60 protein-coding genes (1 of these 60 running past the window's edge) are annotated in these 56,534 nt (G+C 63.9%); 27 read left to right on the top strand and 33 right to left on the bottom strand.

From position 1 onward, the window contains the following. From VLT15_11155 to VLT15_11130, 6 genes are all read right to left on the bottom strand, one after another. Positions 1–151, bottom strand: partial view of a hypothetical protein gene (locus tag VLT15_11155; protein ID HSR45768.1) — the 5' portion only. It extends 50 nt beyond the left edge of the window; only the first 151 of its 201 coding nucleotides appear in the window; the start codon lies at positions 149–151; its stop codon lies off the left edge, out of view. Positions 152–185: 34 nt separating this feature from the next. Continuing rightward, positions 186–1,148, bottom strand: a complete 963-nt coding sequence (locus tag VLT15_11150; GenBank protein ID HSR45767.1) for a type II secretion system F family protein — start codon at positions 1,146–1,148, stop codon at positions 186–188. After that, positions 1,145–2,044 carry a hypothetical protein gene (locus VLT15_11145; GenBank protein ID HSR45766.1) on the bottom strand — a complete coding sequence of 300 codons (900 nt, stop codon included), beginning with the start codon at positions 2,042–2,044 and terminating at the stop codon, positions 1,145–1,147. Before VLT15_11145 ends, VLT15_11150 begins: the two co-directional genes overlap by 4 nt. Continuing rightward, positions 2,041–3,321, bottom strand: coding sequence for an ATPase, T2SS/T4P/T4SS family (locus VLT15_11140; protein ID HSR45765.1), 1,281 nt, complete (start codon positions 3,319–3,321; stop codon positions 2,041–2,043). Before VLT15_11140 ends, VLT15_11145 begins: the two co-directional genes overlap by 4 nt. After that, positions 3,318–4,397, bottom strand: coding sequence for a hypothetical protein (locus VLT15_11135; protein ID HSR45764.1), 1,080 nt, complete (start codon positions 4,395–4,397; stop codon positions 3,318–3,320). The genes VLT15_11140 and VLT15_11135 overlap by 4 nt, the downstream gene beginning before the upstream one ends. A gap of 91 nt (positions 4,398–4,488) precedes the next feature. Next, complete coding sequence (locus VLT15_11130; protein HSR45763.1) at positions 4,489–5,199, bottom strand: SAF domain-containing protein; 711 nt, start codon at positions 5,197–5,199, stop codon at positions 4,489–4,491. Positions 5,200–5,244: 45 nt separating this feature from the next. On the opposite strand from VLT15_11130, the gene VLT15_11125 reads away from it, so the two are divergent. Continuing rightward, the gene (locus VLT15_11125; GenBank protein ID HSR45762.1) at positions 5,245–5,781 is read left to right on the top strand and encodes a hypothetical protein; all 537 of its coding nucleotides are present in this window, start codon (positions 5,245–5,247) and stop codon (positions 5,779–5,781) included. Here VLT15_11125 and VLT15_11120 read toward each other — a convergent pair. The 4 genes from VLT15_11120 to VLT15_11105 form a co-directional block, all read right to left on the bottom strand. Further along, positions 5,765–5,989: a helix-turn-helix domain-containing protein gene (locus VLT15_11120; protein ID HSR45761.1), complete on the bottom strand. Its 225-nt coding sequence runs from the start codon at positions 5,987–5,989 to the stop codon at positions 5,765–5,767. The genes VLT15_11125 and VLT15_11120 overlap by 17 nt on opposite strands. Before the next feature lie 179 nt (positions 5,990–6,168). Then, positions 6,169–6,765 (bottom strand): molybdenum cofactor guanylyltransferase, encoded by a 597-nt coding sequence (locus VLT15_11115; GenBank protein ID HSR45760.1) that lies wholly within the window; start codon positions 6,763–6,765, stop codon positions 6,169–6,171. Positions 6,766–6,799: 34 nt separating this feature from the next. Further along, the gene (gene deoD / locus VLT15_11110; GenBank protein HSR45759.1) at positions 6,800–7,525 is read right to left on the bottom strand and encodes a purine-nucleoside phosphorylase; all 726 of its coding nucleotides are present in this window, start codon (positions 7,523–7,525) and stop codon (positions 6,800–6,802) included. A gap of 114 nt (positions 7,526–7,639) precedes the next feature. Beyond that, positions 7,640–8,440, bottom strand: coding sequence for an LLM class F420-dependent oxidoreductase (locus VLT15_11105; GenBank protein HSR45758.1), 801 nt, complete (start codon positions 8,438–8,440; stop codon positions 7,640–7,642). Positions 8,441–8,552: 112 nt separating this feature from the next. Between VLT15_11105 and VLT15_11100 the strand changes: the two genes are divergently transcribed. Genes VLT15_11100 through VLT15_11090 form a run of 3 tightly spaced genes read left to right on the top strand, consistent with a single transcriptional unit; the run spans position 8,553 to position 10,683 of the window. Next, positions 8,553–9,206, top strand: coding sequence for a YceH family protein (locus VLT15_11100; protein ID HSR45757.1), 654 nt, complete (start codon positions 8,553–8,555; stop codon positions 9,204–9,206). Continuing rightward, positions 9,199–9,582 (top strand): VOC family protein, encoded by a 384-nt coding sequence (locus tag VLT15_11095; protein ID HSR45756.1) that lies wholly within the window; start codon positions 9,199–9,201, stop codon positions 9,580–9,582. The genes VLT15_11100 and VLT15_11095 overlap by 8 nt, the downstream gene beginning before the upstream one ends. A 51-nt stretch (positions 9,583–9,633) precedes the next feature. Next, positions 9,634–10,683 (top strand): hypothetical protein, encoded by a 1,050-nt coding sequence (locus tag VLT15_11090; GenBank protein ID HSR45755.1) that lies wholly within the window; start codon positions 9,634–9,636, stop codon positions 10,681–10,683. 5 nt (positions 10,684–10,688) lie between these two features. Here VLT15_11090 and VLT15_11085 read toward each other — a convergent pair whose 3' ends face one another. The 3 genes from VLT15_11085 to VLT15_11075 form a co-directional block, all read right to left on the bottom strand. Further along, positions 10,689–11,492, bottom strand: a complete 804-nt coding sequence (locus tag VLT15_11085) for an RNA methyltransferase (protein HSR45754.1) — start codon at positions 11,490–11,492, stop codon at positions 10,689–10,691. Beyond that, positions 11,489–12,187, bottom strand: coding sequence for a nitroreductase family protein (locus VLT15_11080; protein ID HSR45753.1), 699 nt, complete (start codon positions 12,185–12,187; stop codon positions 11,489–11,491). The genes VLT15_11085 and VLT15_11080 overlap by 4 nt, the downstream gene beginning before the upstream one ends. A gap of 76 nt (positions 12,188–12,263) precedes the next feature. Next, entirely contained in the window at positions 12,264–13,787 is a 1,524-nt protein-coding gene (locus tag VLT15_11075; protein HSR45752.1) for an ATP-dependent DNA ligase, read from the bottom strand. Positions 13,788–13,857: 70 nt separating this feature from the next. On the opposite strand from VLT15_11075, the gene VLT15_11070 reads away from it, so the two are divergent. Further along, the gene (locus VLT15_11070; protein ID HSR45751.1) at positions 13,858–14,286 is read left to right on the top strand and encodes a pyridoxamine 5'-phosphate oxidase family protein; all 429 of its coding nucleotides are present in this window, start codon (positions 13,858–13,860) and stop codon (positions 14,284–14,286) included. Positions 14,287–14,307: 21 nt separating this feature from the next. Here the strand turns inward: VLT15_11070 and VLT15_11065 are convergent, their stop codons facing one another. Together VLT15_11065 and VLT15_11060 are read right to left on the bottom strand one after the other, a co-directional pair. Next, positions 14,308–14,658, bottom strand: coding sequence for a hypothetical protein (locus tag VLT15_11065; protein HSR45750.1), 351 nt, complete (start codon positions 14,656–14,658; stop codon positions 14,308–14,310). After that, a complete protein-coding gene (locus VLT15_11060; protein HSR45749.1) occupies positions 14,659–15,270 on the bottom strand; it encodes a hypothetical protein in 612 nt (203 codons plus the stop codon). A 256-nt stretch (positions 15,271–15,526) separates the two neighbouring features. Here VLT15_11060 and VLT15_11055 point away from each other — a divergent pair, with 256 nt between their 5' ends. From VLT15_11055 to VLT15_11045, 3 genes are all read left to right on the top strand, one after another. After that, on the top strand, positions 15,527–16,915 hold the full coding sequence (locus tag VLT15_11055; protein ID HSR45748.1) for an FAD-dependent oxidoreductase: 1,389 nt from the start codon (positions 15,527–15,529) through the stop codon (positions 16,913–16,915). Between the two features lie 61 nt (positions 16,916–16,976). Further along, the gene (locus tag VLT15_11050) at positions 16,977–18,158 is read left to right on the top strand and encodes an amidohydrolase family protein (protein ID HSR45747.1); all 1,182 of its coding nucleotides are present in this window, start codon (positions 16,977–16,979) and stop codon (positions 18,156–18,158) included. Positions 18,159–18,203: 45 nt separating this feature from the next. Then, the gene (locus VLT15_11045) at positions 18,204–18,773 is read left to right on the top strand and encodes a rhomboid family intramembrane serine protease (GenBank protein HSR45746.1); all 570 of its coding nucleotides are present in this window, start codon (positions 18,204–18,206) and stop codon (positions 18,771–18,773) included. A gap of 61 nt (positions 18,774–18,834) precedes the next feature. On the opposite strand, the gene VLT15_11040 is transcribed toward VLT15_11045, so the two are convergent. Continuing rightward, positions 18,835–20,103, bottom strand: coding sequence for a hypothetical protein (locus VLT15_11040; protein ID HSR45745.1), 1,269 nt, complete (start codon positions 20,101–20,103; stop codon positions 18,835–18,837). Between the two features lie 136 nt (positions 20,104–20,239). Here VLT15_11040 and VLT15_11035 point away from each other — a divergent pair, with 136 nt between their 5' ends. The 3 genes from VLT15_11035 to VLT15_11025 all read left to right on the top strand — a co-directional run bounded on the left by VLT15_11035 (position 20,240) and on the right by VLT15_11025 (position 22,836). After that, positions 20,240–21,310, top strand: coding sequence for a type IV pilus twitching motility protein PilT (locus tag VLT15_11035; GenBank protein ID HSR45744.1), 1,071 nt, complete (start codon positions 20,240–20,242; stop codon positions 21,308–21,310). Further along, complete coding sequence (locus VLT15_11030; GenBank protein ID HSR45743.1) at positions 21,307–21,762, top strand: hypothetical protein; 456 nt, start codon at positions 21,307–21,309, stop codon at positions 21,760–21,762. The genes VLT15_11035 and VLT15_11030 overlap by 4 nt, the downstream gene beginning before the upstream one ends. A gap of 84 nt (positions 21,763–21,846) precedes the next feature. Continuing rightward, on the top strand, positions 21,847–22,836 hold the full coding sequence (locus VLT15_11025) for a GNAT family N-acetyltransferase (GenBank protein ID HSR45742.1): 990 nt from the start codon (positions 21,847–21,849) through the stop codon (positions 22,834–22,836). A gap of 56 nt (positions 22,837–22,892) precedes the next feature. Here the strand turns inward: VLT15_11025 and VLT15_11020 are convergent, their stop codons facing one another. The 3 genes from VLT15_11020 to VLT15_11010 all read right to left on the bottom strand — a co-directional run bounded on the left by VLT15_11020 (position 22,893) and on the right by VLT15_11010 (position 26,115). After that, positions 22,893–23,594 (bottom strand): hypothetical protein, encoded by a 702-nt coding sequence (locus VLT15_11020; GenBank protein ID HSR45741.1) that lies wholly within the window; start codon positions 23,592–23,594, stop codon positions 22,893–22,895. 20 nt (positions 23,595–23,614) lie between these two features. Then, on the bottom strand, positions 23,615–24,019 hold the full coding sequence (locus VLT15_11015; protein ID HSR45740.1) for a PspC domain-containing protein: 405 nt from the start codon (positions 24,017–24,019) through the stop codon (positions 23,615–23,617). A gap of 167 nt (positions 24,020–24,186) precedes the next feature. Continuing rightward, entirely contained in the window at positions 24,187–26,115 is a 1,929-nt protein-coding gene (locus VLT15_11010) for a DUF885 domain-containing protein (GenBank protein HSR45739.1), read from the bottom strand. Positions 26,116–26,211: 96 nt separating this feature from the next. Here VLT15_11010 and VLT15_11005 point away from each other — a divergent pair, with 96 nt between their 5' ends. From VLT15_11005 to VLT15_10995, 3 genes are all read left to right on the top strand, one after another. Next, the gene (locus VLT15_11005; GenBank protein ID HSR45738.1) at positions 26,212–27,153 is read left to right on the top strand and encodes an aminoglycoside phosphotransferase family protein; all 942 of its coding nucleotides are present in this window, start codon (positions 26,212–26,214) and stop codon (positions 27,151–27,153) included. A gap of 67 nt (positions 27,154–27,220) precedes the next feature. Beyond that, positions 27,221–28,861 carry an MFS transporter gene (locus VLT15_11000; protein ID HSR45737.1) on the top strand — a complete coding sequence of 547 codons (1,641 nt, stop codon included), beginning with the start codon at positions 27,221–27,223 and terminating at the stop codon, positions 28,859–28,861. An 83-nt stretch (positions 28,862–28,944) separates the two neighbouring features. After that, on the top strand, positions 28,945–29,634 hold the full coding sequence (locus tag VLT15_10995) for a YceI family protein (protein HSR45736.1): 690 nt from the start codon (positions 28,945–28,947) through the stop codon (positions 29,632–29,634). Between the two features lie 144 nt (positions 29,635–29,778). On the opposite strand, the gene VLT15_10990 is transcribed toward VLT15_10995, so the two are convergent. From VLT15_10990 to VLT15_10980, 3 genes are all read right to left on the bottom strand, one after another. Then, complete coding sequence (locus VLT15_10990; GenBank protein HSR45735.1) at positions 29,779–30,441, bottom strand: enoyl-CoA hydratase/isomerase family protein; 663 nt, start codon at positions 30,439–30,441, stop codon at positions 29,779–29,781. Between the two features lie 68 nt (positions 30,442–30,509). After that, positions 30,510–30,878 (bottom strand): YrdB family protein, encoded by a 369-nt coding sequence (locus VLT15_10985; GenBank protein HSR45734.1) that lies wholly within the window; start codon positions 30,876–30,878, stop codon positions 30,510–30,512. A 2-nt stretch (positions 30,879–30,880) separates the two neighbouring features. Continuing rightward, positions 30,881–31,237 carry a VOC family protein gene (locus tag VLT15_10980; GenBank protein HSR45733.1) on the bottom strand — a complete coding sequence of 119 codons (357 nt, stop codon included), beginning with the start codon at positions 31,235–31,237 and terminating at the stop codon, positions 30,881–30,883. A 130-nt stretch (positions 31,238–31,367) separates the two neighbouring features. On the opposite strand from VLT15_10980, the gene VLT15_10975 reads away from it, so the two are divergent. From VLT15_10975 to VLT15_10965, 3 genes are read left to right on the top strand one after another with little or no spacing between them, the layout of a single operon-like run. Further along, positions 31,368–32,294 (top strand): ABC transporter ATP-binding protein, encoded by a 927-nt coding sequence (locus tag VLT15_10975; GenBank protein ID HSR45732.1) that lies wholly within the window; start codon positions 31,368–31,370, stop codon positions 32,292–32,294. Further along, on the top strand, positions 32,291–33,064 hold the full coding sequence (locus VLT15_10970; protein ID HSR45731.1) for an ABC transporter permease: 774 nt from the start codon (positions 32,291–32,293) through the stop codon (positions 33,062–33,064). Before VLT15_10975 ends, VLT15_10970 begins: the two co-directional genes overlap by 4 nt. Next, on the top strand, positions 33,061–33,867 hold the full coding sequence (locus tag VLT15_10965; GenBank protein ID HSR45730.1) for an ABC transporter permease: 807 nt from the start codon (positions 33,061–33,063) through the stop codon (positions 33,865–33,867). The genes VLT15_10970 and VLT15_10965 overlap by 4 nt, the downstream gene beginning before the upstream one ends. A gap of 3 nt (positions 33,868–33,870) precedes the next feature. Here the strand turns inward: VLT15_10965 and VLT15_10960 are convergent, their stop codons facing one another. Next, positions 33,871–34,275: a hypothetical protein gene (locus VLT15_10960; GenBank protein ID HSR45729.1), complete on the bottom strand. Its 405-nt coding sequence runs from the start codon at positions 34,273–34,275 to the stop codon at positions 33,871–33,873. A gap of 150 nt (positions 34,276–34,425) precedes the next feature. Between VLT15_10960 and VLT15_10955 the strand changes: the two genes are divergently transcribed. Next, a complete protein-coding gene (locus tag VLT15_10955) occupies positions 34,426–34,698 on the top strand; it encodes a UBP-type zinc finger domain-containing protein (protein HSR45728.1) in 273 nt (90 codons plus the stop codon). A 9-nt stretch (positions 34,699–34,707) separates the two neighbouring features. On the opposite strand, the gene VLT15_10950 is transcribed toward VLT15_10955, so the two are convergent. Next, a complete protein-coding gene (locus tag VLT15_10950) occupies positions 34,708–37,770 on the bottom strand; it encodes a PQQ-binding-like beta-propeller repeat protein (GenBank protein HSR45727.1) in 3,063 nt (1,020 codons plus the stop codon). Between the two features lie 239 nt (positions 37,771–38,009). Between VLT15_10950 and VLT15_10945 the strand changes: the two genes are divergently transcribed. After that, the gene (locus tag VLT15_10945) at positions 38,010–38,840 is read left to right on the top strand and encodes a DMT family transporter (protein HSR45726.1); all 831 of its coding nucleotides are present in this window, start codon (positions 38,010–38,012) and stop codon (positions 38,838–38,840) included. Between the two features lie 58 nt (positions 38,841–38,898). Next, positions 38,899–39,306: an OsmC family protein gene (locus tag VLT15_10940; GenBank protein HSR45725.1), complete on the top strand. Its 408-nt coding sequence runs from the start codon at positions 38,899–38,901 to the stop codon at positions 39,304–39,306. A gap of 3 nt (positions 39,307–39,309) precedes the next feature. Here VLT15_10940 and VLT15_10935 read toward each other — a convergent pair whose 3' ends face one another. Continuing rightward, positions 39,310–39,846, bottom strand: a complete 537-nt coding sequence (locus tag VLT15_10935) for an asparaginase domain-containing protein (protein HSR45724.1) — start codon at positions 39,844–39,846, stop codon at positions 39,310–39,312. A 48-nt stretch (positions 39,847–39,894) separates the two neighbouring features. Between VLT15_10935 and VLT15_10930 the strand changes: the two genes are divergently transcribed. From VLT15_10930 to VLT15_10915, 4 genes are all read left to right on the top strand, one after another. Continuing rightward, entirely contained in the window at positions 39,895–40,806 is a 912-nt protein-coding gene (locus VLT15_10930) for a hypothetical protein (protein HSR45723.1), read from the top strand. 33 nt (positions 40,807–40,839) lie between these two features. Further along, positions 40,840–42,315, top strand: coding sequence for an acyltransferase (locus tag VLT15_10925; protein HSR45722.1), 1,476 nt, complete (start codon positions 40,840–40,842; stop codon positions 42,313–42,315). Between the two features lie 301 nt (positions 42,316–42,616). Further along, positions 42,617–44,149, top strand: coding sequence for a peptide ligase PGM1-related protein (locus tag VLT15_10920; GenBank protein ID HSR45721.1), 1,533 nt, complete (start codon positions 42,617–42,619; stop codon positions 44,147–44,149). Next, positions 44,146–44,790, top strand: coding sequence for an SDR family NAD(P)-dependent oxidoreductase (locus VLT15_10915; GenBank protein ID HSR45720.1), 645 nt, complete (start codon positions 44,146–44,148; stop codon positions 44,788–44,790). Before VLT15_10920 ends, VLT15_10915 begins: the two co-directional genes overlap by 4 nt. Positions 44,791–44,795: 5 nt before the next feature. Here the strand turns inward: VLT15_10915 and VLT15_10910 are convergent, their stop codons facing one another. Then, complete coding sequence (locus tag VLT15_10910; GenBank protein ID HSR45719.1) at positions 44,796–45,416, bottom strand: hypothetical protein; 621 nt, start codon at positions 45,414–45,416, stop codon at positions 44,796–44,798. A 163-nt stretch (positions 45,417–45,579) separates the two neighbouring features. On the opposite strand from VLT15_10910, the gene VLT15_10905 reads away from it, so the two are divergent. The 3 genes from VLT15_10905 (at position 45,580) to VLT15_10895 (ending at position 47,404) form a co-directional block, all read left to right on the top strand. Then, the gene (locus tag VLT15_10905; GenBank protein HSR45718.1) at positions 45,580–46,218 is read left to right on the top strand and encodes a hypothetical protein; all 639 of its coding nucleotides are present in this window, start codon (positions 45,580–45,582) and stop codon (positions 46,216–46,218) included. Between the two features lie 89 nt (positions 46,219–46,307). Next, entirely contained in the window at positions 46,308–46,691 is a 384-nt protein-coding gene (locus VLT15_10900) for a hypothetical protein (protein HSR45717.1), read from the top strand. 8 nt (positions 46,692–46,699) lie between these two features. Further along, a complete protein-coding gene (locus VLT15_10895; protein ID HSR45716.1) occupies positions 46,700–47,404 on the top strand; it encodes a ceramidase domain-containing protein in 705 nt (234 codons plus the stop codon). Here VLT15_10895 and VLT15_10890 read toward each other — a convergent pair. The 7 genes from VLT15_10890 to VLT15_10860 form a co-directional block, all read right to left on the bottom strand. After that, positions 47,376–48,149 carry a glucose 1-dehydrogenase gene (locus VLT15_10890; protein ID HSR45715.1) on the bottom strand — a complete coding sequence of 258 codons (774 nt, stop codon included), beginning with the start codon at positions 48,147–48,149 and terminating at the stop codon, positions 47,376–47,378. The two genes, VLT15_10895 and VLT15_10890, sit on opposite strands and share 29 nt — an antisense overlap. Positions 48,150–48,165: 16 nt before the next feature. Further along, positions 48,166–49,536, bottom strand: coding sequence for a glutamine synthetase family protein (locus VLT15_10885; protein ID HSR45714.1), 1,371 nt, complete (start codon positions 49,534–49,536; stop codon positions 48,166–48,168). A gap of 36 nt (positions 49,537–49,572) precedes the next feature. After that, positions 49,573–50,421 (bottom strand): carbohydrate ABC transporter permease, encoded by an 849-nt coding sequence (locus VLT15_10880; protein ID HSR45713.1) that lies wholly within the window; start codon positions 50,419–50,421, stop codon positions 49,573–49,575. Beyond that, the gene (locus VLT15_10875; protein ID HSR45712.1) at positions 50,421–51,800 is read right to left on the bottom strand and encodes a sugar ABC transporter permease; all 1,380 of its coding nucleotides are present in this window, start codon (positions 51,798–51,800) and stop codon (positions 50,421–50,423) included. The genes VLT15_10880 and VLT15_10875 overlap by 1 nt, the downstream gene beginning before the upstream one ends. Before the next feature lie 72 nt (positions 51,801–51,872). Next, on the bottom strand, positions 51,873–53,276 hold the full coding sequence (locus tag VLT15_10870) for an extracellular solute-binding protein (protein HSR45711.1): 1,404 nt from the start codon (positions 53,274–53,276) through the stop codon (positions 51,873–51,875). 122 nt (positions 53,277–53,398) lie between these two features. Then, entirely contained in the window at positions 53,399–55,009 is a 1,611-nt protein-coding gene (locus VLT15_10865) for an AMP-binding protein (GenBank protein ID HSR45710.1), read from the bottom strand. Between the two features lie 55 nt (positions 55,010–55,064). Beyond that, on the bottom strand, positions 55,065–56,408 hold the full coding sequence (locus VLT15_10860; protein ID HSR45709.1) for an erythromycin esterase family protein: 1,344 nt from the start codon (positions 56,406–56,408) through the stop codon (positions 55,065–55,067). Positions 56,409–56,534: the final 126 nt, after the last annotated feature.

Raw genomic sequence — 56,534 nt, 5'->3', positions numbered from 1 at the left:
GCGCCTGGAGTAGGCCCCAGATAACGACCAGGGCGGCAATTGCCAGCGCAGCGTTCCCCAGCAACTCGGCAGTGCTGAGCCCTTCCTCGCGGCGGAGTACGCCCACTCGAGACGGCACGTCCTGCAATAGAACCAACAATCGTCGGATCACTCCCGCTCCTTTCCCTTCCTCGAAAGCATATTCATCACAGATTCCCAAAGATCATGGAAGGAAGGGGAGCGGCAACGAACAACAGCATCACGGGCGCCAGAATCACGATTGTCGGAATCAACATCGCAGCGCGACGCTTTGTCGCCTGCCGCTTCATTGCCTCTCGCCTCCCTTCCCGGACGTCTTCACTGAGGGCAAGCAACGCTTCCCCGAGATCGGCCCCCCGCTCATCGGCGGCGGCCAGGAGAGCGTAAGTTCTGGCCGAGTGCGCCTCCGGCGTCGTTGTTGCGATCCGATTGAACGCCTCAGCAGCCGGCATTCCGCTGCGATGAAGCCTCAGCGCCTCCCCCAGCTCATCGACCACGGCGCCGGTGCCACGAAGCGCCAGTTGGTGAACAGCCTGCACTACTCCGCCCCCGACCCGGATTCGCATGGCAAGAAGCTGATTGATCGTGTAGATCTCGATTCTCATCCGATCGCGTCGTTCCTCAATTGCACGGTCGACCGCGGCGCGCGAGCGGGTCGCACCGACGACAAAACCGAGAACCCCAAGAAGAACCGCCAGCGAAGCGCCCTCTCCAACGACCGATCCGACGATCCCTCCCAGTGCTGAGGCCGCGACAGTGGTGCCCAGCTGCCGGATGCGATATTCCTGAAGGCGGACATCCTCCGGCAGGTCGTTGAACAGTCCGGCCTGTCGCAATTTGAGCGCCATCCCCTCGTCGCCCGTGGCCTCGACGAGCTTGCCGAACCGGCCGGCGAGCGCCACGACCATGGGGCCGAATAGCCGAGCCACGACACCCGCCCCCATGATCGGCCCTGGAACCGCCACGCTCAGAACGTCCGGGCTTCGACCGAGGTTCGTCCTACTGATCACCGTATACGGCCGCACTCGCGGTGCCAGGCGCCGGGCCGGAGGGACCAGCAGCGCAGCAAGAGCCGCAGCGGAAACCCCCGAAAAGATGGAGACCAACAGGTCGATTCCGCCCGATCTCATGATGGGGCCTCACGACCGAGGCTCAGAGAGGAACCTCCCATGACGCGCGGCTCCTCCTGGTCCCGGCTCAGTCTTCTCACGATCAAGATTCCGACCAGGCTCATGGATGCCCCTATCAAGATCACGACTGCCCCACCGGGAGACCGGTAGAAGTCCCGGAACATTCCGGCTCGAGCAGTCAGCGCGACCAGCACAAACCAGGGAAGGGCAAATACGGCCCTGGCGTTGATCTTCTGCTCGAGCGCCTCGGTTCTCATCTCCTCAAGGGCCCAGAGATCGCGGGTGGTCGCTTCGGCCAGATCCTGCAAGATGCGTGAAACGATCGCTCCCCCACGTTCGTATGCAAGGACCAGCACCTCGATCACACGATCAGATGTCGGATCGGCCAACTCCTCCTTGATCACTTCCAGGGCCGGGACCACCCCCAGGTTTCTGGCCAGTAACGGGTATGAGGCAAAAGCTTCTCGGAGTGGCACAGGCCCACGCTGCGATAGGGTCTCCACGGCCTTGGGAAGCGACATGCCCGAGGCAATGGACGCAATCAGATCTCGGATCCCGTCCGGCCATGCTTGTTGTACCTCTGCCAGTCTCTGAGCTCTTCGCCGCGAGAAGTATGCGCGTGGAAGAATCGCAACGACGATTGCCGGCATCAACGCAACGAGTGGCACGCCGGTTATCGGCAGAAACACGAAGAAGGCGATGACGCCCGCGCCCAGCGACGTCACCCAGAACTGCCTTGGGGTCAAGTCGATTCCGGCCTGAATCAGCCACGTCTGTTGATCCGAAACTGCCGGACGACGGTTCCTGTGTATGTCGAATCGAGGTCCCTTCCCGGTGATCACCCCTGCCACCAGAAAGACGAAAAGCCCGGAAAGTAGGGAAGCAAGCAGGGTCACGACGGGTTCGCTCGACCTTCGAGAATCGCCTTGAGGTCGATGCCGTGCGGAAGCGACCTATTGATGATTGCCGTCGTCTGCTCGGACGGAAACACCCCAGTCCACTCGAGAGGTCGACCTATAGATTCACGAACGAATATGGGCTCTACCGAGAAGTCATCCCTCATCGCCGGGATGACAGCCATGATCTCCATCACCTGCCGCCTGAGTCGATCATTACCGGCCTGCGGTAGAGAATCGCGGTCGAGGTGAACGACGAAGTCGATAGACGAGGAGAACACCCTTCGCACGATCGGTTCGGTCACGTTCTCACCGGCCATCAAGGCGGCATTCACGATCGCGTTGAGAGCATCGGGTGCGGAGTTGGCGTGGACCGTACATGCGAAGCCACAGCCGGCATTGACCGCCCTGGTCAACTCGAAAGCTTCCGCTCCTCTCACCTCGCCCACGACTATCCGATCGGGACGCATAGCCAGCACGATCTTCACGAGATCACGAAGTGAGATCTCGCCTCCTCCGTCCAGCGACGGCGGCCGCGCCTCGTAATACGAGCCATGGACGATGGGCACGTGCAACTCGCGCACTTCCTCACAACAGCGGAGACAGTGTGTCGGGGGTGCGGCCGTCATCATGGCGCTCAACAGTGAGGTCTTCCCAGCGCCTGGTGGGCCGGAGATCAGAACCGACAAACCAGTCTGCATGATCGCCCACAGAAACCCGGCGGCGGCTGAAGTAATCGCCCCCAACTCCACCAGTGACGGTAGGGACTCATTCCGCAGCGCATAGCGACGGATCGTCGCGGACAACTGATCGGAGATCGGCGGAATGACGGCGGTCATCCTCGCCGAGTCCGCCAGCACGCGGGCCTGGACGATTGGGCTGGCCGTGTCGAGATGGCGGTCGGTGTCGGCCAGCAGTCGGTTTATAACTTGCCGGTTTTCGGCGTCGGTAGTCGGAACCGCAATCGCTCTCAGCTGTCCCGACCCGTCGATATAGGTGACTCGCGCGCCCTCGATGAATATCTCCTCGACGTCGGGCCGGGCCAGCACATCCGTCAGGGGACCGAAATCCACGATCGACCTGATGACCCGACCGACCATCTCCCCCGGATCATGCAGCGCTCGCTGATCCCCAAGATGAGCTTTGCGCTGGTAGTCGTCGACGACGGAGGCAACGACAAGTTCGACGGCAACTCGATCTCGCTGAGGATCGATCTTCCGGCTCTCGATGACGTCAACGGCCGTCTTCCGAATCAAGTCGTATGCATTCGTCGTCATGGGGTCTGCACCTTCCCGCCGAGGTGGGAGGCCAGCGAAGCAACCGCCTTCGAAAAGGACCCAACAGGCACGGGCTCTCCTGCCCAGGAAGCCTCAAACACCCGGCGGTCGTCGGGAATGAACGACAGCGTCTCCGGTCGGAAACTTCGCGTGAACTCCCTGGTCACCTCCCGCTGCAAGAAACTCGACTTGGTGACCCGGTTGAATACGGAGTGCACCGGGGTCTGGTCCAGGAGCGAGCCGGCATCTGCCAGCCATTCGATCAGGCGAGCGACGCCCACCGGGGACGGCAATCCGACCGCGACGACCTCATCGGCCGCTGCCAGGATCGATCTGGCAAGGCCGTTGCGATCGAGTCCTCCGTGAGGCGACGCATCCTCAATGCGTGAGCCGATGTCCACGATCACCCTGTCTCGGTCATCGGCCAGCTCCTTCACGACCTCGACTACATCACCGGAGCGGAGCTCGATCCAATCGCGCGGGTTGGCCAGGCCGGCGAGGACGTCAACCCTGAAATGGCGCGGAGACACCAACGATCCGAGAAGGCCGTCGCGTCGGTGATGCAACGCGTCCACCGCCGTCCTCAGATTCGGGTGGAGCCCCAACCCCAATCGCTGCGCGATCGATGGAGCGAGATTGTCTCCATCCACGAGGGCCACCGCTTCGCCCCGATATCTCAAAGCACCGGCCAGGGCAACGGCGATCTCAGTGCGTCCGACGCCACCAGCAGGTCCACCCATCACAGTTATGCGTCCGGCAGATTTCACGGGCTCGACCGGCACATCCGACACCTCCGGCGAGGCAGCAGGGTCACGACCAGTTGGTCTGGAACTCGAGTAGATCCGGCCGATCACCCTCAGGAACTCTTCCGGAGAGGCATGCGCGTCCACCACCGCATCGACCCCCAGCGAACGCAAACGCTCTTCACCCTCCCTGAACTCGATACCGTCGTACACGCCCAGCACCGACTTCCCGGTGGCCTGCGCGTGCTGGACGAGCCTGCGAGTCAGGTAAGAAGTGAGATCGTCGATGATAAGAACGTCGAATCGCTCGGAAAGAACGTCCTCGGGCCGCATAACGCGAGTCCTAACCCGGGCACCACCGTGATCCGCGACGAACCGGTGAAGTCGCTCGCCCCATTCCCGGGGGGATACGGCGATCCCGAGCTCAGGTTCCAGCATCGGGCTCGCTGGTTGAAGTCTCATCGCCCAGGTCGTTCGACGGTGGCGGGAAGATCATTTCGATCGGCCTGCTCGCTCCTGTCGACCGAACGATCTCGATCGAACCTCGGTCCATTGCGCCGGCGATGCGAAGGGCGGTCGTGGCGTCGACGGCGACCGTGACGTAGAACTCACCGCTCGACCCTATGCCGGTTGTTGAAGGCGCGGCAACATCAAGCACAGGAGCAGCCACCACAATGTACTCAGCAATGCCGTCCACGACCGCGACAACGTCGACAACGTCGGCATCCGTGATCATTCCCCCGGCGGCATGCACCCTCGCAACCGGAATACTCATCGCCCGCCTCTCCGACGGTGCAGCCGCCGCTACGAAGTCTGAGGCGAGGATCAGCTCACCGTCCGCAATGGAGCGCGCGGCGATCCGGCCCCCCAGCTCGGCCAGGTTCTCAGCCTCGACGAGGGTGACCAACAGATCAGAATCGACCTGCACTTCAACCACGCGAAACGCGTCGGCCGTCGCAACCGTCCCACGACCGAGATCCCTATCGGCGACCGCAACGAGGAAACTCTCATCGCGTGCACGCAGCACCGCGAAGTTCGCCAATACTGCCAGCAGACCCGCGAGCAACATGATGAAATGTCCCGCGGAGAGACGGCCAAGGAGTGAGGTCCGGCGAGTCGACCCTTCGGCCTTCATCTCGGTACCCTCACATCGGAATACCAACAGCAACGGTGGATAGAGATGGATTGGTCCGACCCCGATTTCGACGAGCTCGGTTCCGAGCTGCGCCGACAAGTTGGAGGCGAGTTCCGGCTGGAGGCAGAAGCGGTCGAAGAAGACGCTGCCAAGATGACCTTGCGCCGAAGGACTCTCACCGATATTGCCCTCGAACTCATGAACCGGGGCGATGAAGTCGGCGTAAACGGAGCCGGTTCGTCTTTCAGTGGAGTGATCACACACGCCGCAGGCGATCTGGCCATTCTCGAAACTCCCCACTCTCTCGTCAGTATCAACCTCGCCGGTCCAGTCGCTCTACGAGTACTGCGCCGTGCTCAAGAAGGCGGGCGGGGTCGTGCCAACGCCTCTCAATCGTATCGATCTCGAATGCTCGAACTGGAAATTTCCGGGGAGTTTGTCGAGATCGTTTCATCAGCCACACCGGAACAGCTTCCTGGAAGGATCAAGGTCGTCGGTACCGACCATCTCGTTCTGGAGGATCGAGACCGGACGCAGTGGTTCATCCCCCTCTCTGCAATCGCCTTCACTCTTCAACGCTGACTTCGTCCTCCTCCCGAACATCGGTCGCCGGATGTGCTTTGAGGAACTCGAAGACCTCATCACGGAAGAACTTGAATGCCCGACCACCCGGAAGGCGGTAGGCAGGAATGCGGCCTTCGCGGGCATACATCCGCACCATTTGCACGTTCATTCCGAGCAATTCAGCCACTTGCGCAGCGTCCAGAATCGGCGGATAGTCCTCAGCCACTGACAACTCCTTCGGGTAGTCAACGCTATTCTACAGCATGCAGCATCGATTTGTCGTGGGAGACGAAAGGGAATAATCGCGGAATCATCCGCACGTTTCACCGCCCGGGCCGGGCCTCGGTCGGGAGCCTGTGACCGGGGCGGTCCGGACGGCGGCGATGCCTCCGGGACATCTCTGTGCTATCCGAACAGCTTCAAGCCTTCGACGAGACTCGCCGGCGTGTCGACGCTGAACCAAGAGCGACCGTCTTCGCCCCAGGATCGCCACTCGGACTCGTCGACTATCCGGGCTTTGTCGCGGACTACCTTCCACAGCGGCACTCGGTCGTCGACCGCAGCCGTAATCACGCCGAAGACCTCAGACGTGAAGAGCGCACAGGTGATCTGCAGGACTTCATCTCGCGGGACGGTCGTCTGCTCCATTGCAGCCAGGAATCGAAGCGTTTCGACCCGGACGAACGGTTGGTCAACGGCGACGACGAGCACCGAACGCCCGGCGGCCGCCCGCAAGGCGGTCGCCACCCCGGCCGCGGGCCCCAGTCGACCGGGGTGATCGTCGGGAACACACGGCACACCGGCGAGGACGCCGTGACGTCCGACCACCAGGAGGTCCTCGCAGACGAGGTTGAGGGTACGGGCGACCCGTTCGATCATCGGCTCCCCATCCACCTCGACCAGGGCTTTGTCGGAACCCATCCGGGTCGACGCGCCGCCAGCCAGGATCACGCCCAGAGGACCAACGGACTCATTGGTCGCCGGGAGGCCGTCGGAACTCATGATCAGCCCACCGGATGCAGGTAGTGGTTCGCGATCAGGAGGCTTCCCGGCTGTCGAGGAGGAGGCCTTCCAACGCTATCTTCGCCATCGCGTCGAACCCCCGCTCGCGTTCATCGGAGCTGGTGGATTCCCCGGTCCGGACATGGTCGGACACGGTCAGGATGGTGAGGGCCCTGGCTCGCCGTTCGGCGGCCGCAGCGTAGATGCCGGCAGCTTCCATCTCGACGGCAAGCACACCCATCCGATCCATGATGTCGAACGCGGCGGGGTTGGGGTTGTAGAAGAGGTCGGCTGAGTGGATATTGCCAACCAGGACGGCGACACCTGCCTGCTCGGCAGCCAGAACCGCGGTGCGCGCGAGATTGAAGTCGGCGATGGCGGAATAGTCCCAGCCACCGTAGCGGGCCCGATTGACGACAGAATCGGTCGAAGCTCCCGTGGCGACGATGACGTCCCGCACATTGACGTCCGAGCTGATGCCACCGCAGGATCCGACGCGGACGAGGCGTCGAACACCGTACTGGTCGATGAGTTCGGAGACGTAGATAGAGGAGGACGGAATGCCCATACCGGTTCCCATGACGGATACGGGCATGTCTTTGTAGGTGCCGGTGAACCCGAGCATGTTTCGGACTGCGTTCACCTTCTTGGCGTCCGACAGAAACGTTTCCGCGATGTACTCGGCTCTCAGCGGGTCGCCGGGGAGCAGAATCGCCTCGGCGAAGTCGCCCGGTTGGGCCGCGATATGTGGGGTTGGCACCCTTCCTCCTGGTCGCTTAGGTCGGTAACTTACCCGCCGTCAGCCGGTCCCGTGGTTTCTCGGCAATGCTGTTGATCTCAGGGAGCAACAGTATTGCTGAGAAAACGAACGTTCCTAGCCGGCCAGACGTTCGTTCGTCCGATCCCGCCATTCGAGCCACTTCTGAACCCCACTCAGGTCGAAGTCGGGCCCACCAACCCCGAGCGTTATCTCCTGAACACCCATATCGGCATAGGCGTCGGCCTTGGCGAGATCCTCAACTAGAAGGTGTGGGTGCACGCCCGCGCTGCGCTCGACGGCCTCGGGGTCACGCCCCTCGACCTCACACCACTTGTCGAGAATCGCCATCTTGTGAGCCATGGCTTCCGGATTCTTCGGGAAGAAATGCCACACATCGGCATGCCGGGCGGTCAGCCGAAGCGTGACCTTCTCACCGCCACCGCCGATCAAGACAGGTATCTTGCGAGTCGGCGCCGGGTTGAGCTTCGACCACCGCTCCTCGATTCGGGGAAGCGCCTTACCGAGATCGCGCAGCCGGGACGGGGCGGTTCCGAACTCGTAGCCGTATTCCACATAGTCGCGCTCGAACCAACCCGACCCGATGCCGAAGATCAGCCGGCCCCCGGAGACATGGTCGACGGTGCGCGCCATGTCGGCCAGAAGCTCCGGGTTGCGATAGGAGTTACAGGTGACGAGGGGTCCGATCTGAATGCGCTCCGTCTGCTCGGCCCATGCAGCAAGCATGGTCCAGGCCTCGAAATGCGCGCCGTCCGGTTCACCGTAGAGCGGATAGAAGTGGTCCCAGTTGTATGCGACGTCGACGCCCATTTCCTCCGCCTGAGAAAGCGCTGAGCGGATCGCTTCGTAGGTTCCGTGCTGAGGGTGAATCTGTACGGCTATGCGGACCTGCGACACTGTTTGACCTCCAGGAGTGGGGCGGGCGTTTCTCGGCAATGCTATTGATCTCAGGGAGCAACAGTATTGCTGAGAAAACGAGGGGACTCGCGGACGCCTACTCTTCGTACCCATGGAGCTGCTCACTGCCGAAGAAGCCCGGGTGCTGGGTTGTCTCATCGAGAAGGGACGAACGACGCCCGAGTACTACCCGATGACCGTCAACGCCCTGGTGGCCGCCTGCAACCAGAAGACGAACCGCAACCCGGTCGTCGACTACGACGAGCTCACGGTCGAGCGAACGATCCGATCGCTCGACGACAAAGGGATCGTCGGCCTGACGAGGGCCAGCGGCGGCCGGACGCTCAAGTATCTGCACAAAGCAGAGGACGCCTTGCAGGTCGACTCTGATCAGGTTGCGATCCTGGCGGTGCTTCTCCTGCGCGGGCCGCAGACACCCGGAGAACTCAGATCGCGCACCGAGCGGTATTTCCCGGTCGAGCAGCCCCTCGAGACAATCGAAGTCCTACTCGACGACCTGATGGGAAGAGTCGAACCCCTGGTCGAACGGCTGCCCAGAGAACCCGGCCAGAAGGAGAATCGATTCCGCACACTGATCACCGGCCCTTCAGACGCCGAATCTCCCCAGCACGAGCCGTCCGAACAGACCGACCCGATAATCGACCGGATCGCGACCCTCGAGCGGCAGATACGGGTGCTGGCCGAATCGCTCGGCGTCGATCTCGATGAGCCCGGCGCCTCCGGCCCGGACCCCACCGATGCCTGACCTGCCGCCCGTCCCGGCCGGAGTCATCATCTGGACCGAAGCAAGCCGCTTCGACACGCTGGCGGAGTTCTATGCCGGCACCCTCGGCCTGGAACCGATCACCAGACGACCGGACCACATCGCCTTCGCCGACGCCGGCTTCCGCCTGACGATCGGGGTCCACAGCGAGGTCCGGGGTCGTGCGATCGATCCCCTTCGCGTCATGGTCAACCTGGCAGTTCAGGACATCTTCTCGACCTCCCGGAAACTGCACGACCTGGGCGTCGAGCTCATCCGAACCCCCGAACTCGAGTCGTGGGGCGGATGGATAGCGACGCTGTCCGATCCGGACGGCAACACGGTCCAGCTTCTTCAACTTCCGCAAGAACCCGGCTGACGCCTACACTCCGGAAATCCCCCCATCCCAGAGCATTACTTGCGCTACTTCTTGTCTCTAATCGCATTGACCCTCCTCCTCTCCGCCTGCGGCGAGTCGGAGAAGCTGATCGTCGCCGCAGACCCCGACGTCTTCGAGATTGCATCGGTGGACTCCTTCTCGAGTACGACGGCCTACACCTACTCGTTCGCCGCCGGTGAGACCGTCGGCGACGTCGGGTCCATCTCCAACGCGGCTCACACCGCCGATCCACGGCGCACCCGGATCAACGGAGAGATCACCTCGCTCGGCGAGGTCACAACCGGCGAGATCTACTTCCTGGAGGACGGTACGGTCCTGTCCCGCACCGGCATGGGTCCCTACGTTCCCCTCGAGCAGACCGTGGACGATGTCCTCTGGCTGGGGGCGATTCACGAGGCTCTGGCTTCTCGAGCAGATGAGTTCGACTACGTGGGCGATGAAACCGTCGCCGGCCGGACAACCTCACATTTCTCCGGACCGCCCGTCTTCCCAACCCCCCTCGTCGCGGTTGAACTGGCTGCCGGACTGGGCGTAACGGCCGGTTTCGAAGGAACCACCGACGTGTGGATCGACGAGACCGGGCTGGTACTCGCCTTCGAGCTGGAAGCCACGGCCGACGACGGAGTCGGCTTCGTCACGGTGACCGCCGCCGTCCGGATCAACGAACTGGGCGGCAACTATGCGATCGTGCCGCCCGACGAAGGCCTGATCATTCCCGGCAACATCCTCGCCGACGACCGGGCAAAGACCAGGCTCAACGACGTTCTCATCGCAGCTCAGCTGTTCCACACGAGTGACGAAACGTTCGCCGGCCTGACCACCGGCCAGTTCGAATTGCGCGAACCGAGCGTCTCTTATGTCGAAGGACCACGGGTCGACACTCCCGGGGTGGTCGGGTTCATTGCAGAGCCGGACAGGGTGCTGCTGGTCACCTTCAGCGAAACGGGAACCTGGTTCTGTGTGGCCGAGGACCGGTCATCGGTCACCCCGGTCGTCACGTTCGGCGGCGGGAACTCCAACGATCTCGCCGACTCGTTCGAGGACTGCTCGAATCCGGTGTGGCCCCCTTCGAACCGCTGAGCCGGCTACACCGACCCGAACCGCTGAAACGCTATCGCCGCCGCATGTCCGACGTTCAATGAGTCGACGCCTCGACGGATGGGGATTCGCACGCGGTAGGTTGCTCCCTCCATGGTTGCCGGCCTGAGCCCGTCGCCCTCGGCACCGAGCAAGACTGCCACCCGCCGCCCTTCCGGCGGGCGGCACTTATCGATCGGTATCGCCGCAGGGTCGGGCGTCAACGCGATCGAGGCGTAACCGGCCCCATCCAAGACATCGATCAGGTCGTCCGCTGCACCGAGCCTGGAAAACGGCATCGAGAACACGGCTCCCATGGATACGCGCACGGCTCTCCGGTAATACGGGTCGCCCGACGTCGTGTCGAGCAGGATCCCACCGATCCCCAATGCCAGCGCGCTGCGAAACACCGCTCCCAGATTCTCGTGGTCGGTGATGCCCTCGAGAACCGCAACGGACGACACACGTACCAACAGGTCCGCCGCAGCCGGAGACGGCCTGCGACGCGCCGAGGCAATGACACCGCGGTGGATGTTGAAACCGACCGTTTCATTCATCACTTCCTGGGGAGCAACCAGAACATCGATGGCGCGCCCCTCGAGGCGGGGCCGCAGCCGATCCAGCTTGCCGGGTGCAACGAGAAGCGAGCGCACCTCCAGATCCGAATCGAGCAGCCGCTCGACGAGCAGGATCCCCTCACACAGGAACGAGCCGGCCGTCTCGGCCCGCCGAATCCGATCACGGACGCCAACGTAGGCGGCCAGCCGCTCATCGGCGGGATCGTCTACCTCGATCACACGCGGCCCGGTCAATCGCCGACCTCGAACAGGACGTCCTCGAGTGGCTTGCGTTGAAGGTCGGGGACCACCGACCCTTCGGCCGGATACCCGATGGGGAACAGCACAAACGGCCGCTCATTGGCCGGCCGGTGAAGCAACCTCGACAGGAACGCCATGGGACTCGGCGTGTGGGTGAGAGTGGCAAGGCCCATGTTGTGGAGAGCGGCGATGAAGACACCTGCCGCGATGCCGACCGACTCCTTCACGTAGTAGTGCTTCCTCCGAGAGCCGTCCGGATCGACTCCGTAGCGCTGCTCGAACAAGACCACGAGCCAAGGAGCGGTCTCGAGATAAGGCTTCTGCCAGGAGGTGCCCAGGCGGGCGATCTCATCCTGCCAGTCCCCCGGCATCCGGCCGTCCAGGTAGTTCGTCCGCTCTTCTTCTTCTGCGGCCAGTCGAATCCGCTTCTTGACCTCCGGGTCACCAACTAGAACGAAGGACCACGGCTGCTGGTGTGCACCGGAAGGAGCGGTGCCCGCCGTGCGGACCGCCAGTTCGATGAGCCGCCGGGGTACCGGGTCGCCGCTGAAGGTCCGGACCGAGCGCCGGCGGTTCATGAGTTCATAGAAGGACTCTGCGGCCTCGAGCGCGTCGGCCTCGGATCGGCGCTCATGGACGTAGTCGATGAAGTCGCCGTGACCGGTATAGGGATAGCTCTTGTCACTCATCTCGTTCCCATCTTCGCCATCCAAGACTGGCAGACTCACACGAGGCCGGCACGATCAGCGGGCGAACCTCACCGGCTCAACCGCCGAAGATCGCCCGGACCGTTTCGACCGTGTCTGCCTCTCGCGCCTGCTTGTCGGGCCGATATCCCTTCACCCGGGCAAACCGAAGTGCCATACCGCCGGGATAGCGGGAACTCGCCTGGATACCGTCGAAGGCGACTTCAACCACCTGCTCGGGCCGCACGAAGACGACATGCCCCTCACGATGTGTCTCCAGCTCGAGGAACCGCTCCGTCTGCCAGGCGAGCATGTCGTCGGTCATCCCCTTGAAGGTCTTCCCGAGCATGACGTAATCACCGGAAGAGGCATCGCGCGCCCCCAGGTGGATGTTCGAAAGCCATCCGGATCGCCGGCCGCTCCCCCACTCGACGGCCAGCACGACGAGATCGAGGGTGTGGGCGGGTTTGACCTTCAGCCACGTAGCGCCCCGCCGGCCTGCCTCGTAGGGTGAATCGAGGCGCTTGACCATGATTCCCTCATGGCCGCGACTGCGGGACTCATCGAGGATGTTCTGCGCCTCAACCGGGTCGTCCGTCAGGACCCTCGGCACGCGGTATGCCGGGGGCACGACCGTGTCCAGCACTGCTTGCCGTTCGGAAAGCGGCCGTTCCGTCAGGTCCACATCGCCCTCGCACAGGAGATCGAAGAAGAACGGAATGACGGGTGCGGTGTCTTCGCGACGATCCTCGGTTCCGAAACGACTCATCGTTTCGGTGAACGGTCGGGGCTTGCCGTCGGTGGTAAGCGACATGACCTCACCATCGAGCACGAATCGGTCCCCTGTGAATCCGAGGACCAGATCGACAACGTCGGTCAGCCGGTCGGTGACGTCGTTGAGGTTTCTGGTGAAAACCCGGACCTCTCCGGCGGAGCGATGGACCTGAATACGGACCCCGTCGAGTTTCCATTCAACAGATGAGAGACCCTCCGCTTCGATGGCCTCCGCCGCAGAAGGTGCCGTCTTGGCGAGCATCGGTTGAACCGGGCGAAGTACCCGGAGCTTGATCTCCGCCAGGCCCTCGACCCCCCGGGTGAGCGCCACCACCGCCACGCGGCCGAGATCGGGCTGCATCATCGCCGCCCGCCGAAGCTCGGCCACCGGCAGTCCTGCCGCTTTCGCCACTGCGTCGGTCATGATTCCCTCGAGCGCACCCTGGCGGACGTCGCCGATGAGCAGGCGTCTCAGGAAGTCCTGTTCGTCCCGTGTGCATCTGCCGAAGAGCCCGGCGAGGAGATCTCGCCTGGCAGCCTGCGAACCCGGACCCGAGGTGCCGGCGATCTGGGTGAGGGCCGCATCGACTTCAACGATCGTGACGGTCGCGGCCGGAGCCGGGCGCACACCGATCGTCGAGATGACCCGATAACCGATCCCGATCTTCCCCTGTCTGGGTTCGCCCGACAGCATCGCCACCACGATCGGAACCTCCCCTTCACCCATCCCGACGAAGAGGCCGGCGAGAACCGCGACCTTCTCGGTCCGTTTGCGAGTGGCCGCGACACTGGACGAGGCTTCAACTAGACGATGCAAAGGGAGTGGCACAGGCCCATTCTGCCCGCCGCGGGCGATCCGCACCGCGAATCGGCTCCGTGAGGTTCATAAGATGGGGCACATGACCTGGGACGAGTTCGTTCAGGCGGCCCGCGCAATCAACTGGATCACATACCTGGCGACGGCCGGGGCCGATGGGCGGCCGCACGTGGCCCCGGTCTCGCTCGGGTTCACGGAGGGGACCACATGGTTCGCAACCCACGGGACGAGCCGCAAGGCACGGAACATCCGCCAGAACCCCAACGTCGCCTTCCACTGGCCCGTCGGCGACGGAGGGCCCGGCGAATTGTTCGCCCGGGGAACGGCCGTCGTCCACGACACAGTGGAAGCCCGCCATCGCCTGTGGGCAGAACTGGACATGGCCTACGACCCGGCGTTGTTCTTCCGGTCGCCGGACAACCCGAACCTCGTGTTCGTCGAGACCGAGGTCGGCTACGCCTCTCTGCTGGGTCCGGACTTCAAGCGTGAGGTCTGGAGACGGAAGCAGTAGGCGCTTTGCTGGGGCCGGTTGCTACGACTCATGGATGAAGCGGTCGAGTCCCAGCAACTCCCGCACATCCTCGGTCGCGGCCAGGAACCTCTTGCCGACCGGCATCCCGGTGGCATCGGCGATCCGGTTCATCATGGAGAAGTTGGCAATCACTCCGGCCGTGGCCACCAATCCGTCTTCACCGACCGCCTCGATCAGTTCCGCCCGGAGGGGTTCGGCGCCGGCCCGGTTCAACACGGCATCGCTGAAAGCGATCAGCAGCGACCCATGCGGAATGCCTGAATCGACGGCAGGGTCCGTCACAGCCCGGAGATCTACCTCGTATCCAAATGCCTCGCTGCTCTCCCGGAGCATCATCACGTGTGAGAGCACTCAGTAGAAGCACTCATTGATTGCGGATACCCGACCGGCCACCAACTCCATCTGCGGACGGGTGAGTTCACGCTCGAACCCCTGATCGGCCATCTGGGCGTAGGTCATGTAGAGCGGCCCGTGAATCTCCTCCTGAGCCCGGGCCTCGGCCGGGACGAGACTCAACGCGCCCGTGATCGACATGCCTCCGATCATCGGCACCCAGGATCTCCCGGGACGACTTGGAGGTGGCTCAACCCCGGAAGGTGCGCCGGGCAGCGAATCCGGCAGCGGCTCCAGCGGCCGACCGAGCGCCCTGCTGAACTCGTCGACCGCGGCCAGACGGCTGACTACTCCGATCACCTCCACGAAAGCCGGCATCGTCAATCCGGCGGCCAGCACATCCTCGACCCACCGGCGCGAAGTAGATGTGATGTCGGAGTAGATAGTCCGGGCTGCACCGGCTGCGGCGGCCGGAATGCCCTCAGCCGATCCGCCTCTGGCGGCTGCGGCGATTGCCACCCGCTGCGCTCCCGACCACCAGGTCCCGGGGGCGGCCAGGTTCGACCAGAGGCTGCGGAGGCCTGCAAGGAGATCCGGTCGAATGGCAACGGAATACTCGCTGAAATGCACTTCATTCACCCTACCCCGCCGCCACGGGACCGGTATCAAGCCCCGGCTGAGCCGATGGGGAACGACCCAACCCTATGTCCGGTCCGGTTCGGGCCGGCCCCTCTCACTTCCTGACAGACATCGTGATGATCCCGACCGCGGTCGGAGTAGTCCACCGGCGGGCACGGACCCACCGGCTGCCGCGCAGGGTCGGGCAGCTCGCCTTGAAACCCCACGGCAGAGATGGTCGCGGCGCTTCTGTGAATAGTGTGGCGTCATGCAGGCAAGATCGAACCGCACCGAGAGGGCGGACGTTGTGATCGCCGGGGCGGGCATCGCCGGTATCTCGACGGCCTATCACCTCTCGGTTCGGAACGGAGTCGAGAAGGTCCGGGTGTGCGATCCGCTTCCCCCCTTGACCCTGACCAGCGACAAATCGACGGAGTGCTACCGAAACTGGTGGCCGGGGCCGGGTAGCGGCATGGTCGACCTGATGAACAGGTCCATAGACCTGCTCGAAGAGTGGGCTGCCGAGAGCGGCAACATCTTCAACCTCTCGCGTCGCGGCTACCTCTATGTCACCGCCGACCCGGATCGGCTGGCGGGTATGCGATCGGAATCGGAAGCGATCTCCGCCCTGGGAGGGGGAGAGCTTCGAGTTCACCTGGGGAGACCCGGCGACCCTCCCTACACGCCGGCACAGGCCATCGGATATGAGTCTGCCCCCGCCGGGGCGGATCTGTTCATGGACGGGACCGCTCTGCGAACCCATTACCCGCACCTCTCCCCGGCGGTAGCCGGCGGACTGCACGCGCGGAGGGCCGGCTGGTTCTCGGCGCAGCAGCTCGGAGCCTGGCTGCTCGAACAGGCGAGAGCAGCCGGCGTGGAGTTGACCACCGACCGGGTCGTGGGCGTAGAGGAGTCGGAGGGAACGGTGAAAGCGGTACGACTGCAATCGGGCGGCTCGATCGCCACGAGACATTTCGTCAACGCGGCCGGACCGCTGATCGGAGAAGTGGGCCAGCTGGCCGGTGTCGACCTTCCGGTGTTCTCGGAGGTCCACCGCAAAGTCTCCTTCCGCGACTCATTCTCCGCCCTTCCTCGCTCGGCTCCCATGCTGATCTGGAATGACGAGCAAACGCTCGACTGGAGCGACGACGAGCGCTCCGAACTCAGTTCGGACGCCCACCTGGCCCACCTGACCGACCGGCTCGGACCGGGAGCACACTGCCGCCCGGAAGGTTCGGACGAGGCTGCGACCGTGCTCGGTCTATGGGAGTACCACCCGGAGGTGCGCACTCCGACGTTCCCGATTCCCGCCGACCCCCTCTATCCGGAGATCGTCATGCGGGGACTGACCACGATGGTGCCCGACTTCGGCAAGTACCTCCAGCGGCTCCCGAAGACTCACGTCGACGGCGGGTATTACACGAAGACCAAAGAGAATCGTCCGCTGATCGGACCGGCCGGACCGGAGGGATCGGTGGTGGTCGGTGCCCTCTCGGGCTACGGAGTCATGGCCGCCGCCGCGGCCGGAGAGCTCGGCGCCCTGCACGTCACCGGGGCTCCCCTGCCGGCCTACGCACGCTGGTTCCGGCCGGACCGCTATGCCGACCCGGAGTACCTCGAGCTTCTCGGTCGGATGACGGACTCAGGTCAGATCTGAGGTCGTCAACGGACGGGCCCCGGAATCCCTAACGTTGGAGCGAACCGAGATTGGAGCCCCAGTGGATCGCATCCTCTATCGAGACGCCGCGCTGACCGACGCCAGATCGCCGGATCTGCAAATGGGTGTGAGCGTGCTGGTATCCGGCGGTGTGATCAGTTGGATGGGTCCGTCCGACTCCGAACCGGACCCGGGCGACGCACGGGTGGTCGATGCGGGCGGCACAACGATCGTTCCCTCGATGGTCGACTCGCACAGCCACCTGAGCTTGCCGGGCGGTTCCCACTGGATAGAGCGGGGGCAGGATCCACGCCCGGAGCTCGAGCAGGTGGCAGAAGACAACGCCCGGCTGCTGATGGCGGCAGGGGTGCGCTGGGTGAGGGACGTCGGATCCCCGCGCCGGCCCGACCCGGCCGGCGGCGAGCGGGCAATGGCCATCCAGATCCGCGATGCCTGGGCGGGCCGCGGCCGCCTGGCGCCCTATATCCGCGCCGCCGGAACATGGCTGACGAAGTCGGGGGCTTTGCCGCCCGGCCTGACCGTCGAGGCCGACGATGGTGAGGCGCTCGTTGCCGCCGCAGTGGCCCAGCTCGACGAAGGCGCCGACCTGATAAAGCTGTACCTCGACGGCCCGGACAAGGACACCGCCCCGTGGACGGTCGACGAGGTGGCCGCGGTTGTGAACGCGGTCCATGCCCGGGGCGCCAAGGTGACCGCGCACGCCACCCGACTCCACGGAACCCGGATCGGAGCGGAGGCAAGGGTCGATGCCGTCGAGCACGGGTTCGAGATCGACGCCGACACCGCGAAGAGCATGGCCGCCAATGGGGTGTTCGTGGTCTCGACCCTGGCGGTCATGTCGTCGTGGCAGTCATTCTCGACTACGACGACGATCCCCCGCTTCGTCGAGGCGGAGTCACGTTCCGCCATCGCCGACCGTCTCGAGCACGGGGAAGAGAGCCTTCGCATCGCCCGGAAAGCCGGGGTGCCGATAGCAGCCGGCACGGACTTCGGTGGGGGTTCGTTGCGGGCCAATCAGCTCGCCTGGGAAGTCGAAGCGATGGTACGGGCAGGCCTCGAACCCTGGGAGGCCCTGGCGGCGGTCACCTGGCGCGGCGGTGAGCTTCTCGGCGAACCGGGTGCGGGAGCGATCGAAATCGGCGGACCTGCAGACTTCTTTCTCGTCCACGGTGACCCGCTCAGCGACCCGACGGCTTTGTGGAGGGTGTGGAAGGTCGCCTGAATCATCCCACGACCGGGGGGCGGATTGCCGCTAGGTTGACCCACGATGGATGACGCGGTTGAACGGAAGGTCCCGACCAGGGAGATTCAGGTCCTTCTCGGCTTCGTGGCGCTGATGTGGCTGGTCGAGATCATCGACAGCCTGTTTCTGGACGATGCGTTGCAGGCTCAGGGGATAACGCCACGCACACTCTCGGGCTTCGATGGGATCCTCTGGGCGCCGTTTCTGCACGGCACGTTCGGACATCTCATCTCGAACACGATCCCGTTCATCGTCGTCGGCGGGCTGGTCATGTTGCGAGGCCTCCGCCGCTGGACGGCCGTCAGCCTCGTGATCATGCTGGTCGGCGGATTGGCGGTCTGGCTGTTCGCCAGAACCCACATCCACATCGGGGTCAGCATCCTCATCTTCGGATACATCGGATACCTGCTCGTCGTTGGGTTCATCGAGAAGGACCTGCTGTGGAAGGCAGTCGGGGTTGGCGTCTTCGTGTTCTACGGAGGAGCAATCCTCGTCGGCATCCTCCCGATTCAGCGCGGAATCTCGTGGGAGGGACATCTGTTCGGATTAGGCGCGGGAGTGCTGGCGGCCGTTCTGCTGAGCAAACCGAGGTAGACACTCGGTTTCTCAGCAATACTGTTGATCCCGGGGGTTATCAGCATTGCTGAGAAAATGCTCAGCGACTGTCCCGGATCGAGACCAGCAGCCCGGACACGATCACCGCCTGCGCCGCCAGCGCCGAAGTGCCGGCTAGAGCCAGTCCGAGAGACACACCGAGCGGTATAGCCACAGGCACGATCGCCCCTATTACCCAGGCGATCTGAAAGAGGGTCTCTGAGCGCGTGAAGGCCAGTCCGCGCAGATCGGTCTTCGTGTGGTGCTGGAGCATCCCGTCGAATGCGAACTTGGCCGTTCCCCAGGCCAGTCCGGCCCCGGCGGCAACAGCCGCTCCTGCCGCCAGGCCGAAGACCTGCGCGGCGATGAAGGCGGCCGCCGCCTGAATAGCCAACGCCGAAACCACCATGGGTTCCTCCCGCAACCGTTGCTCCAACCAAGGTGCCAGCAGCGAGGCCAGCCCGAAGCCGGCGCCGGCAGCTGCCAGTAGAGCTCCGAAGTCGAGCAAACCTGCATCAACCTCCTTGAACGCAAAAGCAAGAAGGAGAACCAGAAACCCGTGCAACAGTCGCACCATCGCGGTCGCCGTCATCGACAGCCGGACTACCCGCGGTGGCGACCAAGGCCGGCCCCGGTCCATCTCGAGGCCCTGCACCTGGGCCGGACTCTCGATCCCGAGCGCCAGCAAGGCTGTCGCAACATACGCCCCGACGGCAAGCACCAGTGAACCCTCCGATCCGAGTGTCTGCATCAGCAGCGCCCCGAGCGGGGCGGCAACTGCTCCCGCAGCCAAACCCACCTGTGCCAGGCGAGAGTTCGCCGCCACCAGGGCCGCCGACTCGGGGACGGTGATCGGCAGCAGCGAGCTCCTGGCGATTCCATGCAGACGGGACAGAACAAGGAGCCCGAATGCGAGCGGGAAGAGCCAGAAGCCGTCGAGTCCTACCAACAGCAGAACCACCGTCACCACGGCACGCAGGCTGCCGCTGCCGACCAGTCCGACACGATAAGGGTTCGGCAGGTGGGCGAATATCCGCGGAAGGAAAGGGCTGAGAACGACAAACGGTGCCAGGGTGAGGAGCAGATACAGAGCCACCTTGCCCCGGGCTTCCGCCGAGGGTACGTCGAAGAAGATCGTCCCCGCCAACCCGATGGCGACCAGCGTGTCCCCGGCGTAGGCCACCGCCTGGGTGACGGCCAGTCGCTTGAACGCCGGGCCATGCACCGACACCCAGCGGTCGACGCTCCGGCCCCCCGCCAGCATCGCCTGCTTGGCACCATTCGCGACGGCGCGGCCGACTTGTCGCGCCGACCTGGGCTTGTCCACCATCACTCTTTCCCTTCGACACCACCAGTCTGGTCCAATGGGCGGCGCGTGTTGCCGCACACATCCTCAAACCCCTCAAGAACTCGTCCGGCCGCACCGATTACCAACACCTGAAATACGACCAGCAGGGACGGCAGACTTGGCTCAACTCGACACACTGTTTCGTGCCATGCAGGAGCACGGCGCTTCCGACCTTCACCTCGTAACCGGCAACCCGCCGATCATGCGCATCGACGGTGAACTGGTTCGGCTCAAGAGCCCCGTCCTCGGTGATGCCGCGCTCCGGCCGTTGCTTCAGGAGATCACGCCACCTTCACTTTGGAAGACGTACTCAGATCTGGGCGATGCCGATTTCGGATACGAACTCGAGGGAGTCGCCCGGTTCCGCGCCAACCTCTTCCTGCAGAAGAACGGATCAGCAGCAGTATTTCGTCTGATTCCCTCACACATCCTGACCTGCACCGAACTCGGCCTTCCCGAGCAAGTAGGTCGGCTCGCCCAGCTCCGCCAGGGCCTGGTGCTTGTCACGGGTCCAACCGGGTCGGGGAAATCAACCACGCTGGCGGCAATCATCGACGAGGTCAACAAGACCCGTACCGACAACTTGATCACCATCGAAGACCCGATCGAGTTCGTCCACAAGGGCATCAAGGCCCTCGTGAGCCACCGTGAGGTCGGCAATCACACAGAGTCCTTCGCCGCCGCGCTGCGTTCTGCACTGCGAGAGGACCCGGACGTCATCATGGTCGGCGAGATGCGGGATCTGGAGACAATCCGCCTGGCTCTCGAGGCGGCATCCACGGGTCATCTCGTTTTCGGAACCCTCCACACACTCAACGCGGCGAAGACCGTCGACAGAATCGTCGAGGTATTCCCCTCCCGTGAGCAGCCGCAGATCCGTTCCACGCTGGCCGACTCCCTCAAGGCCGTTATAGCTCAGACGTTGTTCAAACGCGTCGACCAGCCGGGACGCATCGCTGCACTGGAGTTGATGATGTGCACCCCGGCGATCGCCAACCTCATCCGTGAGGGCAAGACGTTCCAGATTCCCTCAGCACTCCAGACCGGAAAGAAGGAGGGCATGCGAACGATGGACGCCTCTATCGTCGAGCTCCTCCAGGCCGGCAAGATCGATCCGATCGATGCACTGGACAAGGTCCTCAACGACGATTCGATAACCCCCTATCTGTCGCAGACGGGGATCCGATGACCAGCCCTCTTCTCGTCGAGAAACGGTCGCAGCCGGCAGATGTGTTCCTGTCGGACGGACGGGTTATCGAAGCTCTCGTATTCGTGGCGGACGTCGCGCAGACCTATGAGGGTCCGCAAACCGTGAGAGACCTTATGGATGAGCCGGGCGAAGTACTACCGGCCGTCGACAGCGCCGGTGATTTCATTCTCATCCACAAGCCGGCGGTGAGCGCGATATCAGTGCTGCCGTCCGATCAGGATCTGCGCGGGTTCTGGCATGAGAGCCCGGCCACCCTCCGACTTGCCGGAGGGCACCGGATCGACGGTTCGCTCCTCGTGGAAGACGGCTCCGGAGAACGACTGTCCGACGTCATCAACAATGCCTCCGACTGGATACGTATCCTGCACTCCGACCACCTCGTTTGGATTCGCCTGTCGGCGCTCGTGTCTGCGAGAAGTCCCGAAGCCTGACCCGGTTCCGGTCTCCCCGACGTGTGTTCATCAGCGGAGGAAAAACACCCCGGGCCCGGTTCCGAAACTGAGTAACTTGTCCCCATGGACATTCATCTCCCCCCGATTCCCGGCATTTCTGCCCGCCGGTTCGGCCGTGACGGAGACTTCCAGCGCGTCGCCGACCTCGTCGTCGCCGAAGCCAGAGCAGACGGCCAGGACGACTCGGTCGTGACCGGCGAGGAAGTCGAAGTGTCATTCCGAAACTCCGAGAACTTGAACCTGGCCGAGGACTTCCGATTCGTCGAGATCGACGGCGAGGCCGTCGCGTACGTGACCACTCGCTGGTGGGACGAGACGAACGGCCCGCGCGTCTACCGGCACATGTGCAAGGTGTTCCCGGAGTGGCGGAACCAGGGCATTGGAACGGCCATGCTCGCCTGGGCGCAAGGCCGGCTGGCCGAGCGAGCGGCGGAACATGCGACCGAGAGATCGAAGGTGTATCGCACCGATGCGGACGAGGGGGCTGCCGGATGCGCAGCACTCCTGGAAGCAGACGGCTATCAAGCGATCCAGCACGGCGCGTCGCTGGTCCGGCCGAATCTGGACGACATCCCCGAAGGCCCCCTCCCGGCCGGCCTGGAGATCCGCCCGGTCACCCAAGATCAGCTCAGAGCCGTCTACGAGGCGGACATCGAAGCCTTTCGCGATCACTGGGGGTTTTCCGAACCAACGGAGAACGACTGGAACGCCTTCCTCGAGTTTCCGCACCGGGATGAATCTCTCTGGAAGGTGGCCTGGGACGGCGACCGGGTGGCGGGACAGGTGCGAACATTCATCAACGAGTCGGAGAACCGCGAGAACAGTCGCAAGCGCGGATGGACCGAGTTCATCTCGACGGCCCGGGATTGGCGCGGAAAGGGCGTTGCCACGGCGCTCATCTGTGCCAGCCTGAGGGAACTGGCACAGCGAGGGATGGAAGAGGCGGCCCTGGGCGTCCATGTGGAAAACCCGCACGGTGCCTACCGGCTCTACCAGAGCCTCGGTTTCCAGGTCGTCAGTTTCGGCACCACCTACGAGAAGCCGCTGGCCTAGGCAACGCACAGTGTCCCCGCCGCCTGACGGGGACACTGGCAAGGGATCGTTGGTTGCTAGGCGACCGGAGCCGGTTCGAGGGGGAGTTGCTGCTGCCGGACGGCGGCAGCCGGGGGATCGTTTCGCACGCCTAGGTAGGTGAGCGCGATTCCACCCGCCAGACCGATGAGGCCGACCACCAGGAGGACGGCGCCGATCGGCTGGAGGAAAGGAACCCTGGCCCCCACGGTGACCGAGCTGTCGATGCCGGCGGTACCGTCCTGGTTCATGACGACGACCGACCAGCGGCCAGACTCCAGATCCCAGTTCAGGACCTCCTCGAGGGTCGAAGCAACCCAGAAATCCTGATCGGCGGGCGCTCCGAGACGAGAGGAACCGGCGAAGTCGTCGAGCACCACCCTGTCGCCGAAGACCTCCACGACCGAGTAGGAGCTGCCTGCCAGGAATCGGCCGACGTCACTCGATGGACCAATACCGATGAACAGTGCCTTGTCGTTGCGAGGATCCACGGAGAGGCGGGTCTCTATGTTGTCGATCCCCAGGAACGCCCCGCCCCTGACCGAGTCTTCGAGGAAGATATCGATGTCGTCACCGACCAGGGCTGCCGAAGAGGTCCGGACACGCACCGGGCCTGCTGAGATGAATCCGTCTGCATCATCGGTTGCGACAACCAGAAAAGTTCCGGCGACCAACAGTCCGACGCTTCCGACAACCATCGTGATTCCGACGAGGGCTGCGATGAGTTTGCCTATACGCATGAGTGTTTCTCCTGTTTCTATCACTGGGTGGTTTGTGTGTTGTTACGGGTTCCGATGACCAGTGCACCGACGATCAGGAGGGCGAGGGCCAGGGCCTTGCCTCCAGGGATGAATGCGACGATGACCAGGAAGGCAAGGACACCGACCAGCAGGGCACCGGTTGTGCTTCCCTGCGTATTGAGGTCTTTGATCCAGTTCCCGGCGACCGGCTGGGACTGGCCCTCGGCAGGGATGAACAGCCATGCCGCTATGTAGGCGAGTATCCCGAAGCCCCCGAATACCGTGGCGACTATGAACATCAGGCGGACCAGTCCGGTCGAGATCTGCAAGTAGCGGGCAATGCCGGTCGAAACGCCGGCCAGGACCCGACCGGTATGGGGCCGTTCGAGCCGTGTTCCTTTGGGAGTATGGATTGGAGCTGTCATACCCACATAGTGACTACCGCGCGGAGACGGCGCTATTGGGTCTCTCCCTGCCAAAACCCTGAGCTTCGCTCACTGCGTCGGGGATTTCCCCTGACTCCCCGTTTCCGCGACGCGGATCCCTCCGCACACGGGGCTATCACCGCTCCGGAACAACAGATCTGGGGGTCCTACGGACCGCCGATCAGATCCTCGACAACAGACTCGAGGATGCTGAGAGGCATGCTGCCGCCGCCGAGGACGGTGTCGTGGAACGCGGCGACATCCGACATTCCACCGGCAGCCAGCCGATCTCTGAGATCGAGAATGGTTTGCATTCCGATCATGTAGCCGGTCGCCTGGCCCGGAAGGACCATGTACCGCTCAACCTCAGCGGACCAACCTCCGATCGTCTGGTCCATGTAGTCGCGCGCTTCCTTGCGGGTCCACCCCAGCGAGTGGATCCCCGTATCGACTACCAGCCGAACCGCTCGAACCAACTCCAACTCGAGCCGGCCGATGTCTCCGTACGGATCGGTCTCGTACAGTCCCATCTCCGCAGCCAGACGTTCCGCATAGAGGGCCCAACCCTCGGCAAAGGCGTTGTACTGGATGTAGCGACGGAAGGTCGGAAGGTCGAGTTCCTGCGCGATGGCGATCTGCGTGTGATGGCCGGGGACGGCCTCGTGATAGGTGATGGTGGGCATCGTATAGGCAGCGATCGTGCCTCCCACGCCGGCATGGAATGCACCGGGCCGGGAACCGTCGACCGAGGCAGCCACGTAATAGCCGCCGCGCCCGGCAGCCTCCGCGACTATCCCCACTCGGGCCTCCGGCCAGAGATTGAAGAAACCGGCGCCGACTTCTTCAGCCTGGGCGATCAACCGTTCGTATTCGTCGATAACCTCCTCCCGGCCGGCTTCCGAAGAGCCGTCCAGGAACCCGGCGTCTTCGGCGGCCCGTCGGCGCAGATCCCCAATCGACGCATCCTCCGGATACCCCAGTCGATTGAAGGCCGCACGCAACTCCCCCTCTACCCGGGCAACTCCCTCGAGGCCCAGCTGATGAATCTCGCCGGCAGTCAGGTCCGTTGAGGTGTGGTCGCGCAGCAGCCACTCGTAATAGGCGTCACCGTCGGGAAGGCGCCAAACACCGGCGTCGGACGAGGCCTCGGCCCTGATCGCCTCCATGTGATCGATCAGTGCTACCCAAGCCGGGACGAACGACTCCGTCAGTTCCTCTTCAACTCGATCGAGCAGCGACGCCCTGGTCGTTTCGTCGATCCCCTCCACCGCCTCCAAACGGTCGGCGAACGACGTGTACAACGCCAGGCGCGAGGTCCGGACGGCCCCCGGATCACGGGTACCGCCGAGATCCTCCTGAAGCGCTCCGCTGGTCCAGGTGACGATGATGCTCGGAGGCATCACACCCATCTCCTCGCTGATACGCAGCCGGTCGAGCACCTGGGCGACTTGCTCATCGATCCGGGACAACCGGGTGATGTAGTCCTCGGCGTCCTCGATCGTGGCGATCGGATGCTCCTCGCTGAGGAAGAGGATCAGGTCGAAGTTGTAGCTGTTCACGAAATGGTGAACCGGATAGTCGTGATAGGCGAAGCGGTGACCTCTGACCTTCTGGTCCAGGTACCACTCGTATACATCAAACGACAGTGCATCTGTGGCCGACAGCGACGACCTGTCGTAGGCGTGCAGCCGACCAAGAATCCCGACTTCGAGCGCCTGGGTCTCGTCGAGGTACCGGGGAGAGAGGTCGTCCAGCCGGTCGTTTCGAAAACCGTACTGATCCGACACACCGAGCGAAGTGAGGAACTGGGGGTTCCTGACCAACAGCATCGCGAACGACGCCTCCAGAAACTCGCCGAAGGCCAGGCCGTCGAGAGCGGCGAGTTCGCTTGTGACGGCTACTGCCGTGGTGGTGGTAGTGGTAGTGGTGGTGGTGGTAGTGGTGGTGGAACTCGACGCAGGGGCCCGGGTCGAACTCGTCGCGGCTACGGTCGTCGAAACCTCGAGCGGTGGCGAGGTCCCGGAGCTCGCTCCGGTGCAGGCGGAGACAACGACCGCAAGAGCGACGGTCAAAGCCAACCTCGGCGGTATGCGCATCCCACATCCTTTCCGACACTCCCATGATGCCCTACCGAAACGAGGCCGTCGATCCTAAGACGACGCGCCGCACCCGGATTGGATACTCTGACCGTCATGCGACCCGTCGACATCGAGAAGGCTCTTCGGGCAGCACGGATAGAACCGGCCGCGGTCGTCGCGATCGAAGAGGTCGGTGACGGCTGGGAGTGCCGTGTCTTTCGGGTCGAACGCCCGGGCGTGGAAGATGTCGCCCTCCGCCTCTACACGGGCGATCCGAGCGGCCAGACCATGCGAGCCGAGGTGGCGGCCTATCTCGCCCTCCAAAAGGTCGAGTATCCGGCTCCGAAACTGCTGGCCCGGCACGACGACCGCCAACCCCTGGGGGCACCGTTCGTATTGATCGACTGGCTGGAGGGCCCGGTCGCCGACTCGCTCGGAACCTCCGCCGCCGCCCTGGACATGATCGTCGACCTGATGGTCCGCCTGCACGACATAGTCCCCAGCGGAGATCTGTTGGACGAAGGCGCCGTCCCCTGGAGATCGAACCGGAATCTCATCGAGGGCCGCTTCGCCCTGCTCGACGAACTCGACCTCGGCGGTTTCCGGCCGTCCTTGCAGTGGCTGCTCGAAAGGGTCGGACACCTCGAGAAGGTCCCGCTCTCCTACGTTCACATGGACTTCCATCCGAGAAACGTGATAATCACCGGAAGAGGGCCGGTCGTTTTCGACTGGGGATCTTTCGCGGTCGCCGACCCTCGAGCCGACCTCGCCTGGTCGCTACTGCTCGCCCGGACGTACCTCGACGATGCGGCGGCCGAGTACTTCCTCGCCCACTACGAGAACCGGAGGCCCGAAGGCATCGAAGACCTGGTCTTTTTCGAAGTCTCGGCCGTTTGGCGGCGTTTTGCCACCATCGTGACACTGCTTCGCGAGAACCCTCCTGCATCGGTGAAGACGCAGGTGTCGGATGGGATTCGACTCCTGCGGCCTGCCTATCAGCGCTTCGTTGAGGCCACCGGATCCACGATCGCCGAGGTCGAGGCCCTCTACCGCTGAGATCCCGAATCACGATCAGGCGGCCCATGCGAGCAGCCTCCCCATCGAGCCTCGTACACTCCGAGAAATGTCGCAGGCCGTCGCTCCGCTCCGAATCCGCCATTTCCGCTCGCTGTGGATAGCGTCGATCTTCTCCAACGTGGGATCCTTCCTGCAGGCAGTAGCCGGCGCATGGCTGATGCTCGAACTGACCGGTTCGGCAACCTGGGTCGGCCTGATGGCTGCCTCGACCACGCTCCCCCTCCTCTTCCTCGCCCTGGCAGCAGGTGCCGTGGCCGATCTCGTCAACCGAGGAATGGTGCTCCTCATCAGTCAGATCGTGATGGGCCTGGCCGCCGCCGGCATGGCGATCCTCACCGCCCTCGACCTGGTGACTCCGGGCCGGTTGCTCGCGCTGTCGCTGCTACTGGGCGTGGGTGTGGCCTTCAACCTCCCGGCATGGCAGGCGATGGTCCCCGACCTGGTGCCGCGCGGGATGGTCGCCAGCGCGGTGGCGCTCAACTCTGTGGCTTTCAACGTCGCCCGGGCGGTAGGCCCGGCGTTGGGTGGCCTGATCGTCGCAACGGCCGGGCCGGCGCTGGCGTTCATGCTCAATGCGCTCAGTTATCTGGGCGTCATCGCCGTGCTGGCGGTCCTCGTCCGACGTTTCGGCTCAGCCGACCGGGACGCTTCCTCGGTCGCCAACGCCATAGCCAACGGCGTCCGCTTCGCACGATTCACCAGACCGTTCCGGATGCTGCTGCTGCTGGCGGCACTCTTCGCGCTCACATCAGCCGTCGTGCAGACGGTTCTACCGAACCGGACCGAGGAGCTGGGTGGCTCCGCAGACGCGTTCGGACTCCTGCTCGGCGCAATGGGCCTCGGAGCCCTGATCGGTGCCTTCACCAGGCAGCAAGTCGTTGAAGCTCTGGGGGCCCGATCGATCCCGATCACGATCTCGACCTTCGGAGTGGCGGGCATCGCCACCGGCCTGGCACCCACCATCTGGTGGACGGCGCCCGGCCTGTTGCTCGCCGGTATGGCCTGGGTGTGGACGCTCACAACCACCAACGCCACCGCGCAGTTGATGTCGCCGGAATGGGTGAGGGGTCGGGCGATGAGCCTCTACTCCCTGGCTTTCGTCGGCATCCTGCCGCTCGGCTCGATACTCGCCGGGACCATCGCCGACCTGATCGGAGCCGGAGCCGCCATAGTCGTCCTCTCGGTCGGATCGGTTGCCCTCGGCATGACTGCTCCCCGTTTCGGCATCCCGGCTCTCGCAGATGTCGTGTCTCCTGAGTTCACCGTCGAACAGGCGCCCGATCCACATGTCGTCACTGAGGGCGGGCCCGTGATGGTGGTGAACACCTGGAGGGTCAACAGCCAGAATCTCGATGATTTCCTTCGTGTCATGACGGAGATCCGCCTCGTCCGGCTCCGCACCGGGGCATACAGGTGGCGGCTCTACCGGAATGCCTCCGACCCACACCGGTTGTCGGAGATCTTCCTGACGGTGTCCTGGGACGAACACCTCGCTCAACATCGGCGCATCGACGACGCATCGGCCGATCTGATCCGTCGTGCTCGATCATTCGACGAAGGCGACGGTCCGACCACTCGCCATCTCGTGGCCGTCGACGTCGACCACCCGGAAGATTGGGAGCCGCTCCTGGCCGCTCACGATGAGTACCACCGCCACGACGGGTCGATTCCGCTCTCCAGCGACTGACCGACCGCCGTCTCCCAAGCTCGAAATCGACTCTCATCCGTTCCCGGCCCGGGTCCGTATAGGGGTATGACACGGAGGGTTCAATGAAGTCGATACCAGCGATCATCATTCTCATGCTGATTGCCTCTTCATGCAGCAGCACCGGCGATGCTGAGGTTGTTCAAGCGGCCGGGCCCAGCGAGGCTCTGATAGTGGAGGCGGAGATCGCAACCCCGACCACGTACCTGACCGCTCCGGGCAGCAAGGTGTGGTTTGTGATCGACGAGATGTTCCGCGGGAATCCGAAGACGGTCGTCGGCGTCAACTCGAAGGTTGCCGCCGAGGTTGTCGCAGATTTCGACGACCCTTCCTCCGTCGTGATGGGACCGGTGATCATCAAGGCTGCGTATTTCGATACCGAACCTGGTGAAGAACCGAGCCCTCTCGGTGAGGAAGTCGGATGGAGAGACACCGCTATCAACCGCTTCATTCTCAACAGCAACGATTATCCGACCATTACCTTCACGCCGTCTGAGATCATCGATCTGACCGGGATCGGCGAGGGCGGCACCACGGAAGTCCGCGGCGACCTGACCGTTCGGGACATCACCCGTCCGGTCAGCTTCTCTGTCACTTTCGACGTGGTTTCGACCGAGCAGATAAGAGTGTCGGGTAGTTCGGAAGTACGTCGCCAGGACTTCGACCTGAAGATCCCGAACGTCGCTCATGTCGCAGACGTTGCGGACGATCTTCGTCTCGAGTTCGATCTCGTCTTCGAACCTGCTGGCAGCTAGCCGCCGACCGGGTCGTCCGGTGGTGCTCAGGTTTCCGAGCAATACTGTTGCGCCAGGGGAACCACAGTATTGCGGAGAAATGGGATCCACTTTTCTGAGCAATACTGATGCGCGTGGGGAACCACAGTATTGCCGAGAAAAAGATCAGGTCGTCAACGCCTCGATCACCGGCTTGTACATGCCGGTCTTGATCGCTGCCGACGTGTCGGGATCCTTGCCGGCTAGGGCAGCCGCCATCTCGATGGCGACGTTCAACACGTAGTGCTCATCGACCGCCTGATCCACAATGCCCGCCTCCATGGCCTCGTTGCCACCATATCGGTGGGCGGTCGTCATCACCCGGTGTGCAACCTGCGGACGAAGACGCGCCTGAATCAGTGCGGACATTCCCGGCGTGAACGGAATCCTGATATCGACTTCGGGCATCGACCAGAACCCGCGATCTGCCCGCATCACCCGGAAATCGTGCGCCAACGACCACATCGCGCCGGCCGCGAAACAATGTCCGTTTATCGCAGCCACCGTCGGTCGCCGGAACGTCAGCGTCCTGGCGAAGAGTCGCTGAGTCTCGATGGCCAGATCGGCGAAAGTCCAGTCAGAGTTCCCCGCCATGATCCAGTCGAGGTCCAGGCCGTTCGAGTAGAACTTTCCGGTTCCGGTCGTTACAAGTGCCGCCGGCCCCTCAGCCGCTTCGACCTCGTCGAGGATCTCACCGAGTCGCCCGAGCGAGTCCTCGTTGAATCGATTGTCGCCCTCGTCCATCGTGAGGATGAAGACGTCTTCCCGGCGTGTCAGTTCGAACGGCACATGCACTCCCTATTGGTGTCCGGCTCCACGATAGGCCCTGTCGATGCACCAATCGGGCGGCCGCCGCTTCACCTCTCGAGCAGCCAGCCGATCCGATCAGTCGAGAGCAGGTAGTGAACGATCAGCGCAACCAGCAATCCGGCGGCGATCGACAACCGATCGACCACCACGAACCCGACGACAGCCGCTGCGAACACCAGAAACTCGATGACCAGACGGACCCGGCCGCTCACAGCGATCGGAGCTTCACCGGATCGGCTGGGGTCGTCCGGAACGGCGAAGGTACCCCAGACGGCGGCTGCAACGAGCGGGAAAACTCCGGCGAGCGCGAATCGAAGCCACCCGCCGGTGAGCGAGTAACCCCACCAGCCCAGTGCGAACAGCGCAACGAGTTCGAGAACGAAACGCAGGCCGAGGTTGAGCGGATGCGACCCCATCCCTATTCCGACGTCTCCGGCTGCATGATTCCGACCAGAACTCCGTTGGGATCGAGCACCTGGGCGAGAATGCCGACCCCGGGAATCGGAGCGTTCTCCAGCAGGACCGTGCCACCCGCCGCACGAGCCTTTGCGACTGTCTCCGCCAGGTTGTCGGTCTCCACCGTCAACACCACCTTCTGGCCGTGTTCCTGACTTGGTGCGGAGGCACCGTCGATACCGGGACCTTCGCCGGTCGTGTACAACCAGTAGGGCTGATCACCCCACCGTTCGACCTTCCAGCCGAACACAGCCGCGTAGAACTCGGTCGCCGCAACCGGATCCTCGCCGTGGATCTCAAAATGAACAGGGCGTGACACGATTCTCCCTCCTCTGCTTCTCATCACACTACGCGCCGGCCGCCGCACCATCCCTCCCGCCCCGTCCCCGTTCCGGAGAGCGCAATACCGAAGGGACAACCGGGACCGAACCGGTATCCTGACCAGGCTCATGAGCGAATCACTCGTAACGGCCCGCGGGCTCACCAAACGCTTCGACGACCTGACGGCCGTAGACGGTGTCGATTTCGACATCCGGCGAGGCGAGGTCTTCGGTTTCCTCGGCCCGAACGGGGCGGGGAAGTCATCGATCATGCGAATGATCGGAGCCACATCCCCGATCACTGCCGGCACGCTCACGGTATTCGGCCTCGATCCCCGCGCCGATGGACGGGAAATCCGCGGTCGCCTGGGCGTGGTTCCGCAGGAGAACATGCTCGATGAGGAACTGCGGGTGCGTGACAACCTCTACATCTACGGCCGCTACTTCTCCCTGCCGAGGAAGTTGATCAGGGAGCGAATCGAAGACCTCCTGGCGTTTGCACATCTCGAGGACAAGCGAACCGCCAAGGTCGAGCATCTCTCCGGCGGCATGAAACGAAGGCTCACCATCGCACGAGCACTAATCAACGAACCGGAGCTCATCCTCCTGGACGAACCGACGACCGGCCTCGACCCTCAAGCCCGGCACATCCTGTGGGATCGGTTGTACCGGCTCAAGCAACAAGGTTCGACGCTGATAATCACCACCCATTACATGGATGAGGCGGAGCAGCTGTGCGACCGGCTCGTGGTCATGGATCAGGGTCGGATCGTTGCCGAGGGATCGCCGCGCTCCCTGATCGAAGAACACTCCCACCGGGAGGTCCTCGAGCTGCGCTTCCCCGTCGGCATGCAGGAGCCGGCGCTGCTCAAGCTGGACGGTCTCGCACCGAGACAGGAGACTCTCGCCGATCGAGTTCTCCTCTACGTCGACGACGCCGACCGGGCCCTTGCGGAGGTGTCTGCACGGGAGCTGCAGATCGAGAGTGCGGTGGTGCGCCGATCAACCCTGGAGGATGTGTTTCTGCGACTGACCGGCCGGAGCCTGGTCGAATGACCGCGCTCCCGCTGCACGTCTTCGAGGGGCAGGCTCTCAACTATGCCCGCGTGTGGCGTGCCTCGGTCTTCTCGAACTTCCTGAACCCGGTGCTGTATCTGGCCGCGATGGGCATCGGCCTCGGATCGCTGGTCGACCGCAACCCCTCTGCCGAGTTCGGCGGGCTCACCTATCTCGTATGGCTTGCTCCCGGCCTGCTCGCCGCCACCGGCATGCAAAGCGGTGCAGGCGAAGGAAGCTTCCCGATCATGGCCGGGCTCAAATGGATCAAGACCTTTCCGGCAATCATGAACACCCCTGTGTCGGTGACCGACCTGCTGGTCGGTTTGCTGACCTGGATCGGCGTCCGGCTCCTCATGATCTGCACGATCTTCGCCGGAATGCTGGTCGTGTTCGACGCGGCCGGCATCGGGCGAGCATTCCTGGCAATCTTCCCGGCGGTTCTGACCGGTCTCGCCTTTGCAGCCCCGATGGCAGCCTTCACCTCGTGGATCGAGGATGACACGGGCCTGACGATGGTCTTTCGGTTCGCCATCGTGCCTCTGTTCCTGTTCTCCGGAACGTTCTTCCCGATCGAGCAGCTGCCCGATCTGCTCGAGGGTCTCGCCTACGCCACTCCCCTTTTCCACGGCGTCGAACTCACCCGTTCCGTCGCGCTCGGCATCGAAGCTGCTCTTCCGCTTTGGCAGCACGTCACCTACCTGGTCGCCCTCTTCCTCCTCGGTGCTCTGGTCGCCCGGCACAATCTCACGAAGAGGCTGAGACCATGACGACACTGCTTGCACGCGTGGCATCACCGGCCGTGCGGCCCAGCCACCGGGTGCGCCACCTCCTCGAACACAATCTCATCGTCTACAGGTCGGTGTGGTGGGTGATCCTGGCCGGTTTCTTCGAGCCGGTCTTCTATCTCTTCTCAATAGGAATCGGGCTCGGCACACTCGTCGGGGACGTGCCCGGCCCCGACGGTGAACTGGTCTCGTATGCCGCCTTCGTCGCCCCGGCGATGCTTGCCGCCTCCGCCATGAACGGAGCCGTTTACGAGTCGACGTTCAACATCTTCTTCAAGATCCGCTACGGCAACACCTACAAGTCGATTCTGGCGACACCCGTCGCCCCGGGAGACATCGCTACCGGAGAGATCGTCTGGTCGCTCTTTCGCGGTGCGCTCTACTCAGCCGGATTCATTGTGGTCATGGCGCTCATGGGTCTGGTCCGATCACCGCTGGGCCTCCTCGCCCTGCCGGCCACCCTCTTGATCGGCTTTGCCTTCGGTGCGGTAGGAATGGCCGCGACCACCTTCATGCGCAGCTGGCAGGACTTCGACCTCGTGACCATGGTGACCCTGCCGCTGTTCTTGTTCTCGGCGACTTTCTATCCGCTCGAGGTCTACCCGGAGTTCTTCCAGCGATTCACCCAGTTCTCACCGCTGTACCACGGCACGGAACTGGTCCGGAGCCTCACGCTCGGAACCCTGGACTCGGGGCTGTGGGTGAATATCGGGGTACTGGTCGGCATGGGTATCGCCGGTTCGGCGGTAATCGGCCGGAGACTGGAACGGCTGCTGCTGTCCTAGCGGCTAATCCGCGAACGACCGGAGCCAGGCGACGGCCTCATACTCCTCTTCGAACACCCGGCTGGGGATCATTGCACCTATGCCCTTCTGGTACTTGAACACTTCCTGCGGCGTCATGTCGCTGAACAAGAAGGCCACGGCCGATGCGATTGAGTTGAGGCGGTAGATGGCGTACGTCCAAGCTTTGGCCGGCGGCGCCATTCGCATCGCTCGTCCGTCGATGATGAGCGGGAGCAACTTGCCTGCCGACAATTCGGCGGCGTCACGGAAGATTCCGGAGACGACGGCGAGCGACGGGCGCTTCAAGCCGATCTGAAAGCGCAGGAAACCGTTGTCGTCGATCCACGGGGCGCGGAAGTCGGTCGGATAGGACATCGCCGCAACCATGATACGACGTGGCCCGGTCACGAGTTGAATGTCGCCGTCCGGTCCGCTCCTTCCCGCCGATGCACGACCGCCAACCCGACGACAGTTCCGACATCCACCGGCCACAGGAGCCGGGGACCGGTAGAGTGCCGAACAGCCCCAAGGGCACGAGTAGCCGAGTGAAGGAGCGTCATGGGGAAACCCTGCGAACACCTTTTGTCAGTTCCACTGGATCCGATGCCGGATGGTGGGTGTGCGGACTGCCTGGCGATCGGAGGCACATGGGTGCATCTACGCTTCTGTGTCGGCTGCGGGCGGACTCTCTGTTGTGACGATTCCCCCAATCGTCACGCCAGAAAGCACGCCGCGGAACACGGCCATCCGGTGATCCGATCAAAGGAACCGGGCGAGCATTGGGCCTGGTGCTTCGAGCACGAAACAGGCATCAGAACCCCGGATGCCTGATCGGCGGGTCTACTCGCCGCTGGCGATGGCGACGAGGTTTCCCTGATTGGTCATGACGATGACCGTGTTCTTCAGGACGACCGGGGATCCCTCGATACCGACTGATTCACCGGTCGCCACGCCGACGTCGAAACGCCATACCTCTTCGCCCGTCGCCAGATCTACCGCATAGACGATTCCGTTCTGTGTCCCAAAGATGACTAGTTCCCCGGCGATCACCGGCGGAGTCGTTATGTCGGAGTCGGCGATGAACGGCGCCCAGGGTCCGAGCTGGCTGTCGGAACCCATCGACTCGAGAGTCATCAGGTTCGGATCAAACGGGAACAGCCGGTTTGCCTCTGCGGAGAAGATGATTCCATCCTGCACGGCAATAGGATTCGTCACCTCCGGCGAGGCAACGACGACGCTCTCGGTTCCCTCACATGTCCCTGCAGGTGCAATGACCACCACGCCCGTGGCCTGCACGTACACGTTTCCGTCGGACACAACCGGATTCCCGACCGGGGGCTGGCCAAACCTCCTGCTGCAGATGCCGGTGCCTGTTTCCGCCTCGATCAGATGCAGTTCTCCCGATTGGTCCACGACATACAGGATCCCGTCCGCATATGCGGCCTCCTCGCCGATCTCGGCTAGAGGTTCCTGATCCTCGGCCGGATAGATCCACTCGATGCCATCGCTGTTGAGGGCATACACACGGCCCCCCTCGGTCGGGATCACGGCCAGGCCGCCGGCGATGACCGGGCCGGCTGAAACGTCGGATCCCAGCGAGAGGGGGGCGAATGCTCCGCCTCCCTCGACCGGTCGACCGTGCACGGTGCCGCCTTCGGCAACATACACCACCATCTTCACGGTCCCGTCGCCGCGCGCTACGTTCATATCACCGACCGCGACCGGAACGAGCACCCTTCCGTCGGCTTCGAGCCTGTCCGCCACTATTCCGGTCGTGAGGTCGATCAGATAGACCTGATCATTGGTCGAGCTGCCCAGATAGAGAAACCTGCCGGCGGCTACCGGGTCGGCGCGGAAGAACCCTCCCGGCTTTTGCGCCCAGTAGTGCCCGTTGAAGGCGGTCAACGCCGGCTCGCTCGCCACTCCGGTCAGACCGTCGCTGCCGCGGAACTGGGACTCGCCGAAGAGCCCCAGCTCGGGGGGTTCCGGATTGGGATCCTCCGGCAGCGTCGTGGTCGTTGTCGAGGAGGTGGTGGTGGTCGGCTGCGCGGCCAGCGTCGTTCCGGTAGCCGGCCCGTCGCCGGCTGTGACGGCAAAGATCGACACGACCAGCGCCGCTCCGCCGACGGCCGCGGCCAGCCACGTCACCGGGGACGTCTTGCGACGGCGCGACTTCCGCCGCACGAGGCCGCGAGCTCGCCGCTGTGCAGGGCTCAAGACGAAGTCGCCGGTCAAACCGGCGCTGGTCAGCACTTCGGCGAGGAGATCGTCGAGGGCCTCCGAATCGGGTGTCTCGAGGGGCTCGGCGTCGAGTGCGTGCGCGAACGCAGGGACATCACGCAGGCCGTCTCGCCAGTCATCCGGCATGGCGGCGGCCGCCCGGCGGATCATTTCACCTGCGGCGGCGGCCACCGGCGCGTCGTCCCACGCCCCGGCCGCTTCGATCGCCAGCGCGGCATGTGCCGGCGCACCCACCTGTCCGGCGAGCGCAGCGGCCTGGAGGGCGAGTTCGGCATCCTTCTCGCGCTCGGCCCGGATGGTCAGCAGCTCAGCCGCCGCCAGATACTGGCGGGACTGGAGGAACTCGTCGGTCAGGTCCTCGGCCTCTCCCTGGGGCCAGTCGCCTTCGATCATCTCCATCTCGGTGATGCGAATCAGATTCCGAACGCGCCAACCGTCGATGCCGCTGGGTGTGTGCTCCCGGGCCTCGGCCAGGGCCCGGCGCGCCGTCTCCCGATCGCCGACCAGCAGGGCGGCCTTCGCCTCGTAATGGAGCGTCCTGTTCAGCCACGACGGCAGATGCTCGCGGGCAATTCGATCGGCGTTCTCGACCGCCTCGGCGGCGTCTGCCGGGCGCCGAAACGCCAGGGCCCCTTCCACTTCGCCGAGAGCGACGAGGAATTCGATGGCCCTTGCCCCGTATTCGGCGGCAATCGCCCTGGCCTGGGCAGCGCGCACCCTGGACTCATTGATCCGGCCGACCATTCCGAGTGCACGACTGTGATAGGCCATCTGGCTGGATTTGGTCACGGAGTCGTGGAGATCGTCGGCCTGGTCGGTCAGGTTGTCGAAGGTTATCTCCGCTTCCTGAAGGATTCCCCGGTCGAACGCGACCCATCCGGCGTTCATCCGGCCGAGGAACTGCTCACTTCGATCGCCGTGGGTGTCGAGCATGGCGATGCCTCGTGCCAGAGCGGCGTCCGCCTCGTCGGCAAAACCCAGCCTGTTGAGCTCTCTTCCCAGCAGGGTGAGCATCGTGCCGGCCTTGTCTTTGCGGCCCAGCGATATCGCCACTCCGGCGCCCAGCGCAGTCAGACTCTCGGCTCGCTGGGAGTCTTGAAGGTCCGAAGCAACGGCGGCGCCGAACCGGAGGGCGTCGATCAGCTCCGGCCCTTCGAGGCGGCGGATCGCATTTCGGGCGTGCTCGTCGGCAGTGGGGCTCGATCCGTGGTCGCGAGCATGACGGGCCAGCATGAGGTGCAGGCGCCCGGCATCCTGCCGTTCAACCGGGGTGAGTTCGGGATCGAGCTCGAGCGCGAGATTGGCTGCCTGCTCGTCGTCGTCACCGAGTGCAGCCGCCACCAAGGCGCCGATGGCCTCTACCTCGCGCCCGGCGCGGATGAAGAGCTTTCCTGCCTCGCCGTTGGCTCCACGGGCTGTGAGGGTCTCGGCCAGCTTCCCCGCCAGGTAGGCGAGGTACGGCGGATCGACCTCCGGAGCAGCCCCGGTGAGAACGTATCCTGATCCCTCGCTGGCCAGCACACCCTGCTCGACGCCTTCGTGGGCTCGAGCCAGGACGTCTTGCGGGCTGATGTCGAGAGCTTCCGCCGCTTCCTCAACCCGGAGCGGCCTCTCTATCAATCCCGCCAGGATCGCTAGGTCCGTGAACTGTCCGTTACTCACAATGGCTCCCCGCGCAGTGATTCAATCGGGACGAGTCGAGCGGCCGCAACACGGAATGATCCTGCGTGGCTCTCATATGGTCCCCTCCGTACGCCCGAACTTACCGTTTAGTCGTCAGCGTCGAGGAGAACTTACCCGACATCCGCAACCTATGACGTCCAATCGAGCAGGATCCTGGCGGGTCTGCCGGCCGGCGCGCATATCCCAACCGGTCACGGAGGAAGTAGCCTCTCCGGGTTGTGGCGATCCTTCTTTCTCTCCTTGCCGCTGCCTTCAGCGGCACCGGCGACTTCCTCGGCGGCCTGGGAAGCCGGTACGGGAGGGTCCTCGCCGTCGTCGCCGCCTCCCACGTTGCTGGGTTCATCACTGCGATCCTGGTGTCACTGCTGTTGCCGGGGAACCCGATAGGAACGGATTTCGGTTGGGGCGCTCTGGCCGGCATTGCCGGAGCCCTGGCGGTCCTGGCCCTCTACACGGGGTTCACGAAGAGTCAGGTCGCGGTCGTGTCACCGGTGGCCGCCGTCGGCGCGGCGGCCACCGGGGTCCTGTTTGCCACAGTCATGGGCGAACCTCCTGCTGGTATGCAGGTGGCGGGCGTTGTCCTGGGGATGGTTTCCATCTATCTGATCAGCAGGTCACCCATCGACCGTAACGAGACGACGGTCACGGGCCTCGGCTACGGGGCTTTGGCAGGTCTGGGCTTCGGCAGCATGCTCGTCTTCCTCAGCCTGGTGTCGCAAGACTCCGGGATCTGGCCGCTTGTCCCTGCCCGCGGCGCCGGGTTTGTGTTGCTCTACTTGATCGCATGGCGAACCGGAGCAGTCCTGCTCCCCCACCGTGTCTCGCTGGCCCCGGTCGTCGGAGCGGGGGCGGCGACGATCTTTGGGAATGGAGCCTTCATCCTGGCCGCCCAGCGCGGGTCGCTGGCCATCGTCGCCGTCGTGGCCTCGATGTTCCCGGCGACGACCGTTCTGCTGGCCCGCCTCTTCTTCAAGGAGCGGATCTCGCCGCCTCGCCTGGTCGGACTGGCCGGTGCATTGGTCGCAGTTGGATTGATCGCCACCGGATGACGCCCGCCCGGTATGCGAACCCCCGCAGTGCCCGCTACGTTTCCTGTGAGGAGGTGCGATGCCGACACTCAGAGTCACCGTTGAGGCGCTAAGGGGTCACCGTGCGATCGGCCGGCAGGAGCAGAACGGGGTGATACCACTCGATCGACCTGTTTCGACCGGCGGCACAGGACTGGGATTCAACGGTGGGCACTTGATGCTGATCGGCTGGGGTGCCTGCTTCAAGAGCACCCTCGTCGCTGCCGCAGAGGCACGGGAGATACCGATCAAAAGACTCGAGCTGGATATCGAAGGGGATCTGGCGCACGAACCTTTCCGCTTCGCGGCAGTCCGGATGGAAGTCGTACTCGAAGGCCCTGCCACGGCCGATGAGAAGCAGAAGCTCCTCACCATCGCCCGTAACGGGTGCGCGGTGTCCAACACCCTCGAGCGGGCCGCGGAGATGACGGTCCGGCTGGCGGAATGAGGATCAACCGGGCCGGTTGCTTCCTTCGCCGGCGGTCCCGTATGTGAAGGTGCCCGCATTGTGGTCTTTGACGACACCGGGGAAACGCAGCACCCGATTGTGCATTGCCACGTAGACGGCCGGTTCGACCAGACGAACGGCCACCAGGGCCTCGACGAGATTCTGCAAGGCGTCGGTGTCGCGCAGTTCGAACGGTCGCATCGCACCGGTGAAAACGATGGGCGAAGCCGGTGTCCCGACGGCATGGGCGGCTTCGCCGCTCTCGGCCAGCCGGTCGGTTCCATGCACCACCACCACACCGTCTGCTGATCGTGCACACTCGTGGGCCGTGACGGCGATCAGTTCGTGATCGGGCCCGGTCATGTCGAGGCTGTCCTTGTTCATCAGCTGGACGCGCCTGGTGACGAGATCCGGCGTACGAATCTGGGCAAGCATGTGATCGAGGACGCTCATCGTGTTGGAAAGCACCCCCGAACTGGTTTCGTAGGTCTTCTCGATGGTCCCGCCGGTCGAGATGATCGTGAGCTGGAAGCCGGTCACAGGGGCAGACTAGAGGGATATCGTTGCCCCACGGGATAGTCTTGCTGCATGAAACACCTCGTTCCCTCTCTGACGCTCGTCCTGATCGTGGCTGCCTGCAGCGGATCGCCCGAAGCAACCACCACGTCTGCCGGGGCATCGGAGGAGACCGTCCCGACGACTCTCGCCACCACATCCACCACCGAAACTCCTGCCACCACAGGGCCGTCGACGACCACGACCGTGCCGGCGGCAGCCGATACCTTCCTGATTGCCGGCGACACATGCCTGCTCGGTTGGTGGGACGGCGACTGGCAGAGCGAGGGCCTTCCTCCCGTGACGGGCGGCGAGCAGTACCAGGTGGTCAGGCTCGCCGAGCCGATCACCACGTCCGAGGGCACGGAACCCCGACCGTGGTGCGATCCGCTCGAACTGCTGAACATCGAGTTCGATCCTCAACTGCCCGGCGATTGGCAGGATATCGATGCCCTCGCAATTCAGACTCTGGGAGACGTCCGTCCACACAAGGTCGAGATGCTCTCCACATCGCTGGACGCCTACGAAGAAGCCACCTCCATACTCCTTGCCGGCCGGGTTGCCGGCATCCCGGAAGTGAACCTCAAGCAGGTGATCCGCACCGATCTCGAAGGTGACGGGGTCGATGAGGTGGTCGTTGTCGCGAGCACGATGCCGGACGATCCGGTCGAGACCGCTGCCGGCAACTACACGATCGTCTATCTGCGCAAGATCATGGACGGCGAGGTCGAGACGGCGCTACTGGGCGTACACGTCGTTGACGACGAGGGACCTTTCGGCTGGGTTCAAATCGAGGTGGCGGCGATCGCCGATCTGAACGGCGACGGCCTGATGGAGATCGTCCTGAACGGCAACGTCTGGGAAGGTGCCTTCCTGCAGGCATTCGAGTGGGCGGGCAGCGAGCTGGGCCTCCTGGAGGTTTTGTCGTGCGGCTGCGGTTCTTGACGAAGCCCGCGCAGCGGCGTCCGGCTTGAAGTGATGGAGCGCGACCGTTTCATAGACGCGCTGCGGGTAGCTGCCGTTCTCGTTGTGGTGGCCGGCCACTGGACGGCCACTTCGGTGGTTTGGGAACCGGGACGAATCGCCGGGGAGAGCGCCCTGTCGTTCGTACCGGAGAGCCATTACGCCACCTGGTTTCTCCAGGTCATGCCGCTGTTGTTCTTCGTCGGGGGTTTCGCCAACGCCAGATCACTTGCCCGGCATGATCGCCGCTACCTCGCCTTTCTGAAGACCCGGTTACGCCGGCTTCTCGAGCCGACGATCCTGTTCATCGCAGTCTGGCTGGCGGTCGGTCTGGCCGCAGAGGCGCTCCCGTTGCCGCAGCCGAACCTGCTCGATCGGGGAGCCGATGTCGCCGCGCTGCCCTTCTGGTTCGTCGGCGTCTACGTAGTCGTTGTCGCCCTGGCGCCCTTGATGCATCGCCTGCATGAGCGATGGGGCCGGCGCGCCGTGGCGGTCATGGCGGCCGGCGCACTCGGCATCGACATGATCGTCTATCCGGTTGGCGTAGAAGCGATTGGTTTCGTCAACTACGCCTTCGTGTGGCTGCTGCCTCACCAGTTGGGGTTCTTCTACGCGGACGGATCGCTGCTCCGCCTCCGACCCCGGTTGTTGCTGGCATCCGCCGCGGCCGGACTGGGGTCCCTGGTGGTACTCACAAGGGTCTTCGACTATCCCGTGAGCATGATCATGGTGCCCGGGGAGGATCGGTGGAACAGCGACCCTCCGAGCCTGGCCTTGGTGGGAGTTTCGATCCTGTTGATCAGCCTCGCGCTCCTCGCGCGCCCGGCCGTCTTGCGCGGCCGGGCAGGCGGCAGATGGATCGACCTGCTGAACCGGGTCCCGCTGTCGATGTATCTCTGGCACGTCAGCGCCATCTCGATTGCCGTGGCGATTCTCTATCCGCTGGGATTTCCTCAACACGCCATCGGATCGACCGACTGGTGGCTCTGGCGGCCGGTGTGGCTGCTGGCGCTGGCGGTCTCTCTCTTTGTCCTGGTGACCCTGACGAAAAGATTCGAAGTCCATCCGTCTCCCGGCATAGTGCCCGGCGGGAATGAAGGACTGGCCCCGGCATCGGTCTTCGGAGTCCTTCTCGTCGCGGTGGCGCTGCTGGGGTTCGGGGTGACCGGTTTCAACCGGCCTCTGGCAAACACCGGCGAGGGACTCCTGGGTCTCACGATGAACCCCCTCTCGAATGTGGTGCATCTCTTGCTCGGTGTTGCCGTCTTGACCACCATCTCTCGAGGGAGACACTCCACGGTATCGACCGCCGCGGCGGGATTGTTGCTGCTCGTGCTGGGAGCCACGGGCTGGGCTGAAGGACTCGGGCTGATCGGCGGCAACAGGGCGCTGGCAAACCTGGATCTGGCTCTGGGAACTACGGGTGCCGTTGCGGCCGTGATAGCGGTGCGAACGGCCCGGACTCTCCCCAAACGAAACGAAGGCCCCTGAGGGGCCTTCGTTTGTTGGTCTGCCGAGAGCTAGCCGAACTTGACTGAGCCAGAAACTCGGGTGGGGCGAAACGCCCTCATCAGTTCGGAGCGCCGGGTCTGGTGGTAGGTCGTTCCCATGATCGGAATGCTCAACATTTCGGTCTTCCTTCTCCTCGTGATGTCATTATGATGTCATAATGATGTCACTTTGTCAAGGGTTTTCTTTCCCGGGAATGAGACGATGGAACCCCTAGCGCGTCGAAGGCCCCGAGCGGCGAGCACATCCGGGTGCTACTTTCCGGTCGAAGAGGGAGGGAACAATGAACGGCGTTCAAGTCGACGTCACCGATCAGGACGAGTTCGACCGGCTTCAGGCCAAACTCGTTCCACTGTGGAAATCGATCGAACATTTCAACAAGGACGAGCAGACGGTCGTCGTCGTGCCGAACGCCCAGGTCGACTACCCCCTCACCAGCACCGACCGCCAGGCCTACGAGGAAAGGTTCCTCTTCCTGCTACTCCTCCTCCGGCAGCCTCGACTGCGGATGGTTTATGTAACGGGGCAACCGATCAACCCGACCATCGTCGACTACTACCTCGGCCTGCTGCCGGGGGTCATACCGAGTCATGCACGGCGCCGGCTGTTTCTGGTGTCGACACCCGATGACTCCGCCGGGCCACTCACCGACAAACTGCTGGCCAATCCGGAGATCATCACTCACATCAAGTCGTTGATCCCCGACCCGGACAGAGCCCACATGATCCCTTTCTTCACCGGATGGAACGACCGGGAACTGGCTATGCGACTGGGGATCCCGATGTACGGGGCCGATCCGCGCCATCTACCGCTCGGGACCAAGACGATGAGCCGCCTCCTCTTCGCAGAGGCCGGGGTGGCACACCCACTGGGGCGCGCCGACCTCTCGGGCGAATCGGATTTGCTGCAAGCGGTTCTCGAGATGCGATCCGAGCACCCCGGATTGAACCGCGCCGTGGTGAAGCTGAACGAAGGAGTATCCGGCGGCGGCAACGCCGATCTCCACCTGGAGGGCCTGCCGGCTCCCGGAAGCGCAGGCGAAGCCGACGCCGTGCTCGGTCGCATGACCTCGATGCAGTTCGAGTTGGGAACTCTCGACTACACCGAGTACATCTCGAAGCTCGCCGAAGTCGGTGGAGTCGTCGAGGAACGGATCACGGCCGAGGAAGTCCGCAGCCCGAGCGTTCAGTTGCGGATAACCCCTCTCGGTGATGTGGAGCTCCTCTCCACCCATGATCAGATTCTGGGCGGACCGAATGGTCAGACCTTTCTCGGTTCACGGTTTCCCGCCGATGCGGGCTATGTGGTCGAGATCAGCAGACAGGCACGGGCGGTGGGGAGACTGCTGGCAGAGCGAGGAGTGCTGGGTCGCTTCGCGATCGACTTCGTCACCGCACGCCGGCCCGGCGGAAAGTGGGAGTCATACGCGATCGAGATCAACCTTCGCAAGGGGGGGACGACCCATCCGTTCCTGACTCTTCAGTTCCTCACCGACGGGATGTACGACCCCGACACAGGCCACTTCGTCGCGCCCGGCGGGAACGAGAAGTTCTACGTCGCCTCGGACCACGTCGAATCACTCTCATACCGGGTCCTTTCACCCGACGATCTATTCGATATCGTGATGATGAACGACCTGCACTTCGACCAGACCCGTCAGACGGGGGTTGTGTTTCACATGATGAGTGCACTTCCGCCAAGAGGACTTGTCGGAATCACGGCAGTCGGCAACAGCCACGAGGAGGCCGACAAACTCCACGCCGATGTCGTTCACGCTCTCGATGAAGCGGTGGGAAGTGCCACACTGACGGGATGACCACGGGACGCGTTCTCATAGTCGGAGCGAGTCGGGGAATCGGCCTCGGCCTGGTACGCAGCTATCTGGACGACGGATGGACGGTGCATGCAACGACCCGCACCCCGGAGGCGCCCGGCGAGCTCGGCTCACTCGCCGGACCGATCGTCGTTCATGGTTTTGATGTGCTGGACGAAACGGACGGGTTGATCCCGTCCGTCGGCGGCCTCGACGTGCTGATCCACAACGCAGGGGTCGGCAGGGGGACACCGCGCGGCCTCATGATGGCCGTCAACGCCGAGGCGCCGATCCGCGTGGCGCAGGACTTTCTGGACGCCGGCGCCCTGACAACCGGCGGAAAAGTGGTACTCGTGACCTCGCAAATGGGAGCGAGGCGGGGAAGCACCGGGAGCCTGGGAGATTACGGCGACTCCAAGGCCGCCCTCAACGACGAGTTCCGGGCAAGGGCGGACGCCTGGAGGGATGCGGGAATCGTGGCGATTGTCATGCATCCCGGCTGGGTGCGAACCGACATGGGCGGCGAGGCGGCGCCGCTGTCGATCGAAGAGAGCGCAGAGGGGATGCGAAGCCTGATCTCGACACTCGGCCCGGACCATCACGGACGTTTCTGGACCTGGGACGGTCGAGAACATCCCTGGTGAACAGCTCAGTCCGCCGGCGCCGCGAACGGGAGGGACAGTCGCCCGAGAAACAGCTGGACCAGGGGGCCGATACCGAACGCGAAAGCGACGGTGCCCGCCCCCACGGTTCCGCCGAGAAGCCATCCGACTCCGAGCACCGTCAGTTCGATGATTGCCCGCACGAGGCCGATCGGCCGCCCCGTCCGGCGACTCAGTCCGGTCATCAGACCGTCCCGGGGTCCGGGGCCAAGATGAACGCCGATGTAATAACCCGAACCCACGGCCACGAGTACTAGTCCGCCCAGCATCGTCGGCCAGCGCACCGCCAGGCTATCGAGGTGATCCGGAAGCAGCCACAGGCTCAGATCTATGACGATCCCGATGAAGATCACGTTCGCCAGGGTGCCGATGCCGAACCTCTCGCCGATCGGGAACCAGGCGAGGAGCACGAGCATCCCGGTGAGAATGCCGACGGTTCCGATCGGGATGCCGGTTCGCCCGGAGATGCCCTGGTGCATCACCTCCCATGGAGCCAGGCCGAGATCGGCTATCACCATGAACGCAAGGCCCAGCCCGAAGAGGAACAGGCCGAACATGAGCCGCGGGAGGCGGTTTCGGAGTTCGGCTCGGGGAGGTCGCGGCAGCATTGCGGCAGTCTCCGCGGTAGCAACGCCAAACACAAGCCCGTTCGCCGACCGCAGGCGCTCTTCAACTCCCAGAAGAAGCCGCTGCGACTGCACCGCCGGAGCTCGCCGGGTCTGTTCCCGGTCTCTACCCCGCGGCGGAGAATCTCTGTAATCTGACCTTGGGATGACCGTCGATTGGATTGACAGCCGGGTCGATGTGTTCCCACCCACCGATCCGGATGGAACCGGACCACTCGTGGTCCTGAGGAGCTGGCTCGTGGTTGCGGAGAAGCTTCCTCTGAACGAACCGCGCCCCCTGCTGACCGGGCTGTACGGGTATCCGTGGCGGACCCGGCGCCTGGAAGCAAGATGCACCGCCGCCGGCCGGTTCGACAAAGCGTTCACGCTGCCGCCGCGGATCGAGCGCCACCACTCGACCGTTCCGGAGCCGAGCTGCAGCTGTGGCATATACGCCAATCGGGACGAAACCCCCGAGCCGGTTCGGCTGCGCTCCCCCGCGGGAGTACCCGTGGCAACCGGCTTCGTGGAGCTCTCCGGCCGCATCGTCACCGAGTCGACCATCTACCGCGCCCAGGAAGCCTCCATCGTCGGGCCGCTCACGCTTCACCCGGGCAGGCCTCCACTCGGAGCGGCGCTCCTGCATCGATCGATCCGGCCACAGCGGGTGACCGCCGCCGGCCCCGGCTTCCGGGTGCGATGGGCCGGTCGTCCGACCGGGGAGAGATGGGTCGACTGGGCCGAGAACACATCCCGCTCCCTGTCCGCGCGGTACGAGGTCGAGGTTCTCGCCGCGCGCCCCTGAAAGGGGGGGTCGCCCGCTAGTGGAGCGAGCCGGTGCCGGACCGGGCGAGGTCTCATCCGCTCGGTCGAGCCGGTGCAATACTGTCAGAAGTGGAACATCCGACCGATCGAACCACACAACAGTTGCGGGCCGAGTGGGTACGCGCCGTATCGGCCATCATCGCCACCCTGGGCATGATCGTGATGGCCTTCGTCCCCTATCGGAACACGGTCTGGTGGATGGTTGGACTCTCGGTCGCTCTCGTCGGAACAACCGGCCTGCTCCGCTCCGCATCCAAGCTCGAGCCGGCACGGGCCCTATTTCGCTCCCTCTTCCGGTTTCGACCGGCTGAAGCCGTGGAGTCCCTGGTGGAGCTCAACCGGATCCCACCGATCGGTGCTCCGCAACGTACTCCCCGGATCATCGCGGCCATGTTCGGCGCACTGGGTGGAGCCGCCGCCGTCCTCGTCATCGCTCGCCTGCTGACCATGTGACGGGACGAATGGCCACGCTTGCCGGCCACGCCGGAGACTGCGAACGGATCATCGACGGCCTGCTCGACCAGCCCGTCAACGCGCTCAGCAGCCTGGCGTTGGTGGTGGCCGGAGTGGTGGTCTTCACGCGAGTCCGGGTGCACCCGACGCGGGAACCCGTCGGAGTGATGGCCGGAGTTCTGATCCTGGCGGGCCTCGGCAGCGCCGCCTTTCATGGTTTCGGGGGGCGTGTCGCTACCTGGGTTCATGATGCCTCGCTCACCGGCCTGCCGGCACTCCTGTTGACCATCGAGGTATCGCGAAGGAGCGGAAAGCGGTGGAGTGCTGTTTCGTGGTGGGCGGCATGGACGGGGATTGCGGCCGTTTCCTGGATCTCTCCGGCGATCACCCTCACGATTGCGGCCGGTGCGGCGGCTGCCGCCGTCATTCTCGTCCTGGCCCCGGCCCGCCGATCGCAGCCCGATTCCAACCGGGCAATCGACAACGACAGACGCCGGTCGTTGTTACCGCCGATCGCACTGATGGCCGCCGGGTTCATCGTGTTCCAGCTGAGTCGCACGGATGGGCCCCTGTGTGATCCGGACTCGCTCCTGCAGGGCCATGCCGTCTGGCACGTTCTCGCCGGAGCCGGCCTGGCTGCCTACGGGGTGAGGATCTCCCGGGACGCCCCCTCCGGTCCCGTCGCTACTCCGGCGTCACGTAGGCGGCGGTGAGGCCACCGTCTACCAGGAACTCGGTACCGGTCACGTACGACGACTCTTCCGAGGCCAGGTACAAGGCGGCTTCGGCCATTTCGCGTGCTTCCCCGAACCGGCCCATCGGCACGTGGACGAGGCGGCGCCGTCGTTTCTCCTCTGTGTCCAGGAAGCTCATGAGCAACTCCGTGCGCAGTGGACCCGGACACAGGGCATTCACCCTGATGCCCTGCCGCGCATGGACGACGGCCAGTTCACGGGTCAGGGCCAGTACTGCTCCCTTGGAGGCCGTATAGGCCAGTTGCGGAGTCGCCGCCCCGACGAGCGCTACGAACGAGGCGGTGTTGATGATCGACCCGCCACCGGAACGAAGCATCGCCGGAATGCCGTACTTGCAGCCGAGGAAGACACCCTTGGCGTTGACGGCCATCGTCTTGTCCCAGGTTTCCTCTTCGGTGGACACTGCATCGCCGTCTGCCGACATCATGATCCCGGCGTTGTTGAACAGGACGTCGAGCCTGCCGAACTCGCCTTCCGCAGCCGCCACCATGTGCTCGCAAGCCGCTGCGGACGATACATCCGCCGCAACTGCAATCGCCTTTCCCGACCTCTCCACAATCCCGGCAGCAACCTCCGCGGCGGCTGCTTCATCGAGATCGACGGCCACCACCGCCGCCCCCTCCTGGGCGAAGAGAAGGGCGGTCTCCCGACCGATTCCGTTGCCTGCTCCGGTGACCAGAGCGACCTTGTCCTTGAGCCGCATCACACCTCCCCGACACCTAGATCTGTTCGAAATAGCGCTTGCGTTCCCAGTCCGTGACGGCTTTGTCGTACGCCTCCAACTCGACCTCGAAGAAATGCCGGTAGTGCTCGTGCACTTCGGCGCCGAAGGCCCTCTTGGCGAACTCGCTCCCGGCGAACAGTTCGAGTCCGTCGCGCAGCGTGCGCGGAACCTGCGGGAGTTCTGCCGCCGCGTAGACGTCCCCTTCGAATATCCCGGGAGGCTCTATCTGATTGGCGATGCCGTCCAGACCGGCGGCGAGCATCGCTGCGTATGCCAGGTACGGATTGACGTCGGCACCCGGAACCCTGCATTCGATACGCAGGCCGGCTCCGTCACCCACTATCCGGAATCCTGCCGTGCGGTTGTCGTGACTCCAGGCGATGCGGGTGGGCGCCCACGAGCCGTCCTGGAAGCGCTTGTAGGAGTTGATGGTCGGAGCGAAGAAGACGATCAACTCCGACATCTTGTCCATCCAGCCGCCCAGGAACCAGCGGAACTCGTCAGACACCAGCAACGGCGGGAGCGAAATGTCCCCGGGAAACGCATTCCGGCCGTCCTTCCAGAGGCTCACATGAATGTGGCAGCTCGAACCGGCCTCAGCCGCGTCGGGTTTGGCCATGAACGTGATCGCCATCCCCATCCCGTCGGCGGTCTCCTTCATGCACTGCTTCATCAGCACGTGGCGGTCAGCCATGTCCAGCGTCTCGGCGTAGCGGACGTTCATCTCGTGCTGTCCCCGGCCGAACTCCCCTTTCGAGGTCTCCACCGGTATGCCGGAGCGGGCCAGGTGCCGGCGCACCGCCGCGTTGTACGGCTCCTCCCTGGTTCCCTGGAGGATGTGATAGTCCTCGATGTACCAGCCGACCGGCTGCAGGTTGGCGTAACCGTCCGCCGCCGCCGAGCGGTAGCTGTCCTCGTAGATGAAGTACTCGAGTTCGGATGCGGCCATCGCCGAGTAGCCCATTTCTGCGGCCAGCTGCAGTTGTTTGCGCAGGATGGATCTGGGAGCCACCGAAACGAGCTCGCCGGTGTGTTCGTCCTCGACGTCGCACAACACGATGGCGGTACCGGACAGCCAGTCGGCGATCCGCAGCGTCGAGATGTCGGGCACCATGTGGAAATCGCCGTAGCCCTTCTCCCAGTTGGCATAGGAGTAGCCCGGGATCGGTTCCATGTCCATGTCCACGGTGAGGAGGTAGCTGCAAGCATGGGTTCCGCCGGTTACGGCACCGTCCAGGAAGAACTCGGCATCGAAGCGCTTGCCGTGCAACCTTCCGTGGTGATCGGTGAACCCGACCACCACCGTGTCGATCTCGTCCGCCTCGACGAGTGTCCGCAACTCGTCGACGCTGATCAATCCGCGCATCCCGACTCTCCCTCGTGGTCCGTTCTATCGACCCGGCTACTTGTCCTGACCGACCGCAAACCCGCTCATGAAAGGCTTCTGCATGAGTATGAAAACGATGGCAGGTGGAACCGAAGCGATTATGGCCGCCAGCATCAGAGGTCCGTAGGTGAGCGCTCCGTCGATGTTGGTGAGGGTCTGCAATGCGACCTGAACGACCTGACGCGAATCGTCGCGGATGATCAGACTCGGCCAGAGGAACATGTTCCATGTGTAAACGAACTGAATTACGAAGAGGGCCGCAACGACGTTCCACGAGAGAGGCACCAGGATCCTGGTCAGGAACTTGATCGGGGTCGCCCCGTCGATCTGCGACGCCTCGAGCAGGTCGCTCGGCAGGTTGGCGAAGTGCTGACGAAACAGGAAGGCACCCGTGGCCGAAGCCAGGAAAGGCATGACCAGCGCGGCCATCGTGTCCTGCCAGCCGAAGCCCGAAACCATCCGGAACATGGCCAGGATCATCACTTCGGTCGGCATCATCAGTGTGACCAGCACGAAGAAGAACACCAGCCACTTGCCCCGGAACTTGAAGTACACGAAGGCCAGACCGGCAAGCAACGATAGGACGGTTTTGCCGACGGTCACCCAGATCGACATCTGGAACGAGTTGAGCATCGCCCCGGCGAAGTCACGTTTGACCCAGACGGCATCGAAGTTCGAAGCCAGAGCGCTCCCGGGAGTGAACTTGAACGAGAAGATCTCTGGGTTCTTCTGGGTGGCGATGAGCGCCGCGTAGAGCAGTGGGAACGCAATGATGATCGCCGTGAGCGTCAGGGCGATGTGGTAGGGCCACTTCCGTCCCCGAATGAAACCGACCCTCTGGACCCCCGGAGTCAAACCGGCCATCACGCCCCTCCATAACTGACGCGCCTGCCGCTGGTCCGGAACTGCCAGAGAGTCACCGCGATGACTGCGATGAACAGCAGCACCGACTGCGCGGCACCTCGTCCGAGGTCACCGTTGTTGACACCCACCCGGATGATTTCATAGATGGCCACCGATGTTCGTCCGGCGGGTGCGCCCTTGGTCATGAAGTCGATGGTGGCGTAGACCTCGAAGAAGGCATAGGTGAGGTTCGTGACGAGCAGGAAGAACGTGATGGGCGACAGGGCGGGCATCACGATCTTGGTGAACCGCTGCCACGCCGACGCTCCGTCGATGACCGCAGCTTCGACCTGCTCGAGGGGCACCGACTGCAATCCCGCCAGATAGAAAAGGATGTTGTACCCGATGATCTTCCAGGCGCTGGCCAGAATGATGGCTGCCATGGCCAGGAAAGCGTTCTCCCGGTAGTTGGGAAGATCGATCCCAAACCAGGTGTCCATCACATGCGTGAAGATCCCGGCGGTCGGGTCGAAGATCATGAAGAAGAGAACGCCGGCGACGGCAGGAGAGATCGCGTACGGCCAGATGAGCAGCGTCCGATAGACCCCCGCGCCGCGGACGTCGCGGAAGGCGAGGTAGGCGACCGCCAATCCCAGGACCATGCCCAGGACGACGATACCCACCGTGATGATGAGCGTATTGACGTAGACCGAGCGGTACTCGACCTGACCACCGCCGCCCGGCGAGAACACGGCGTACAGCGCAACGAACACCGACAGCATGGCCACCACGGAGGCCGCTTCGGCGATCCGATGGCTCACACTTCCCGGGATGGACCGCTGCCTCCAGAACCGGACGGCGAAAACCGCGGCGATGGCAGCGAGCGGATAAGCGACCAGACGAAAGGCGTCGGTAATGAGCAGTTCGGTGAAGTTGCCGAAACAGACGTCCACCGATTTGGGGGCACCGAGCCTGGTCAGCTGGCTGGACAGGGTAAAGGTGCGAACGGCCGGGTAATAGAGGAACACGATCAGGATGATCAACGTCGGGGCGAGCAACAGCCACGGCACCCACCACCCGATGCGGTAACCGCCCGACCGTATCTCACCGGTCATCTCCGACTCTTCTCTGACCTTGCCGTCGACACGGTCGAAGACCGCATGGAGGGCGATCAGCGCAACCCAGGCGGTGGCCGCCATGAGCCCGTAGGCGAGCAGGCGATCGACCCCCGTTGCTCCGGCGACGAACGCGCACCGACCCATGGCGATCGGAGTCACCACCGCTCCGGCCACCGCAACTGCCGAGCCTATTCCGAGCCGGGGGACCGACGGATTGTCCGTCTTCCACTGCACGTAGGCAACGCCCAGCAGAGCGGCGCCGACGAGGCCGATCATCAACATGCGGTTTCAGCGTCCATTCAGTGCCCCACAGGTTTGTGGGGGTGGAGCATGCGCTCCACCCCCACGAATGCCTCAGTTACCGAATAGCTGTTCGTACTCGGAAAGTGACTTGTTGGCTTCTTCGTTGGCCTGCGCCATCCTCTCATTGACGTCCAGGTCATTCACGAGAATGTCCTCGATCGCGATGGTGATGATGTCGCGGATACCGACGAAGTTGCCCAGCAGAGCACCCAGCGACGCCGGAGTGTTCTCGGCTGCTGCGAGCTGATCGGACGCCACCTTGGAGTTCGGGCTCTCGGCATAGAAGCCTTCCTCCTCGAGCAGCTCCACCGCGGCTTCCGTGATCGGAATGTATCCGGTCAGCTTGTGCCAGGCGGCGGCGTTCTCCGGATTCGAGAAGAAGTTCATGAACGCCAGCGCACCGTCTTCCGTCGCAGAGTCCATGCCGTCGAGCATCCAGATGGTTGCTCCACCGATGAGGTTGCCGACGTAGCCGGCGTCCTCGTTGTACGGCATGAAGCTGGCCTGGTTGGTGAACTCGGCGTTCTCGTCGAAGAACGTGGTATCGGAGCTCGAGTAGATGAGCATCGCCACCTCACCGGCCAGGTATGCGTTGGAGGTTCCGTCCCAGTCGCGCTGGAGGCCGGTATAGATGTAGTACCCGTCGTCGGACAGGCCCTTCCACCAGTTGATGTAGTTGAGCATGCCGTCGGACTCGAGATACACCTCGGTTGCCCGCCCGGTACGGCCGTTGTCGGCGTTGCCGAGCAACTCTCCTTGCTGACCCATCGACTGCTCGACGAACCACGAATGGTTCGGCCAGGTTATGCAGCCTTTCGGCGCGTCGGGCAAAGCCATCAGCGCATCGCAAGCAGCCTCGACCTCGCCCCACGTGGACGGCGCTTCGGTGACACCGGCGGCGTTGAGGAGGTCCATGTTGTTGAACATGATGGCCGTCGACGTGTTCCACGGCATCGAGTAGAACGATCCGTCCACCGTGTAGTAGTTACGGGCAGCCGCAACCACGTCGTCGAGGATCACCGGCTCTCCCAGTACCTCGCTACGGCCGCCGATGGCTTCGGTAACCGACTTGAAGATCGGATTCCCCGCCTCATCCACGGCATCGAGTGCCTGCCTGGTGGCAGCCTCGAAGAAGTGGATCAGAGCGGGCGGCTCGCCGCTGTCCACGGCAAGCACGGCGGCATCGAACGCGTCGTTGTACGACGCGAATGACGTCACCTTGACGTTGTACTCGGGGTGCTTCGTGTTGAACTCGGCTGCACGGTCCTCTGCGAACCCGAGGCGGGCCTCGTCCGAGAATGCAACCCAGAAATCGATATCGATTACTTCGGCGGTACCTCCGCCGTCATCTCCCCCACCAGCTGCAGCGGTTGTGGTCGTATCCTCGTCGCCACTCCCGCACGCTGCGACGATCAGACTGATCACCGCAAGCACGGCCAAAAGTCGGTACTTCATAGCCCTCCTTAGTTGCGATTCCTCGGCCGTATCGGCCCGAGGACGCCCTCCCGGGAAGTTCCCGGTCGGCATTCGCATGCTAGCCAAACCCATCTGGGCGCGGGTCCGGGCCGGCCGGACGGCTATAGGGACCGGAGGAGCCGTCGCATCGTCTTGCCGGTGGTCGTCTTCGGGAGCTCGTCGATGAAGGCGACCCGCCGCGGCACCTCGTGTGCGGCCAGCCTGGTCCGGACGTGCTGCTGGAGTTCGGCGGCCAGTCCATCGCTCTCCTCATACCCCTCCCTCAGGACGACGAACGCCTTGACGGCCTGGCCACGGATCTCGTCGGGGACTCCAATCACCGCGCAGTTGGCGACCGCCGGGTGCCCCATCAGCGACTCCTCGACCTCACCCGGACCGATCCGGTAGCCCATCGAAATGATCACGTCGTCCTTGCGAGACACGAACCACAGGTACCCGTCATCGTCTTCCCGGCCGAGATCGCCGGTGAGTAGCCAGTCCCCCGAGTACTTCTCCTCCGTGGCCTCGGGCTGATTCCAATACCGCAGCATGAATACGGGATCGGGCCGCCGGACGGCGATCTCTCCGGTTTCCCCGATGATGCGGTGGCCGTCTGCGTCCAGCACGACGACATCGTGCCCGGGAATGGATCTGCCCATCGAGCCCGGTTTGACCGGCCAGGTCGAGGCACAGTTCCCGACGGTGAGGTTCGCCTCCGTCTGTCCGTATCCCTCGTTGATGAGCACTCCGAGGTTTTCATCGGCCCAACTCAGCATCTCTTCGCCGAGAGCCTCGCCACCGCTGAACACGGCACGCAGCTGCAGGTCCCGCCGCGACACGCCGGCCGCCCGCATCATCTTGAGGGCAGTGGGAGGCAGGAACGAGCAGGTGATGCGCTGGTTCGCAAGCAGATCGACAGCCCATTCGGGTTCGAAGTCGTGCTGGCCTACCACCACCGGGCGTCCGAAATACCACGAAGGGAGGAGGGAGTCCATCAACCCGCCGATCCACGCCCAGTCCGCCGGAGTCCAATGAACGTCACCTTCCCTCGGGAAGAACTCGTAGTAGAGCTCGAAGGCGGGCAGGTGGCCGATCAAATTGCGATGGGCGTGCAGCGCCCCCTTCGGCCGACCTGTGGTGCCGGACGTGTAGATGAGATAGGCGGGGTCCTCGGCAGAGGTGCCGGCGATATCGAGCGCATCCGTCCCCCGGCTCACCAGATCGTCGAAAGAGCGGAACGGCTTGGTGGCGGTCGCACCGGTCACGATGATCATGCACCCGAGCCCGTCGGTTGCCTCGACCACCTTGTCGAGATTGTCCTGGGTCGTCATGACCGCTCGGGCCCCGCTGTCTCCCAGCCGGTAGTGCAGGGCATCCGGCCCGAACAAGGACGCCAGCGGCAAGGCCACCGCCCCGATCTTGTAGAGGGCCAGATGGGCAACGCCCGTCTCGACGGACTGCGGGGCAACTATCCCCACGCGGTCGCCCCGTTCGATTCCGACGGCGCGCAGACCGTTGCCGAGCCGGTTCGACATCGTCGCCAGATCGCCGAAGGTGTACTCGGTGATCAGGCCTCTCCGGTCGACGATCACCAGCGCGGTGTCGGTTGACGGCAGTGCATCACTGCAGGCGGCGCCGATGTTGAAGCGATGCGGGATATTCCACCGGAAGGCACCGACCAGATCGTCGTAAGTCGACCCGAAGGACGGATCGATCGATCTCGGATTGCCCATCACGGCCCGCTCCTCTCCCGTCCCGGCAACGAGTTGCTCACACTAGAACCAGGCGTCAGCGCCCGACGGCGTGGACTTCCTCGACGAAGAAAACGATATCGGCCTGCATGCGGAGCAGGCCGCTGCCGTAATCGCCGTTCTGCACGAAGTTGAGATCCTGATCGAGCCAGGCCGAACGCGGATCGTCATCCACGAGGGGCAGTACGAAGACGGGCGCCACGCCTGCCAAGAGATGTTCGATCCGGTCGGAGTGGCTCGGAACGTCGAAGTACGGGGGGTCCAGCAGCGAGTTGGCGCTCGTCCCGTGGTCGTAGAGCATCCAGATCGAACGGGCGGCGACCCGGTCGGCCACTCCCGACCCGAACGAGACCGGAAGCGGAGACGGCACCGCCTCCGCGACGGAGCCGAAGCTGAGGTTGATCCCTTCCTTGCTCAGGTGGAAATTGTGGCCCATAAGAATGACCTTGGCGTCGTCGGGCAGCTGCACAAGCCACCCGTCGTCCAACCGTCCGATGATGGCAGCTTCCCTGTATGCCAGGCCTTCTGCCCAGTACTGCCCGAAAGGCTCACGGAAAGCCAGGTCTCTGAATCGAAGGGATTCGACGAGGTTGCGCAGGATCTGGCGGACCTGCCCGGCCCGGTCCGCTCCGATGGTCTCGACCAGTTCGGGCAACCGGTCGGACACGTAGCTCTCCAACGCCTCGAGACGCTCGATCTCTTCGGGCCGCGATTCGCCGGGAACCCTGGAGGAGGCAGTTTCCAGCTGCCGGATGAGTTCGTCCGCCGTATACGGCGCCAGGACGGAACCGAGGTCCGCGTATCCCCCGCCGGGGTATATGTCCACGTCGAATCCGAACCAGCGCAAACGATCGGGAAGAGATTCGGACACCACTCGCAGCATGCTCAGGAACTCGACCTCCGCCCTGATGAACGCATCGGAGAACTCCCGGTTGGCAAAGGCGGCGAAGGAGCCGGGGAGGTCGTCTCGATCGGCGCGCATGTCGCCCCGATACCCGTAGAGCGCCACTCTGTTCAGCTCCGCAGGGTCCCCCGTCTCCAGATAACGATCGACACGCATGCCATCGGAGAGACCCATCTCCATTCCGATGTAGTTGTATCCCCGCTCGATGAGGTAGCGAATCATCACCAGCCGGTAGTCGTATTTCTCGGCGATGTAGTGATCGGGCTCGCCGAGAAACACGACCCTCGCCTCATCTATCAACTCATCGAGTACCTCGAGGGCCGAAGGATCGGTGTTCGGCCAATCCTCCGCATCGAGGACGACGGCGCGGTCCTCAGCCCAGGCGACGAAGGTCTCCTCGGTCACCTCGACCGGACCGGCACTGCAGGCGGCGATGGACAGGGACACAACGCAGCCCAGACCGGCAATCCATCGCATGTCGCCTCCTCCGCAACGGGTCCCCAACACCATGTCGGTCGGCGAGCCCACCGCCCAGGGGAGAACGGCCCGTAACACCAGGCCACCCACCCCGTTTTCGCGCGACATTCGGGACCTATGGGTCCC

Source organism: Acidimicrobiia bacterium, from assembly GCA_035471805.1.
Classification (GTDB): domain Bacteria; phylum Actinomycetota; class Acidimicrobiia; order Spongiisociales; family JAHEDJ01; genus JAHEDJ01.
Note: the sequence above shows the minus strand (reverse complement) of the source record. Positions and strands in the feature narration are given on the sequence as shown.

Excerpts from the sequence above, each read along its gene's own strand:
- VLT15_10925 (HSR45722.1), top strand. The coding sequence starts at position 40,840 with ATGGAGCGCGACCGTTTCATAGACGCGCTGCGGGTAGCTGCCGTTCTC.
- VLT15_11100 (HSR45757.1), top strand. The coding sequence starts at position 8,553 with ATGGAGCTGCTCACTGCCGAAGAAGCCCGGGTGCTGGGTTGTCTCATC.
- VLT15_10965 (HSR45730.1), top strand. The coding sequence starts at position 33,061 with ATGACGACACTGCTTGCACGCGTGGCATCACCGGCCGTGCGGCCCAGC.
- VLT15_11020 (HSR45741.1), bottom strand. The coding sequence starts at position 23,594 with ATGCGTATAGGCAAACTCATCGCAGCCCTCGTCGGAATCACGATGGTT.
- VLT15_11010 (HSR45739.1), bottom strand. The coding sequence starts at position 26,115 with ATGCGCATACCGCCGAGGTTGGCTTTGACCGTCGCTCTTGCGGTCGTT.
- VLT15_10870 (HSR45711.1), bottom strand. The coding sequence starts at position 53,276 with ATGAAGTACCGACTTTTGGCCGTGCTTGCGGTGATCAGTCTGATCGTC.
- VLT15_11045 (HSR45746.1), top strand. The coding sequence starts at position 18,204 with ATGGATGACGCGGTTGAACGGAAGGTCCCGACCAGGGAGATTCAGGTC.
- VLT15_10995 (HSR45736.1), top strand. The coding sequence starts at position 28,945 with ATGAAGTCGATACCAGCGATCATCATTCTCATGCTGATTGCCTCTTCA.
- VLT15_11015 (HSR45740.1), bottom strand. The coding sequence starts at position 24,019 with ATGACAGCTCCAATCCATACTCCCAAAGGAACACGGCTCGAACGGCCC.
- VLT15_10875 (HSR45712.1), bottom strand. The coding sequence starts at position 51,800 with ATGTTGATGATCGGCCTCGTCGGCGCCGCTCTGCTGGGCGTTGCCTAC.
- VLT15_11000 (HSR45737.1), top strand. The coding sequence starts at position 27,221 with ATGTCGCAGGCCGTCGCTCCGCTCCGAATCCGCCATTTCCGCTCGCTG.
- VLT15_10910 (HSR45719.1), bottom strand. The coding sequence starts at position 45,416 with ATGCTGCCGCGACCTCCCCGAGCCGAACTCCGAAACCGCCTCCCGCGG.
- VLT15_10975 (HSR45732.1), top strand. The coding sequence starts at position 31,368 with ATGAGCGAATCACTCGTAACGGCCCGCGGGCTCACCAAACGCTTCGAC.
- VLT15_11070 (HSR45751.1), top strand. The coding sequence starts at position 13,858 with ATGACCTGGGACGAGTTCGTTCAGGCGGCCCGCGCAATCAACTGGATC.
- VLT15_10920 (HSR45721.1), top strand. The coding sequence starts at position 42,617 with ATGAACGGCGTTCAAGTCGACGTCACCGATCAGGACGAGTTCGACCGG.
- VLT15_10895 (HSR45716.1), top strand. The coding sequence starts at position 46,700 with ATGGCCACGCTTGCCGGCCACGCCGGAGACTGCGAACGGATCATCGAC.
- VLT15_11150 (HSR45767.1), bottom strand. The coding sequence starts at position 1,148 with ATGAGATCGGGCGGAATCGACCTGTTGGTCTCCATCTTTTCGGGGGTT.
- VLT15_10985 (HSR45734.1), bottom strand. The coding sequence starts at position 30,878 with ATGGGGTCGCATCCGCTCAACCTCGGCCTGCGTTTCGTTCTCGAACTC.
- VLT15_11005 (HSR45738.1), top strand. The coding sequence starts at position 26,212 with ATGCGACCCGTCGACATCGAGAAGGCTCTTCGGGCAGCACGGATAGAA.
- VLT15_11140 (HSR45765.1), bottom strand. The coding sequence starts at position 3,321 with ATGACGACGAATGCATACGACTTGATTCGGAAGACGGCCGTTGACGTC.
- VLT15_10860 (HSR45709.1), bottom strand. The coding sequence starts at position 56,408 with ATGCGATGGATTGCCGGTCTGGGCTGCGTTGTGTCCCTGTCCATCGCC.
- VLT15_11030 (HSR45743.1), top strand. The coding sequence starts at position 21,307 with ATGACCAGCCCTCTTCTCGTCGAGAAACGGTCGCAGCCGGCAGATGTG.
- VLT15_11080 (HSR45753.1), bottom strand. The coding sequence starts at position 12,187 with ATGAGTGACAAGAGCTATCCCTATACCGGTCACGGCGACTTCATCGAC.
- VLT15_11135 (HSR45764.1), bottom strand. The coding sequence starts at position 4,397 with ATGCGGCCCGAGGACGTTCTTTCCGAGCGATTCGACGTTCTTATCATC.
- VLT15_10915 (HSR45720.1), top strand. The coding sequence starts at position 44,146 with ATGACCACGGGACGCGTTCTCATAGTCGGAGCGAGTCGGGGAATCGGC.
- VLT15_10890 (HSR45715.1), bottom strand. The coding sequence starts at position 48,149 with ATGCGGCTCAAGGACAAGGTCGCTCTGGTCACCGGAGCAGGCAACGGA.
- VLT15_10930 (HSR45723.1), top strand. The coding sequence starts at position 39,895 with ATGAAACACCTCGTTCCCTCTCTGACGCTCGTCCTGATCGTGGCTGCC.
- VLT15_10955 (HSR45728.1), top strand. The coding sequence starts at position 34,426 with ATGGGGAAACCCTGCGAACACCTTTTGTCAGTTCCACTGGATCCGATG.
- VLT15_10865 (HSR45710.1), bottom strand. The coding sequence starts at position 55,009 with ATGGGCAATCCGAGATCGATCGATCCGTCCTTCGGGTCGACTTACGAC.
- VLT15_10885 (HSR45714.1), bottom strand. The coding sequence starts at position 49,536 with ATGCGCGGATTGATCAGCGTCGACGAGTTGCGGACACTCGTCGAGGCG.
- VLT15_11055 (HSR45748.1), top strand. The coding sequence starts at position 15,527 with ATGCAGGCAAGATCGAACCGCACCGAGAGGGCGGACGTTGTGATCGCC.
- VLT15_11095 (HSR45756.1), top strand. The coding sequence starts at position 9,199 with ATGCCTGACCTGCCGCCCGTCCCGGCCGGAGTCATCATCTGGACCGAA.
- VLT15_10970 (HSR45731.1), top strand. The coding sequence starts at position 32,291 with ATGACCGCGCTCCCGCTGCACGTCTTCGAGGGGCAGGCTCTCAACTAT.
- VLT15_10880 (HSR45713.1), bottom strand. The coding sequence starts at position 50,421 with ATGGCCGGTTTGACTCCGGGGGTCCAGAGGGTCGGTTTCATTCGGGGA.
- VLT15_11130 (HSR45763.1), bottom strand. The coding sequence starts at position 5,199 with ATGAAGGCCGAAGGGTCGACTCGCCGGACCTCACTCCTTGGCCGTCTC.
- VLT15_11115 (HSR45760.1), bottom strand. The coding sequence starts at position 6,765 with ATGAGTTCCGACGGCCTCCCGGCGACCAATGAGTCCGTTGGTCCTCTG.
- VLT15_11125 (HSR45762.1), top strand. The coding sequence starts at position 5,245 with ATGGATTGGTCCGACCCCGATTTCGACGAGCTCGGTTCCGAGCTGCGC.
- VLT15_11040 (HSR45745.1), bottom strand. The coding sequence starts at position 20,103 with ATGGTGGACAAGCCCAGGTCGGCGCGACAAGTCGGCCGCGCCGTCGCG.
- VLT15_11025 (HSR45742.1), top strand. The coding sequence starts at position 21,847 with ATGGACATTCATCTCCCCCCGATTCCCGGCATTTCTGCCCGCCGGTTC.
- VLT15_10940 (HSR45725.1), top strand. The coding sequence starts at position 38,899 with ATGCCGACACTCAGAGTCACCGTTGAGGCGCTAAGGGGTCACCGTGCG.
- VLT15_10905 (HSR45718.1), top strand. The coding sequence starts at position 45,580 with ATGACCGTCGATTGGATTGACAGCCGGGTCGATGTGTTCCCACCCACC.